The sequence below is a fragment of the Nostoc sp. FACHB-280 genome, from assembly GCF_014697615.1.
Taxonomy (GTDB): domain Bacteria; phylum Cyanobacteriota; class Cyanobacteriia; order Cyanobacteriales; family Nostocaceae; genus Nostoc_B.
Genome location: NZ_JACJSD010000003.1, coordinates 115,344 through 173,014 on the forward strand (window position 1 = coordinate 115,344; position 57,671 = coordinate 173,014).

The 57,671-nt window shown below is 41.2% G+C and carries 46 protein-coding genes, 2 tRNA genes and 1 pseudogene (2 of these 49 cut by a window edge); 30 read left to right on the forward strand and 19 right to left on the reverse strand.

Annotated features, from left to right (window positions below; genetic code table 11):
• Window positions 1–592: the 3' end of a FecR family protein gene (locus H6G75_RS03270; protein WP_242051440.1), read on the forward strand. Its footprint begins 977 nt before the window's first position; the window shows 592 of its 1,569 coding nt (coding positions 978–1,569); its start codon lies off the left edge, out of view; the stop codon is at window positions 590–592.
• Between the two features lie 124 nt (window positions 593–716).
• On the opposite strand, the gene H6G75_RS03275 is transcribed toward H6G75_RS03270, so the two are convergent.
• From H6G75_RS03275 to H6G75_RS03285, 3 genes are all read right to left on the reverse strand, one after another.
• Window positions 717–787: transfer RNA gene (locus H6G75_RS03275), tRNA-Gly, on the reverse strand.
• Between the two features lie 50 nt (window positions 788–837).
• A complete protein-coding gene (locus H6G75_RS03280) occupies window positions 838–1,959 on the reverse strand; it encodes a hypothetical protein (RefSeq protein ID WP_190978558.1) in 1,122 nt (373 codons plus the stop codon).
• A gap of 60 nt (window positions 1,960–2,019) precedes the next feature.
• On the reverse strand, window positions 2,020–5,586 hold the full coding sequence (locus H6G75_RS03285; RefSeq protein ID WP_190978559.1) for a response regulator: 3,567 nt from the start codon (window positions 5,584–5,586) through the stop codon (window positions 2,020–2,022).
• An 893-nt stretch (window positions 5,587–6,479) separates the two neighbouring features.
• Here H6G75_RS03285 and H6G75_RS03290 point away from each other — a divergent pair.
• Window positions 6,480–7,097: a GNAT family N-acetyltransferase gene (locus H6G75_RS03290; RefSeq protein WP_190978560.1), complete on the forward strand. Its 618-nt coding sequence runs from the start codon at window positions 6,480–6,482 to the stop codon at window positions 7,095–7,097.
• A gap of 847 nt (window positions 7,098–7,944) precedes the next feature.
• Window positions 7,945–8,499 carry a hypothetical protein gene (locus tag H6G75_RS03295; RefSeq protein WP_190978561.1) on the forward strand — a complete coding sequence of 185 codons (555 nt, stop codon included), beginning with the start codon at window positions 7,945–7,947 and terminating at the stop codon, window positions 8,497–8,499.
• Between the two features lie 59 nt (window positions 8,500–8,558).
• Here the strand turns inward: H6G75_RS03295 and H6G75_RS03300 are convergent, their stop codons facing one another.
• The 3 genes from H6G75_RS03300 to H6G75_RS32780 all read right to left on the reverse strand — a co-directional run bounded on the left by H6G75_RS03300 (window position 8,559) and on the right by H6G75_RS32780 (window position 10,603).
• A complete protein-coding gene (locus H6G75_RS03300; RefSeq protein WP_190978562.1) occupies window positions 8,559–9,707 on the reverse strand; it encodes a histidinol-phosphate transaminase in 1,149 nt (382 codons plus the stop codon).
• A gap of 79 nt (window positions 9,708–9,786) precedes the next feature.
• Window positions 9,787–10,437 (reverse strand): YqiA/YcfP family alpha/beta fold hydrolase, encoded by a 651-nt coding sequence (locus H6G75_RS03305; protein WP_190978563.1) that lies wholly within the window; start codon window positions 10,435–10,437, stop codon window positions 9,787–9,789.
• A 10-nt stretch (window positions 10,438–10,447) separates the two neighbouring features.
• Window positions 10,448–10,603 (reverse strand): hypothetical protein, encoded by a 156-nt coding sequence (locus H6G75_RS32780; RefSeq protein WP_206757367.1) that lies wholly within the window; start codon window positions 10,601–10,603, stop codon window positions 10,448–10,450.
• Window positions 10,604–11,087: 484 nt separating this feature from the next.
• Between H6G75_RS32780 and H6G75_RS03310 the strand changes: the two genes are divergently transcribed.
• The 4 genes from H6G75_RS03310 (at window position 11,088) to H6G75_RS03325 (ending at window position 15,501) form a co-directional block, all read left to right on the forward strand.
• Complete coding sequence (locus tag H6G75_RS03310) at window positions 11,088–13,382, forward strand: FAD/NAD(P)-binding protein (RefSeq protein WP_190978564.1); 2,295 nt, start codon at window positions 11,088–11,090, stop codon at window positions 13,380–13,382.
• Window positions 13,383–13,536: 154 nt separating this feature from the next.
• Window positions 13,537–14,073 (forward strand): CAP domain-containing protein, encoded by a 537-nt coding sequence (locus H6G75_RS03315; RefSeq protein ID WP_190978565.1) that lies wholly within the window; start codon window positions 13,537–13,539, stop codon window positions 14,071–14,073.
• A 169-nt stretch (window positions 14,074–14,242) separates the two neighbouring features.
• A complete protein-coding gene (locus H6G75_RS03320) occupies window positions 14,243–15,085 on the forward strand; it encodes an FAD-binding domain-containing protein (RefSeq protein ID WP_190978566.1) in 843 nt (280 codons plus the stop codon).
• The gene (locus tag H6G75_RS03325) at window positions 15,082–15,501 is read left to right on the forward strand and encodes a hypothetical protein (RefSeq protein ID WP_190978567.1); all 420 of its coding nucleotides are present in this window, start codon (window positions 15,082–15,084) and stop codon (window positions 15,499–15,501) included. Before H6G75_RS03320 ends, H6G75_RS03325 begins: the two co-directional genes overlap by 4 nt.
• A gap of 98 nt (window positions 15,502–15,599) precedes the next feature.
• On the opposite strand, the gene pdxH is transcribed toward H6G75_RS03325, so the two are convergent.
• Complete coding sequence (gene pdxH, locus H6G75_RS03330; protein ID WP_190978568.1) at window positions 15,600–16,244, reverse strand: pyridoxamine 5'-phosphate oxidase; 645 nt, start codon at window positions 16,242–16,244, stop codon at window positions 15,600–15,602.
• A 127-nt stretch (window positions 16,245–16,371) separates the two neighbouring features.
• Here pdxH and H6G75_RS03335 point away from each other — a divergent pair, with 127 nt between their 5' ends.
• The 3 genes from H6G75_RS03335 to H6G75_RS03345 all read left to right on the forward strand — a co-directional run bounded on the left by H6G75_RS03335 (window position 16,372) and on the right by H6G75_RS03345 (window position 19,956).
• Window positions 16,372–17,466 carry an AI-2E family transporter gene (locus H6G75_RS03335; protein WP_190978656.1) on the forward strand — a complete coding sequence of 365 codons (1,095 nt, stop codon included), beginning with the start codon at window positions 16,372–16,374 and terminating at the stop codon, window positions 17,464–17,466.
• Window positions 17,467–17,705: 239 nt separating this feature from the next.
• Complete coding sequence (locus tag H6G75_RS03340) at window positions 17,706–18,533, forward strand: segregation/condensation protein A (protein WP_190978569.1); 828 nt, start codon at window positions 17,706–17,708, stop codon at window positions 18,531–18,533.
• Window positions 18,534–18,789: 256 nt separating this feature from the next.
• Window positions 18,790–19,956 carry a sugar phosphate nucleotidyltransferase gene (locus tag H6G75_RS03345; RefSeq protein ID WP_190978570.1) on the forward strand — a complete coding sequence of 389 codons (1,167 nt, stop codon included), beginning with the start codon at window positions 18,790–18,792 and terminating at the stop codon, window positions 19,954–19,956.
• A gap of 71 nt (window positions 19,957–20,027) precedes the next feature.
• On the opposite strand, the gene speA is transcribed toward H6G75_RS03345, so the two are convergent.
• Window positions 20,028–22,046: a biosynthetic arginine decarboxylase gene (gene speA, locus H6G75_RS03350; RefSeq protein WP_190978571.1), complete on the reverse strand. Its 2,019-nt coding sequence runs from the start codon at window positions 22,044–22,046 to the stop codon at window positions 20,028–20,030.
• A 228-nt stretch (window positions 22,047–22,274) separates the two neighbouring features.
• Here speA and ndk point away from each other — a divergent pair, with 228 nt between their 5' ends.
• Window positions 22,275–22,724 carry a nucleoside-diphosphate kinase gene (gene ndk, locus H6G75_RS03355; RefSeq protein WP_190590567.1) on the forward strand — a complete coding sequence of 150 codons (450 nt, stop codon included), beginning with the start codon at window positions 22,275–22,277 and terminating at the stop codon, window positions 22,722–22,724.
• Between the two features lie 62 nt (window positions 22,725–22,786).
• Here ndk and H6G75_RS03360 read toward each other — a convergent pair whose 3' ends face one another.
• The 5 genes from H6G75_RS03360 to H6G75_RS03380 form a co-directional block, all read right to left on the reverse strand.
• Complete coding sequence (locus H6G75_RS03360) at window positions 22,787–23,506, reverse strand: TerC family protein (RefSeq protein WP_190978572.1); 720 nt, start codon at window positions 23,504–23,506, stop codon at window positions 22,787–22,789.
• Between the two features lie 311 nt (window positions 23,507–23,817).
• Window positions 23,818–24,240 (reverse strand): hypothetical protein, encoded by a 423-nt coding sequence (locus H6G75_RS03365; RefSeq protein WP_190978573.1) that lies wholly within the window; start codon window positions 24,238–24,240, stop codon window positions 23,818–23,820.
• 43 nt (window positions 24,241–24,283) lie between these two features.
• Entirely contained in the window at window positions 24,284–24,976 is a 693-nt protein-coding gene (locus H6G75_RS03370) for a hypothetical protein (RefSeq protein WP_190978574.1), read from the reverse strand.
• Between the two features lie 69 nt (window positions 24,977–25,045).
• Window positions 25,046–25,210: a hypothetical protein gene (locus tag H6G75_RS03375; RefSeq protein WP_190978575.1), complete on the reverse strand. Its 165-nt coding sequence runs from the start codon at window positions 25,208–25,210 to the stop codon at window positions 25,046–25,048.
• Between the two features lie 172 nt (window positions 25,211–25,382).
• Window positions 25,383–25,646 carry a hypothetical protein gene (locus H6G75_RS03380; protein WP_242051441.1) on the reverse strand — a complete coding sequence of 88 codons (264 nt, stop codon included), beginning with the start codon at window positions 25,644–25,646 and terminating at the stop codon, window positions 25,383–25,385.
• A 140-nt stretch (window positions 25,647–25,786) separates the two neighbouring features.
• Between H6G75_RS03380 and H6G75_RS03385 the strand changes: the two genes are divergently transcribed.
• Both H6G75_RS03385 and acs read left to right on the forward strand, forming a co-directional pair.
• On the forward strand, window positions 25,787–26,581 hold the full coding sequence (locus H6G75_RS03385; RefSeq protein ID WP_190978576.1) for a class I SAM-dependent methyltransferase: 795 nt from the start codon (window positions 25,787–25,789) through the stop codon (window positions 26,579–26,581).
• Between the two features lie 219 nt (window positions 26,582–26,800).
• On the forward strand, window positions 26,801–28,774 hold the full coding sequence (gene acs / locus H6G75_RS03390; protein WP_190978577.1) for an acetate--CoA ligase: 1,974 nt from the start codon (window positions 26,801–26,803) through the stop codon (window positions 28,772–28,774).
• Window positions 28,775–29,277: 503 nt separating this feature from the next.
• On the opposite strand, the gene H6G75_RS03395 is transcribed toward acs, so the two are convergent.
• On the reverse strand, window positions 29,278–29,664 hold the full coding sequence (locus H6G75_RS03395; protein WP_190978578.1) for a Fur family transcriptional regulator: 387 nt from the start codon (window positions 29,662–29,664) through the stop codon (window positions 29,278–29,280).
• 145 nt (window positions 29,665–29,809) lie between these two features.
• Here H6G75_RS03395 and purS point away from each other — a divergent pair, with 145 nt between their 5' ends.
• The 3 genes from purS (at window position 29,810) to H6G75_RS03410 (ending at window position 33,191) form a co-directional block, all read left to right on the forward strand.
• The gene (purS, locus tag H6G75_RS03400; protein ID WP_062297125.1) at window positions 29,810–30,088 is read left to right on the forward strand and encodes a phosphoribosylformylglycinamidine synthase subunit PurS; all 279 of its coding nucleotides are present in this window, start codon (window positions 29,810–29,812) and stop codon (window positions 30,086–30,088) included.
• Window positions 30,089–30,197: 109 nt separating this feature from the next.
• Window positions 30,198–30,875, forward strand: a complete 678-nt coding sequence (purQ, locus tag H6G75_RS03405) for a phosphoribosylformylglycinamidine synthase subunit PurQ (protein WP_190978579.1) — start codon at window positions 30,198–30,200, stop codon at window positions 30,873–30,875.
• Window positions 30,876–31,241: 366 nt separating this feature from the next.
• The gene (locus H6G75_RS03410) at window positions 31,242–33,191 is read left to right on the forward strand and encodes a type I restriction enzyme HsdR N-terminal domain-containing protein (protein ID WP_190978580.1); all 1,950 of its coding nucleotides are present in this window, start codon (window positions 31,242–31,244) and stop codon (window positions 33,189–33,191) included.
• A gap of 110 nt (window positions 33,192–33,301) precedes the next feature.
• Here the strand turns inward: H6G75_RS03410 and H6G75_RS03415 are convergent, their stop codons facing one another.
• Complete coding sequence (locus tag H6G75_RS03415; RefSeq protein ID WP_190978581.1) at window positions 33,302–34,378, reverse strand: glycosyl transferase; 1,077 nt, start codon at window positions 34,376–34,378, stop codon at window positions 33,302–33,304.
• A 61-nt stretch (window positions 34,379–34,439) separates the two neighbouring features.
• Window positions 34,440–35,627, reverse strand: a complete 1,188-nt coding sequence (locus H6G75_RS03420; protein ID WP_190978582.1) for an aminotransferase class V-fold PLP-dependent enzyme — start codon at window positions 35,625–35,627, stop codon at window positions 34,440–34,442.
• Between the two features lie 130 nt (window positions 35,628–35,757).
• Here H6G75_RS03420 and H6G75_RS03425 point away from each other — a divergent pair, with 130 nt between their 5' ends.
• Window positions 35,758–37,245 carry a TM0106 family RecB-like putative nuclease gene (locus H6G75_RS03425; RefSeq protein ID WP_190978583.1) on the forward strand — a complete coding sequence of 496 codons (1,488 nt, stop codon included), beginning with the start codon at window positions 35,758–35,760 and terminating at the stop codon, window positions 37,243–37,245.
• Between the two features lie 38 nt (window positions 37,246–37,283).
• On the opposite strand, the gene H6G75_RS03430 is transcribed toward H6G75_RS03425, so the two are convergent.
• Complete coding sequence (locus H6G75_RS03430) at window positions 37,284–37,940, reverse strand: response regulator transcription factor (RefSeq protein WP_190978584.1); 657 nt, start codon at window positions 37,938–37,940, stop codon at window positions 37,284–37,286.
• Window positions 37,941–38,209: 269 nt separating this feature from the next.
• On the opposite strand from H6G75_RS03430, the gene H6G75_RS03435 reads away from it, so the two are divergent.
• From H6G75_RS03435 to H6G75_RS03480, 10 genes are all read left to right on the forward strand, one after another.
• Window positions 38,210–38,578, forward strand: coding sequence for a PleD family two-component system response regulator (locus tag H6G75_RS03435; protein WP_190978585.1), 369 nt, complete (start codon window positions 38,210–38,212; stop codon window positions 38,576–38,578).
• 115 nt (window positions 38,579–38,693) lie between these two features.
• Window positions 38,694–39,875, forward strand: coding sequence for an esterase-like activity of phytase family protein (locus H6G75_RS03440; RefSeq protein WP_190978586.1), 1,182 nt, complete (start codon window positions 38,694–38,696; stop codon window positions 39,873–39,875).
• A 331-nt stretch (window positions 39,876–40,206) separates the two neighbouring features.
• On the forward strand, window positions 40,207–41,802 hold the full coding sequence (locus tag H6G75_RS03445) for a serine/threonine-protein kinase (RefSeq protein ID WP_190978587.1): 1,596 nt from the start codon (window positions 40,207–40,209) through the stop codon (window positions 41,800–41,802).
• 57 nt (window positions 41,803–41,859) lie between these two features.
• The gene (locus tag H6G75_RS03450; protein WP_190978588.1) at window positions 41,860–43,386 is read left to right on the forward strand and encodes a protein kinase domain-containing protein; all 1,527 of its coding nucleotides are present in this window, start codon (window positions 41,860–41,862) and stop codon (window positions 43,384–43,386) included.
• Window positions 43,387–43,535: 149 nt separating this feature from the next.
• Window positions 43,536–43,609 (forward strand) — tRNA-Asp (locus H6G75_RS03455).
• Between the two features lie 268 nt (window positions 43,610–43,877).
• On the forward strand, window positions 43,878–45,314 hold the full coding sequence (gene gltX, locus H6G75_RS03460; protein WP_190978589.1) for a glutamate--tRNA ligase: 1,437 nt from the start codon (window positions 43,878–43,880) through the stop codon (window positions 45,312–45,314).
• A 315-nt stretch (window positions 45,315–45,629) separates the two neighbouring features.
• Complete coding sequence (locus H6G75_RS03465) at window positions 45,630–46,124, forward strand: hypothetical protein (protein ID WP_190978590.1); 495 nt, start codon at window positions 45,630–45,632, stop codon at window positions 46,122–46,124.
• Between the two features lie 447 nt (window positions 46,125–46,571).
• A complete protein-coding gene (gene ftsH2 / locus H6G75_RS03470) occupies window positions 46,572–48,458 on the forward strand; it encodes an ATP-dependent zinc metalloprotease FtsH2 (RefSeq protein ID WP_190978591.1) in 1,887 nt (628 codons plus the stop codon).
• Window positions 48,459–48,821: 363 nt separating this feature from the next.
• Window positions 48,822–49,679, forward strand: coding sequence for a DUF4351 domain-containing protein (locus H6G75_RS03475; RefSeq protein ID WP_190978592.1), 858 nt, complete (start codon window positions 48,822–48,824; stop codon window positions 49,677–49,679).
• Window positions 49,680–49,895: 216 nt separating this feature from the next.
• On the forward strand, window positions 49,896–50,159 hold the full coding sequence (locus tag H6G75_RS03480; RefSeq protein ID WP_190978663.1) for a hypothetical protein: 264 nt from the start codon (window positions 49,896–49,898) through the stop codon (window positions 50,157–50,159).
• A 39-nt stretch (window positions 50,160–50,198) separates the two neighbouring features.
• On the opposite strand, the gene H6G75_RS03485 is transcribed toward H6G75_RS03480, so the two are convergent.
• Window positions 50,199–50,864, reverse strand: coding sequence for a Crp/Fnr family transcriptional regulator (locus H6G75_RS03485; protein ID WP_190978593.1), 666 nt, complete (start codon window positions 50,862–50,864; stop codon window positions 50,199–50,201).
• A gap of 154 nt (window positions 50,865–51,018) precedes the next feature.
• Between H6G75_RS03485 and hcp the strand changes: the two genes are divergently transcribed.
• On the forward strand, window positions 51,019–52,656 hold the full coding sequence (gene hcp / locus H6G75_RS03490; protein WP_190978594.1) for a hydroxylamine reductase: 1,638 nt from the start codon (window positions 51,019–51,021) through the stop codon (window positions 52,654–52,656).
• A 490-nt stretch (window positions 52,657–53,146) separates the two neighbouring features.
• On the opposite strand, the pseudogene H6G75_RS03495 reads toward hcp, so the two are convergent.
• Window positions 53,147–55,549: pseudogene (locus tag H6G75_RS03495) on the reverse strand (PBS lyase); the annotation flags it as partial.
• Between the two features lie 492 nt (window positions 55,550–56,041).
• On the opposite strand from H6G75_RS03495, the gene H6G75_RS03500 reads away from it, so the two are divergent.
• Both H6G75_RS03500 and H6G75_RS03505 read left to right on the forward strand, forming a co-directional pair.
• Window positions 56,042–57,193: a histidine decarboxylase gene (locus tag H6G75_RS03500; RefSeq protein WP_190978595.1), complete on the forward strand. Its 1,152-nt coding sequence runs from the start codon at window positions 56,042–56,044 to the stop codon at window positions 57,191–57,193.
• A 255-nt stretch (window positions 57,194–57,448) separates the two neighbouring features.
• On the forward strand, window positions 57,449–57,671 hold the 5' end (the start) of the coding sequence (locus H6G75_RS03505; RefSeq protein ID WP_190978596.1) for an SDR family NAD(P)-dependent oxidoreductase. 542 nt of this gene lie beyond the right edge of the window; only the first 223 of its 765 coding nucleotides appear in the window; its start codon is at window positions 57,449–57,451; its stop codon lies beyond the right edge, outside the window.

Below are 57,671 nucleotides of genomic sequence, written 5' to 3' on the forward strand. Positions count from 1 at the left end.
CAGTAACACTGGCGGCAATACTGGCGGTAACACTGGTGGCAACCCAGGTGGCAATCCCGGTGGCAACCCAGGCGGTAATCCCGGTGGCAACCCAGGTGGCGACCCAAGCGGTAATCCCGGCGGCAACCCAGGCGGCAACCCAGGTGGCAACCCAGGCGGTAATCCCGGTGGCAACCCAGGCGGTAATCCCGGTGGCAACCCAGGCGGCAACCCAGGCGGTAATCCCGGTGGCAACCCAGGTGGCAATCCAGGCGGTAATCCTGGTGGCAATCCCGGTGGCAACCCAGGTGGCAATCCAGGCGGTAATCCCGGTGGCAACCCAGGCGGCAACCCAGGCGGTAATCCCGGTGGCAACCCAGGCGGTAATCCCGGTGGAAACCCAGGCGGTAATCCCGGTGGAAACCCAGGCGGTAATCCCGGTGGCAACCCAGGTGGAAACCCAGGCGGTAATCCAGGCGGCAACCCAGGCGGTAATCCTGGTGGCAATCCAGGCGGCAACCCAGGTGGCAATCCCAGCGGTGATCATGGTGACAACCCAGGCGGTGATCATACTGATGGTAGACCGCTAGAAGGAGAATTCCCACCACCTTAAACCGTTGAATAGGTATAAATATTACAAGTACACAATTACAGCAGATTTCTAGTGAAGTACAAAATTTAGTTTTCAAAGCTAAAGAGAAACCCTTGCATATGACTCACAAGGGTTTCAGTTTATAAGCGGGCGGCGGGAATCGAACCCGCATTAATAGCTTGGAAGGCTATAGTTTTACCACTAAACTACGCCCGCGAAATTCTAACTTACTAATGATAACACTATTTTATAAAAAATTCAAATATTTAATTAGAATTAACCGATTGAATTTTAATTCTGACAAACAAATTACTCAAGTCCGGTTTACTGCCATCTTGATTGTAGGCGGGGGTAAACTTCTCGTTGCTGAAAAGTTCATTGATTGCTTGTTGGTAGAGATTTTTTTCGCCTTCGAGGGTGGATGGTTGTATTTCTAGGACTCTTGCTTCTTGAAAGTTACCATTTTGATCAATTACCAAACTGGCTAAAAGTTGTGCTGGTGCAATTCCTAGTTCGCCATTGAGAGAATTTACAGCTAATGTTTTGATACGGCTTCCCTGGTATTGGGCCAGAACATCAGGTAAATCTTTGCTGAGTTGGCGCATTTCCTGATCAGCTAAAGGTACTATAGCGGCTGTTAAGCCAGTTTGTGGAGAAGTCTGAGAATTTGTGCTTGCAGGAGAAGGAGAAGTCTGGGGATTGTTTTGAGTCGGGGTGTCAGAAGTTGTACCTGTAGAATTTGGAGAGGGATTTCCAATTGGTGTAGAAGGATTTTTCCTTGTTCCTGTAGTGGAATTGGTTGGTTGATCAGTAGGAAGACTGCTGGGTAACGGTTTTCCTTTACCAAGAACGATTTGTTGGCGACGATTCCAAGGAAGATTCCCAACAGGAACTGTCGCTGTACTTCTGGGTTGAGGCTTAGATTTAGTTAAGTCAGGTGTAAAACTGGGTTGCGGTGTTGTTTTCGGTGTGGGTTTTGGCTGCGAAACTGATTTTTTGACTGAAGGTTTAGTGTTTTTTGGCGAAACCACAGCTTCCCTTTGCTTCAAAATACTGGTATTGGCATCTTGATTTTTGGGTGTAGTTTTTGCTGTTTCAGTTCTGGCCACAGATTTTGGCGATGAGTTGTTTGGTTTGGGTGAGACTGTCGTCTTAGGTAATGTTGATTTGGCTGTGGGAGAAATTTCCACAACCTCAATAGGAACAATAGCTTGGCTTTGCGGTGGAAACCACATTCCCAACGCATTAGACGATCGCATCAGCCAGAAAACCAACAAATGTAGGGAAACTGAACTCAGCGCGACAAATATCCATAAACTGGGAGGATCGCTATGTCGTCGCCAAATTTTGGGCGGAACCGGAGTTTTGTCTGCAACAGGCGTTTTCATATCACCAAAGCCAAATATAATCCAAAGTCTTTAGCAAAGCTTAAGGACTCCGTTTGGATCTTAGCGATTAACTACTAAATCTGGCGAAACTGCAAAAGTCAGGACAGTTTCATCAACTCCTTTGAGTTTTAATGGGCTACCTTTGGTAATTTCTTCATCCTGTAAGTAATCTGCCACAGCTGCCGAAACCAAAATCGTACCGGGAACAGCGGCAGCTTGCAACCGGGCGGCAATATTTACACTTGGCCCAATGGCAGTATAATCAGCGCGTTCGGCGCTACCAAACATACCGACAACGGCTGTACCTTGGTGAATTCCACAGCGAAACTGTACGCCAGAACGTCCATCGCTTTCAAATACACCTTGGTCTCGCCAACGCTGGTTTAATTGTCCTAGTGAACGGTGCATTCCTCTGGCAGTGTTGACAGCGCGACGTACTTGTTCATTCGGGGTGAGTTCTTCTGGCGCTCCATATAAAGCTAAAATTGCATCTCCCATGAATTTATCTACAGTGCCGCCATTGTCAAACACGACTTTGGTCATACATTCTAAATATTCATTCAGTAATTCTGCCACCCGTCGAGACCTGAGAGTATTGGCTAACTGAGTAAACCCAACAATGTCACTAAACAAAACTGTAATTAACCGTGGTTCAGGACGTAAATCTAAAGTTAAATCCCCAGCTGCGGCTTTCTGCACCAATACACTGGGTAGAAATCGCTTGAGAACTGATTCTGTCAGATAAGTATTGAGTTCCAAAACCCGTCGTTCATTTTCCTTTAAGGCTAAGAGATTCCTGACTTCTGCCAGCAGTTCTCGATCGTTAAATGGTTTGGCTAAATAAGCATCTGCACCATGTTCTGTGCTTTCAATGCGAGTTTCTTCGTCTACTTTGGCGGTGAGCAAAATGATGGGAATTCCTTTTAATTTCTCATCAGAGCGAATCATCCGAATCATTTCTAGCCCTGTTACCAAAGGCATCATCAAGTCTGTGACAATTAAGCTGGGGACAATTTCTTGGACTACACCAAATCCTTCATAACCATTACGCGCTGTGTGGACTTGATAGCCGTTGCGGCGAATAATATCAGATACGTAGGTTCGTAAATCTGGGTTATCGTCAACAACTAAAATTGAGTGACGGCTATTTTGCTGTGTGCTGGAATCTGCCACAGATGGAACCCCCGCCGGATAGTTATTGACAGATGAATTCTGATTCAGCAGCACAGATGATACATCTTTTGTGATGTGTTGCAACTTTTCAGTGGTTGGTTCTATCAGTTCCAAATCAGCTAATTCCACAGTGGCACGGCTGGTGTTTAATTCAGCTGGTGTTTCCAATACTTGATTGATGGGTAGGTGTTCATGCCCAGTCAGCAACCACAATGTAAAAGTAGTTCCTTCACCGTACACTGAATCTACAGTGATTTTACCGCCGTGCAGTTCTACCAATTCTTTGACTAAGGCCAAACCCAGTCCACTACCTTCATAGGAACGGTTTTCTGAGCCTTCAGCTTGGCGGAATCGCTCAAATAACATCGGAATCTGCTCTTGAATAATGCCAATTCCTGTGTCTTTGACTTGCAGAATGCAGTATTCGTTGTGATGTTGCAGTGTAACGCTGATTGTGCCATCTTCTGGTGTAAATTTCATGGCATTTGACAGCAGGTTGTAAACCACTTTGTCAAATTTTTCCATATCTAGGTAAACCTTGGGACAGGCATCAAAATCAGTAGCGAGATGCAGTTGTTTTTTCTCGCAGTAGGGACGAAATGACTCGACAATTTGGCTAACAAATTCGACTAAATCACAAGGACGAAAACTCGGTTGCATTCGGCCTGCGTCTAAGCGTTGTAAGTCGAGTAATTGGTTGACTAGCCGCAGCAGACGGCGAGAGTTGCGTAGAGCGATCGCACTTTGGGCATGAGATAATCCTTCACCAGATGCCACTGCCGATTCTAACGGCCCTTGAATTAAGGTAATTGGGGTGCGGAATTCGTGGGAGATGTTTTGGAAAAACTCGGTTTTTTGTTTATCTAATTCCAATAAACGCTCGGCTTGTTCACGAGTTTTTTGATAAAGGCGTGACTGCTGTACGGCGATCGCGGCTTGCGCGGCTACTGCTTTAGCTAGTTCAATATCAGATGATACCCATGTCCGGACTTTTCGCCCTTCCCGTAAAGTAATACTACCAATACATTTGCCATCAGCTAACAAAGGCACAACCATCAGCGATCTGGCTGGCTTTTTCACCGGCAAATCCAAACCCTTCAATTCCAAGGGACAGACACTCATATCAGAAATGACTATTGGCTCCTGTGTCCGCAAAATTTCTTGCAACAAAGGATTATCTTTAATAGGAGATTTCGTTGAGTAAGGGAAATTTTGAGATATTAAGTCAAGATTAATATTTAAATTAGAATTCTGCCCTGGTCTGAGTGTATGGTCAGAATGTTGAAAAACATCATATAAACCCACGCACTGAACAGCTTCATCTTCCTCTGTCCATAAAGACAGCGCACAGCCATCAACTTGTAAGGCTTGCCCTAATTGATGGGTAATTGCAGCAAAAATATCTTGTGGGTCTAAGCTAGAGCGAATTGCGGTTGTCACTGTATTAATCAGTGCTTCTCTTTTCGCTAAAGCACGTACTTGTTCATAAGCATACGCTTGAGATAAAGCCAGAGCCGCCTGATCTGCCACCATTGTTACTAGCTGAATTTCTTCACTTCCCCAGAGACGGCACTCGTGACACTGGTGCAGTGCTAGTACTGCTAACAATTCTTGTTGACAAATCAATGGTACAACTAAGCTAGAGCAAATATTTGCAGTCGCAAAAGCTTGTCCTCTTTGTTGTAGTTCGGGAACGTCTCCTTGAATGCGCTCATCTGTAGCTACATCGTGAATTACCTGAACTTCACGGGTTTCCCAGACTGTTTGCGCTAATAAAGCAGCTGAAGCCGAGAAGGATGTGGCTGCGGTATCTCCAGAAATTTCTGAGATTGTTTCTGTTTGCGTCTGGGGCAGTTTTTGGTAGATAAATCCTTCGTCTGCTAACTGTTCATCTTGAAAAGGACGTAATAGGCAAACATCCACCTCTAACATGTGACCGACAGTATCGACAATTGCTTGCAAAATTTGCCGATAGTCTAAAGCACTGCGAATTGTATTTGTAACTGTATTCAGCAGCGATTCTTGACGCAGGGTACGGGTAAGTTCGCGGGTGCGAGCTTTTAAAACATTGTGGGTATCCAAAGCTTGGCGTACCACTGCTTTGAGTTCTTCAGCTTCCCAGGGTTTGGTGACATATTTGAATACCTTACCCGCGTTGATGGCTTCTACTAAGTCTTCCACATCAGTGTAGCCAGTCAAAATAATCCGAATAATATCTGGATATTGAGTTGCTGTCAGGCTCAAAAATTCCGTACCACTCATAATCGGCATCCGCTGATCGGAGATAATCACTGCGACTTCTCCTTCTTCTGCCAGCAGGTCTAGTGCCGCCGGGCCAGAGGTTGCCCGCAACACCTTATAATCACGATAGAAAGTACGGTAAAGCAAATCTAGGTTGTCTGGTTCGTCATCAACAACCAAAATTTTCGGCTTACTGTTTACTTGAGATTTCATGCACCGCTTTCCTGCTGCAACAGCAGTTGAATAAAGAATAATCTGCTCAAGAGGTAATTTTTCTGAATCAGGTAAGAGCAGAGCATTTTGCCCAATCGGGTTTTCTGGCTACACAAATGCTGGGTGTAAGAGTATCTACTCACAGTAATTAGCCTCAATATGTGGTAATGTTTGCCACTCGCTCTGATACAGCACAGTTGTTGGGGTGGTTAGTTTTTGTACTACAGAGTAGATGCTTGCTTTTCAAGTCTTGTTTCACCTCCTGTGAAAACTTTTGCTGATGAGATACAACGTTCAGGTCTGGTGGAAAAGCTAACTGAAGCTGCATATTAAGTTTGCCCTTTGTCGCTGCTGTAATAACATTTGCAGGTAAATTTTATTTATGTTGGTCATAGGAGAGTGAGCTAGGTCACAACGATGAGTGTTGAAGGCAAAGTATACTATTAGACTAATTATTTGTTCTAATTTAGCAATCATAACCACCAGTTAGAAAAGTGACATGGGGCTGTCACAGATTAATGCTGCTTTAACTATTACAGCATGTACTTAGTTTATCTAGGCGATCGCCAAAAAAATAACTGCATTATTATTCCAAATGTTTTTGGGCAATTTTTTCAGTATAAATACGGTAAAAATATAAGTCTAAACTTTTATATCGCTAATAAGTTATATAGTAACTAAGCACTCATTTCTCCTAAAAATGTAGTTCAAAACTTGACGTTATTGGTTGCCCAAAATGATGCTAAGTGTGTTATTAACTTACAGAAGAACCTCAGCTACCGAAATAATTTTCGGATATGCCAGTAAATAAAACAATTGTATTGAAGGTAGCAAACGGTGTTTTAGAATATTTGAGAAAATTTTTGTAAAATACAATTAATAATAAACTAGCCTTGACATCCTGGTTTTTTGACCCATCTCACGAACAACCACTAACATCAGCCGCAGAGCAAGCTGCTCAACAATTCCAAATTCGTGCAGCTACAACTAGTGATTTAACAGCTATTTCCCAGATTATTGCAGAAAGTTTTCACTCCCAAACCGGTTTCTGGGGATGGGCGTTTCCCTTGTTACGTTTGGGTATTTACGAAGACTTCAGAAATCGTTTATCTTCACCTGCGCCCCATCATATTTGTTTAGTTGCTGTTCACACTACTGTGACTGGTGCTAATAATTTAGTGGGAACTGTAGAATTGGGACTGCGTTTCCCTGATTCATGGAGAAAAAATGGCAGAAGTTTTATTTATCTGTCTAATCTAGCTGTTGACCAAAAATATCGGCGGCATGGTGTAGCTTCAAAGTTACTGCTGAGTTGCGAAAAACTTTGTCAGGAATGGGGTTTTCAAGATTTATATCTCCATGTTTTAGAAGATAACCATCAGGCAAGACAGTTGTATTGCAAATTAGGTTACAAGATGTGTCAGGTAGAATCCAATTGGACTTTTTTCTTCCTCCAGCAATCTCGTCAAATCTTATTGCATAAATGCTTACCGCCAAATTCAGCCTGTTGACTGTTGAATTCTGAACCAGAAATTGCCATGAATATATTTTAAGCTATGGCAGAAAGATGGAGCGATCGCAGTTTGAAGCGTAATTTTCTTATACATATTCTTCTCTAGCTAGGATCAAACACCCAAGAGTTTTAACCTACGCTTTAATTCTAAGTTGGTTTTTAATCGTCAAAACTGTATCATCGCCAAATTCAATTACACTGAATTTTGGATTAAGGATAAAGTTATTTTTATATAAATTTCACTAAAATATATTTAGTTATATATTCAAATTTATATTTGATTTCTGAAAAAAGTATTACTTAACAAAATACTCTTGACTACTCCCAACTCCCAATCTGCATAGATAATTTCAAAAATCAAACCGGATTACTATAGTAATAATCATATTTTATCTAAATCACTTGGAAAAACAGAAAATAGAAAATATAGCCTAGGTTTACTTGCTACTGTGAGACAAAATGCTTTATATTTTTAAATGATTTAAAATCACAACTTATCCTTATTTAATCAACGCAGAATCTCAAATCTTCAATATACAATATTGACTATGTTGAAGCCATCGGTAAAATTACGCTAAATAAATTATTCCTCATAATAACTTTGTATTCATTTTCTTCATCTTTATAAAAACTTTAATTTTTTGATAGTTTAGTTGGAAGACAAATTCAGCCATATCTCATAAAATATGGTTACATAACTACTGAGTAGGATCTAATTCATCTCTGTTATTAAATTGAAAAAAAGTTCTTGATAGTAAGATAACCAAAAAAACTAATTTGATTTAACACCAAGTTACTGCTTGACGTGCATCAAACTACCAAATTATTCAAAAGTTATAGAAAACATGGATAGCGAACAGCCAACGCGCTATCAAACTGCTATGGTATCAACTTATTACCCTGAAACCAGTTTTCTGAACCATCTTGTTATGCCAGATGGAACTGAGCAATCCTGCGGCTCGGATACTTTAAACCTTCTGCATAGCGGAAAAGTTTTTATTGTTAATAGTCGAAAGCGAAATGGGTTAATACTTTTTAAACAATACCACGCCGAATTTGCTGGCCCGGGGGCAGCTGTTGGTGGAGAATATGACAGTGATTGCCAAATGGTTCTGCCCATCGGCAATTTATCATTATTAGATCCCGAATCGTATGAAGAACGTCAGAAAGCCTATTTAATTCGGCGACAATGGATTCGTTTAATTAAGCAAATTACCGAAAATCCTGTGCCGCAACAGCGAGTCCAAAAGATTTTAGATCAGTTTGACCAATATTTTCCACCAGAAATAGTGGCTGATTTACCGGATGCAGCCTTTGCGCTTTTAGTGGGTGTCTTTCCTCAAACTGTAGGGATAGTACGTCGTTTTGGTAGTGAAGTTGATGGCAGATTTAATTACTAGCCATAACATAATATTGAGTCTGGATGACTTACGAGGCAGTATTTTTTACTTGAGCATAGTTAAGATTCAAAATTTGCCATAGCAGCTTGTAGTCTTTCCCAGGTACGGGAATTTTCTGCGGGAGTCCCAATTGTGATTCGTAATGCCTCACTCAGTAGCCGAACAAGAGTTCCAGAGTTGCTGAGTTGTTGATGTAAACTTTGTAAGGTAAGATTTTTGGCAACAGAACTATTGGGGTTGAGACGCACATAAAGAAAGTTAGCTGCGCTGTCTGCTACTTGTAAGGCGGGATGTTGTGCCAAAATTGCAATCAGCCTGTCACGCTCATTGAGAGTTTGCGTAACTGAACTCAGTAAAAGTTGGCGATTTTGTAAAGCTACTAACGCAGCGGCTAGTGAAAAGCTAGGAAGATTATAAGGCAAGCGGACTTTCTCTAAAATAGCGATCGCTTCTGGATGAGCAACACAATAACCCACACGCAATGCAGCTAAACGGAAAGCTTTAGAAAAAGTTCGTAGTATTATCCAATTGGGACGCTGTGCCAATTCCCCGACTAAAGTATTTTGGCTAAACTCAAAGTAAGCTTCATCAATTACTACTAAAATTTCCTCTGGTAAACTTCTCAGCCATACTAATTCTGCCGCAGTGAGTGGATTAGCCGTGGGAGAATTGGGATGTACAACAAAAACTACTCGAATTGGTGGATTTTGCGTTTGGGTAATGGCTGTTTGTGCTGCTTTTAGGTCAATCTCAAAGTTTGTTTCATCTCTGCCTACTGTCACCACTTTTATACCCAAGGTTTGAGCTAAAATCCCATACATAGAAAAAGTGGGATTGGCAACTAAAATTGAACCTTCACCTCTAAGACAGGTGGCAATTAATAAAGAACGAATTAGTTCATCAGAACCATTACCCACAGAAATATTAGCCGCAGTCAACGCTGATGAAGCAAGATTAGCTGATTCATTGACATATTCTGCGATCGCATCTTTGAGTGACTCATGACCACCATCAGGATAGCGATTGGTTTCTATAACTTGCTGATATGTCCAGGCTAATTTCTCTTTGAGTTCAGCGGGCAAATCATAAGGGCTTTCATTGGTATCCAGTCGATCAAACTGTGTGGCGACTGGTTCTGCTGTATTACTGCTAGGGTGAGGTTTATAAGCCGTAAATTGGGCTAAATCTGACCGGATAAAAGGAAGCATAATTTTTAGTTGATAGTCATTAGTGATTTGTTCTTCTGACTAAGAAAGTGCTTGACGGTAGGTTTCATATTTTACCGCTTTACGGTAACTGACAGAAGAGGCGAATTGCTTGCCAAATTTCTTCTGTGACATTGCCTAAAGCATGATCACTCTCCAGTTCTATTAACTTTACCCAAGGACGAGAGTTTGCAAATTTACGACTAGCTGTAATTGGAATCACCTCATCTTGTTTACCGTGCAGAATCAGTGTTGGTAATGGACGCTGCAACATATCCTCTTGATATTGCTGGGCATCTGTTACGAAATCATAACTTAGAGGCTGCGATCGCTCTTCCCCATAGTGGTAAACCATGAGATAGTTTTCTTGTTGCCAACGCTTCATCGCTTCATCTCCTAGCTTCGGCAACCAATGAGATAAAAAGCCAAAAGCGGGTGCTAACAAAATTAAGCGTTGCACTTGCTGGTATTGTTCTGCCAAATAAGCAGAGACCAAACCACCTAAACTAGAACCGATTAATGTAACTGGTTTTGAATTATCAAGGAGTGCTGCTACTTGATTGATTTGGCGGGTAATGGTCAACTGGGAAAAATCACCAGCATTGAGATCAGGGATATTTGGCTGTATGGAAATTTGATGAAAGCGATCGCCCATCGCCTGGGCTTTGGCAGATTTTGGGCTAGAAGCAAACCCATGAAGATAGATGTATTGCCAGTCCGGGAAGAAGTTCATAAGTTAATTGTCATTTAAATTGCACTATTGTTAATGGTAAATAAAGCTCTAAACCTTCTCCCTTACACCCGTCACGCCAGTCGCTACTCTGCGAGAAGCCACGCAGAGCGCGTCTACAAGTCGGGAAACCCAACAACAGTTGCGACAACGGAGGTAACTTTTGCAACGCGCTGGCTCCCCTGCGGACTCAATATGCTTTCTTAAATGTTTAACAGCTTAGTAACTTGTCTGCAATATTGTGATGTCAATAGGCTAATGTTTCAACAGTAATCGCAAGTTCATCCAAACTTACACTTGCAAACTCCGATATTCCGATATACAATAAGTGGTATTAAAACTGTTATAAATCCAAAATTTAGATTTGATCGTCAGCGTTCTTCTTTCCTAAATGCGTAACCTGTTGCCCTTGAGTAAGGGCATTTTTATTATTAGCAGCAGTTATTGTGACTCATTTGTGATGTATTGATATTAGCTGCATCATTTGACAAATACGGTTTTTCTACCGATAAAATGTATTTTTGGACTGAATTCAGCGTATTATGAGAATTTATATGAGATCAAGTCTGAATTTTGTTGGCTGGGTTGGAAATAGATTTATCCCTAGTGAACAGACTTGACCAACTCTCTGTAACTATTGATACGAGACTACTATGCAGCCTAATTCTTTAACTACCCACACTCCAACCACGATAGTTATTGTTGGCGGAGGCTTTAGTGGTTCTCTAGTAGCTACGCACCTGATGAAAACTGCCAGCCAGCCCCTAATTATCAAGCTGATTGAGCGTAGCCATCAAATTGGTAAAGGCATTGCCTACAGCACAGATACTAACTGTCATTTACTGAATGTGTCCGCAGGGAATATGAGTGCATTTCCTCATGACCCTGGACATCTACTGCGGTGGTTGTACTACAACCAAAACGAGTTAGAACCATTTTTTACCGAAGAAGTTAATCCTAGTAGCTTTATCCCACGTAAGGTTTATGGTTTATATATTCAATCAATTTTGGCAGAAGCCGAAGCAACTGCACCTAATGACGTACACCTCGAACGTTTAACAGATGAAGTTGTCGGAATCGAACCAGAAGACAAAGCTGCAATTATCTCTTTGCGTAGCGGCCGCTGTTTTCATGCAGATAAAGTCGTTTTGGCTTTAGGAAACTCACCTTTCACACCTCCAGCCAGTAATCATTCCAATACTAACAACGAAAGTCATCGGCGAAATGCTTGGTCAGCCGATGCCCTAGCAGGACTTGATCCTGATGCTTCTGTGTTGCTAGTTGGTACCGGATTGACAATGGTGGATATGGTGTTATCTCTGCACGATCGCCAGCATCAAGGCAAAATTTATGCTGTGTCACGTCGGGGATTATTCCCGCAACAACATCAAGCCTCTCAACCTTATCCAGCTTGGTTAACTCTCGAAACTGCACCCAATACTGCACGAAGTTGGGTAAGACGACTACGACAAGAAGTCAAATATGCTATAGCCCAAGGTTACGACTGGCGGGCTGTGATTGATTCTCTACGCCCTCTGACGCAACAAATCTGGCAAAAACTACCAACTTTAGAAAAGCAGCGTTTTTTGAGTCATATCACACCTTATTGGGATGTCCATCGTCACCGCATTGCCCAAAAAGTCGCAGATGTCATCAAAGAAATGGTGGATTCTGGTCAATTAATCATTTCCGCCGGAAGAATTCAAGAATATCAACCATTACCCAAAGGTGTAGCAGTTACCATATCTGAGCGCAAAACCCAGAAGAATATTGTTTTACAGGTGAATCGAGTTGTGAACTGCACAGGGGTAGCCGCAGATTATCGCCACTCGCCTCATCCGCTAATTGATAATTTGCGATCGCAAAAATTAGTCCGTCCCAATAGCATCGGTTTAGGGCTAGATACAAATATAGATGGTGCTTTATACACCGCCGATAATACTGTTTCCAACTTACTTTATACCTTGGGAACTCCCCGCAAAGGCGACTTGTGGGAAACAATCGCGGTTCCAGAATTACGGGTACAGGCACAGAAATTAGCACAAACATTGTTGGATTCATTACCAGTGCGGGTGCGTTCAATTCCGACAATGCCGTTATCCAATAGCCAAGGCAGCTATCCTAATTCATCCCCATCAAACTTCTTATTTCGGCAATTTTTTGACCCAGAAAGCAGCACCTATACTTATTTAATTGCTGATCAACAAACAGGAGATGCAGTATTAGTTGATCCTGTATTAGAACAAGTTGACCGCGATTTGCAATCCCTAGAAGAATTGGGATTAAAACTACGTTATTGCCTAGAAACTCACCTTCATGCTGACCATATTACCGGGGCAGGTCAACTCCGGCGCAAAACAGCTTGTCAGATAATTGTGCCGCAAAATCCGGCGGTGACAAAAGCCGATCGCTCCCTTGTGGGTGGTGAAATTCTCGAAATTGGCTCAATAATCATTGAAGCAATTTTTACACCAGGTCACACTGCCAGCCACATCGCATATTTAGTCAACAAAACTCACCTGTTAACTGGTGATGCCTTATTGATTCGGGGTTGTGGACGCACAGATTTTCAAGAAGGTGATCCAGGAACTTTGTATGATGCGGTAACACAACGCTTGTTCACCTTGCCCGATGATACCTTGGTATATCCAGCCCACGACTACAAAGGACGCACAGTTTCGACAATTGGTGAAGAAAAACGCCTCAACTCCAGATTTAGCGTTCGCAACCGCAGCCAATTCATCACCATCATGAATAATCTCAAATTGAGTTATCCCCAAAAAATGAATGCAGCCCTACCTGCAAATCAATACTGTGGTGATTTTATTCCTCAAGAAAGCGTGGATACAGTTGCAACACCTGTTACAGATGCAGAACAGAAACAAATAGAACTAACTGTCATGACGAATACAGAAATCTACAACGATTACTTTGCTATGTATATCTAAAACAGAGTGAAATTTTGAACCTTCTGGACAATCCAGCGCCTAATCCCTAACCCTTCTTTCCCAGATTGAGCAATTTTTAATAATATCCTGTTACAGATTCTAGGAAGTCGAAGGTAGAGTATAGGTCTTAATCATCTATACTTTGTAATTCTCCATGTTACGACAACCTGCTTTTGGCATCGCTTTAAGTACGCTTGTCCTTGCTAGTGGATTTATCACTACTCCGATACCAAGCCACTCATCTACCAACAGCACAAATCACTCAATAGCGTCTAGTCAACTAGCCTCATCAACTACTACTTTTAACACCACTGCCTTAGAAAAATCCGTTTTTGAACAAATCAACCGCTATCGAGCTTCTAAAAAACTACCAAAGTTAACTTTGAATGCGAATATCTCCCGACAAGCTAGGATTCACAGTCAAAATATGGCTAAGGGGAAAGTTCCCTTTAGCCATAACGGATTTGAAAAGCGTGTTATGGCTACTTCAATTCGCTTTAATAGTGCAGGCGAAAATGTGGCAGTCAACCAAGGATACAGCAATCCTGCTAGTCAAGCTGTAATTGGTTGGTTAGAAAGTCCTGGACATTTGAAGAATATCAAAGGCAATTACAACTTAACTGGAGTTGGTGTAGCTACTAATCAGCAAGGTGAAGTCTACTTAACACAAATTTTCTTGCTGACTAGATAAAATGATTTGCTGAGATTATGTAGTATCTAACAATACCATTGCCGCAACAATCTGTCGAAGTGCGGGTTTTGTTTGGTGCAAGATGAACCGCAACTTCAGACGCTTGGTGCAAGAACTTAACTAAGGTATTGTGCTAAATTCAGCAAATCAACTGTCAGACTCTTTATTCATGCTACGTAAATTTACTAGCCGCGATGAATTAATAGCTTATCTGCGTGAACAGTTTCCTCAAGCCGCAGAACGTGACGACCATATTAGTAATACTCTTGGCGGACGCAAAGCAGCTCAAAAAGCATTACAAAAAGTAGACCCAGCCACCTACAGCAAAACCCGTAACTTTTTTACAGGTGCAGTCACAAAACTTTCGCCATATATTCGCTATGGGGTTTTAAGTCTAGCCGAAATCCGAGAGTATGTATTAGATCATGTCCAACAGCCAGAGGATGCCACTAAACTAATTAACGAATTAGGCTGGCGTGATTATTGGCAGAGATTGTATGTCAAGCTAGGCAATGGCATCTGGCAAGACCAAGAAGAATATAAAACAGGTTACACAGCCTCAGAATATGCCCCAGAACTACCCCAAGACATTCAAGCAGGTAGCACAGAGCGAGTTTGTATTGACAGTTTCAGCCAAGAATTGCGAGAAACTGGCTACTTGCACAACCACGGGCGGATGTGGTTAGCTGCTTACATTGTTCATTGGCGGCGTATCCGTTGGCAAGCTGGGGCTAAGTGGTTTTTGCAACATCTGTTAGATGGCGATCCTGCCAGTAATAATATGTCTTGGCAATGGGTAGCCAGCACATTTAGCCATAAACCATATTTTTTCAACCGCGAGAATTTAGAACGCTATACCAAAGGTGCCTATTGTCAAAAATGCCCGCTATACGGACATTGTGATTTTGAAGGTAGCTACGAAGAATTAGAACAGAAGTTGTTTCCTAAAGGGGAATTTACGAAAAAGCCAAATAGTCAAAGTTGGCAGCGTGGCACGAGAGGGAAAAAATGAATAAACAAATTATCTGGATACACGGCGACTGTCTCAGTCCATCCAACCCCGCATTTCAAGAATACCCCGATGCCCCGGCAATTTGGGTATGGGATGATGCTTTAATTGAAGAATGGCAATTAAGCCTGAAACGCATTGCTTTTATTTATGAATGCTTGCTAGAGTTGCCCGTAGAAATTCGCCGCGGCAATGTTGCCCAAGAAATTTTGGCCTTTGCCAAAGAACACAATGCTAATTTGGTGGTGACAGCCGAAAGTCCCAGTCCCAGATTTGATGATATCTGCGATGAAATAGAGAGTTCTTTAAAGTTAGAAGTATTAGCAGTAGAACCATTTTTTGAATATGACGGCTACATTGATTTAAAACGCTTCTCCCGCTATTGGAAAGTAGCAGAGAAGTACGTTTTTGAGTACTGAGTGCTGTACACTGAGCGAACTTGTACTGAGCGCAGCCGAAGTAGTCGAAGTGTGAGTGCTGAGTAAAACATTCTTCCCCTGCCTTTTGCCTCCTGCCTCTAAGGAGATAACCGCTCAATCTTCCAACTGCCATCATCTAAAAGAGTATAAAGCAAGCGATCGTGTAGTCGGCTAGGACGACCTTGCCAAAACTCAATTTCAGAAGGAATCACTCTTAACCCTCCCCAATGAGGGGGACGGGGAACTTCTTGATTTTCATATTTACTCTGAAACAGTTCCATTCGCTTTTCTAGGAGTTCTCGGCTTTCGATAACTTCGCTTTGATGAGAAACCCAAGCACCTAAGCGGCTATTAGGCGGACGACTTTCAAAATACTTGTCTGACTCTGCTTCGGAAACCTTTTCTACATGTCCACAAATTCGTACTTGTCGTTCTAATTCTGCCCACCAAAAAACCAAAGCTGCTTGAGGATTTTCTGCGAGTTCTTGTCCTTTGTGACTGTCGTAATTAGTAAAAAAAACAAAACCTCGTTCATCAAAATCTTTGAGTAACACCATTCTTGCCGCAGGTTTAGCATCAGGTGTAGCAGTAGCTAAAGTCATGGCATTGGGTTCTGGCAATTGCGCTGCTAATGCCTGCTCAAACCATTTTTTAAATTGTATAAATGGGTTAGGGTCAACTTCAGTTTCAGTTAAGTCTTGTAATGTGTAGTCTTTGCGGAGGTCAGCTATGGTGGTATTCATCGTTATGTATTTCCTCTATAACAGATACACTTATACAGGGCTTAGTTAAAAATATCTATAAATGATGGCTGGTATCAATGCCAGTTACCCAAATTTATTCCATAACCGTCTCAAGCAATTAAATCCAATGCGCCGTTCAGCCTCTCTGCAAACTTTGTTATTCTACGGTTTGAGCGGCCCGATTATCGCTCTCAATGTTGGGCTGCTATCAATACTCTTCAACTATTTTAAGCATCCCATCACGATTGTGAGTGTTGCGGCGATTTTAGCTTTTTTACTGAATTACCCAGTGAAGTTTTTTGAACGCGCCCGCATCACTCGAACACAGGCAGTCATCATAGTTTTGTTGGTGACATTAACATTGTTTGTCATTTTGGGTGTGACTTTAGTCCCAATCGTGATTGACCAAACAATTCAACTGTTAAATAAAATTCCTGATTGGTTAACTGCAAGTCAAACCAACTTAGAACAACTAGAAGCATTTGCCCAAAAGCGCCGTTTACCTTTAGATTTACGAGTACTGAGTAATCAAATTAATGCCAGTATACAAAACATAGTCCAGCAGTTAGCATCTGGGGCGGTGGGTGTAGCGGGGACTTTACTATCGGGCTTATTAAATATTGTACTGGTGGTTGTACTGGCATTTTATATGCTTTTGTATGGCGATCGCGTCTGGCTCGGTTTAATCAATCTTTTGCCTTCTCACATTGGTGTACCTTTGACGGTATCTCTACAGCTAAATTTTCAAAGATTTTTCTTGAGTCAATTGTTACTCGGCTTATTCATGGTGGTGACTCTCACCCCAATTTTTATTGTGATGAAAGCGCCTTTTGCCTTACTATTTGCCATAGTTATCGGCATATCAGAATTGATTCCCTTTATTGGCGCAACTTTGGGCATTGGGTTGGTGACAATTTTAGTGATGTTGCAAAATGGCTGGTTAGGAGTGCAAGTTGCGATCGCTGCAATGATTATGCAACAAATTAAAGATAATCTCTTAGCACCCAAATTACTCGGTGACTTTATCGGTCTCAACCCCATTTGGATTTTTATTTCTATTTTGATTGGATTTGAAATTGCGGGATTGTTAGGTACACTTGTGGCTGTTCCCATCGCTGGCACCATTAAAGGCACATTTGATGCCATCAAAACCAACAAAGGAGGTAATTTCGTCTCACCTTTCACCATTTCCCACGACTCACCAGAAGACCGGATAAATTAGAAATTAGGGAGTGGGGGCAGGGAGCAGGGGGACAAAGGAGACAAAGGAGACAAGGGGCAGGGGAAGAATGTTTTACTCAGCACTAATGACAAATGACTATTAAGTTATCTTGCTGAAATACCAGTATAAAAGCCTGATGATATATTAGTTTGTCCATAAATAATTAAATTAACTAGACTATTTTGCTGGGATTTGTTTCATCGACCTCAAATCACACCTTCCATAATTCGGAAATCAGAATGGATGCTTCCGAGCTATTAGAGACAATAACACTCCTCATTGACCAAGCTGAACGGGGGGAAATAGACCCTTGGGATGTCAAGGTGATAGAGGTAATTGACCGTTATTTAGAATTTATGGCACCGGAGGCGACAACAAAAGGCTACGAAGCTGATTTATCTCAATCTGGTCAAGCCTTTTTGTCGGCATCAATGCTGGTGTTATTCAAAGCAAATACCTTAATGCAATGGTCAACATCTGGAGATGTCGCAGAAATTTTAGAAGATGACGGCATAACTGATTTAGAAAACGGCTTCTCACATCAGCGTCGTTTGCCATTAGAGTTACAGCTACGCCGCCGCCCTTCGGCAATGCCACCGCCTAAGCGACGAGTCACCCTGCAAGAATTAATTGAACAATTGCAGCTGATGGCAAATCAGCTAAAACTCGTCCAAAAAGTTGATAAGCCGGCGCGGGTGAAGCGCCAGCCTAGTGTCCGTACGATGCGGCAGGCGCTAGAATTAGCTCACCAAGAAAATCTCACAGAAGTTGCTCAAGAACTGGAGGAATTACTGCGTAGTGCCGCTCACGAATTATTTCAAGAACAAAGTTATGTCACCCTCGAACAACTTGTACAATTATGGTCTCAAAGCCAGCAACCACATCAAAATAATTCTCACCATGAGTCAGAACACAGCCACTTAGTTGGCGTGTTTTGGGCTTTACTGTTGTTATCTGCTCAATCTAAAGTTGAACTATTTCAAGCGGAATTTTACCAAGAAATTCAAATTCGACTGATTACAGATGCTGTTAACATTCCAAAATCCGTAGAACAACCAATAAACTAAATTACTAGTTCAGACTAAAAATAATTATGTAAGTTACACAGAGATACCAAAGCTATTTTTTTAAGTTTTAGCAAATTTAGAATATTAGCGATCGCTTGCGGCGGGTTAAGCCTATAGTCTATCTCTCGCTATGGTTGCAATAACCAGTAAATTACTGTTATCCCTGTTTCTAGGAGTTACTTAGAACAGAGCTAAAACTGATGATTAAGTATCACTCGTTGAAAGTAAACTGGCTTGTGGTTGAGGAACAAATTTTATGAAAGCGATGATTCTCGCGGCTGGTAAGGGTACTCGCGTTCGTCCCATTACCTACACGACTCCCAAACCAATGATTCCTATCTTGCAAAAGCCAGTAATGGAATTTTTACTGGAACTTTTGCGTCAACATGGTTTTGACCAAATTATGGTCAATGTGAGCCATTTAGCTGAAGAAATTGAAAACTATTTCCGCGATGGTCAACGGTTTGGCGTACAAATTGCCTATTCTTTTGAAGGCAAAATTGATGACGGTAAACTGGTGGGGGAAGCCATTGGTTCTGCGGGAGGAATGAGGCGGATTCAAGATTTCTCGCCGTTTTTTGACGATACTTTTGTAGTATTATGCGGTGATGCTTTAATAGACTTGGATTTAACAGCAGCTGTTAAGTGGCATAAATCTAAAGGGTCTATTGCTACAATCATTTCTAAATCTGTACCTCTAGAAGAAGTTTCTAGTTATGGTGTGGTCGTCACTGATGAAGATGGACGTGTCAAAGCTTTCCAAGAAAAACCTTCAGTAGAAGAAGCCCTCAGCACCAATATCAACACAGGGATTTACATTTTTGAACCAGAAGTATTTAAATACATTCCCTCTGGCGTTGAATATGACATCGGTAGCCAGTTATTCCCCAAATTAGTCGAAATTGGTGCGCCTTTCTACGCAATTCCGATGGATTTTGAATGGGTAGATATTGGTAAAGTACCAGACTACTGGCGAGCAATTCGCGGGGTATTACTAGGTGAAATTAAAAACGTCCAAATTCCTGGTCATGAGGTCGCCCCTGGCATCTACACTGGCTTAAATGTGGCGATCAATTGGGACAAGGTAGATATCACTGGCCCAGTTTACATCGGTGGAATGACCAGAATTGAAGATGGGGCGAAAATCGTTGGCCCAGCGATGATCGGCCCGAATTGTTGGATATGCAGTGGCGCAACTGTAGATAATAGCGTCATCTTTGAATGGTCACGTTTGGGGCCGGGTGTTCGTCTCGTTGATAAGCTGGTGTTTGGTCGTTATTGCGTGGATAAAACAGGCGCATCTATTGATGTGCAAGCTGCTGCTTTAGACTGGTTGATTACTGACGCTCGTCAAGCACCACCAGTCCACACTCCTCTAGAACGACAAGCGATTGAAGAATTGCTGGGGACAAGCACGAGTTAATGAAAGTAAAAAGGTAAAAGGCAAAAGGAAAAATGTAATCTTTTGCCTTTTGCCTTTTTACTTTTTACTTCCTAGCTGTTCAGATAGGTGTATCTTCTGAGACTTTGCTCGTAGGTTTGCAATAACCTTTGAGATTCTGCCAAGGTAATGCGTTTTTCTTCTAGTGCTTTCTCGCAGCGTTGGCGGATATTTTCCACCATATCTTCCGAGTCATACTGCACGTAACTGACTACCTCGCTCATGGTATCGCCTTTGACGACGTGTTGAATTTGGTAGCCTTTGGGTGTGAGTTGAATGTGAACGGCGTTGGTATCACCAAACAAGTTGTGTAGGTTGCCCATAATTTCTTGATACGCACCATTGAGGAACATTCCCAAGTAATAGGGTTCGCCTGGTTGGAAGGTGTGCAGTTCTAAAACAGATTTGACATCACGCAGGTCAATAAAGCGGTCTATTTTACCGTCACTGTCGCAGGTGAGGTCTGCCAAAATTCCCCGTCTTGTTGGTTCTTCATCAAGGCGGTGGATAGGCATAATGGGAAATAATTGGTCGATCGCCCAACAATCTGGTGCTGATTGAAACACCGATAAGTTGGAGTAGTAGATGGAAGCCATGATTTTTTCTAGGTCTTCCAGTTCGTCGGGTACGTAATCTTGCTGTCTAGTAATGTCTAAAATTTTTTGACAACAAGCCCAGTAGAGTCGCTCGGCTTTGGCTCTTTCCCGGAGACGCAAAATTCCTAAGTTAAAGCGGCTGATGGCTTCTTCTTTAAATTGGGTTGCGTCGTGGAAAAACTCTTGGTAATTTTCTTTGTTAATTGATTGGTAGGTTTCCCACAAGTAATTGATAATTGGTGATTCGCCCTCTTGTGGGGGTTCGGGGGGATGGAGGGGGACATCGCTGGTACTAAGAATGTCAAAAATCAGCACCGATTGGTGAGATGCGATCGCCCGTCCACTTTCACTAATCAGTGTTGGTACGGGGATTTGTCTTTCCGCACAGGTATCTTTTAACTCTGCAACAATATCGTTGGCATAGTTCTGCATGTTGTAATTTTTCGAGGCGTAGAAGTTGGTTTGAGAACCGTCATAATCTACACCCAAGCCACCACCAACATCGAGATATTTCATGTCTGCTCCCAACATTGCCAACTCTACGTAAATGCGGCTGGCTTCTTGGATGGCATCTTTAATTACATTGATGGCAGAAATTTGTGAACCGATGTGGAAATGTAACAACTGCAAAGACTCGATTAACTCGGCTTCGCGTAATTTATCCACAGCTTCGATAATTTCGGGCATTGTCAAGCCAAATTTGGCGCGATCGCCACTGGAGGTTCCCCAGCGTCCCATTCCTTGGGTGCTGAGTTTGGCACGCACGCCCAAAATCGGTTTAATCCCTAACTGGCGATTAGCCGCAATTACCAAATCAACTTCTTCAATCTGCTCTAAAACGATAATTGGGGTTTGCCCTAGTCTTTGGGCTAACATCGCCGTTTCGATGTATTCCCGGTCTTTGTAGCCGTTGCAAACGAGCATTGCGCCTGGGGTATCCAATAAAGCCAGGGCAATCATTAATTCTGGCTTGGAACCGGCTTCTAATCCAAATTGATGGGGTTTACCAAATTTGACTAAATCTTCAATCAAATGCCGTTGTTGGTTGCATTTGACAGGAAACACCCCACGATAAACACCAGGGTAGTTATAACGAGCGATCGCTTTGGCAAAACAAGCGTTTAACCGCTCAATGCGGTCTTCTAAAATGTCAGAAAAGCGAATCAGCAAAGGTAGCCCCAAATTCCTTTGCTTTAAGGCGTTGACCAATTCAAACAAGTCAAGAGAACCCCCGCGATCGCCTTTGGGGGAAACAGTCACATTACCAGCAGCATTAATTGAAAAATAAGGTTGTCCCCATCCTTCAATGCGGTATAGTGCTTCGCTATCCTCGATTTTCCAGGCACGAGGTAAATCGCCTGCGGTAGTGCTTGGTGGTAATAGCTTTTTTTGTTTGTGATTTTTCACTTCAGATTTATGACCATTCGACGGTAGTTGTACCACCTCATCAGATGTAGCAGTTGACTCAACACCCATTTCTGACCTCTGTGTTTCACCCACGAATAAACAATTTAACGCATTCATCTGGTAATGGATATGCACCCAGCGATGATTTCTGAGATAAACTCTGATTGGTCAATTGTCATTCGTCAATTTGTCATTTGTCATTGGTCATTTGTTTTTAGACTATTGACAAAGAACAAAGGACAAGGGACAAAAGACAATTGACAAGATAAAAACTTTATTAAGTTTTGGGAGACAGCTTTGGAACGCACATTTTTAGCAATTAAGCCTGATGGCGTACAACGTAAACTAGTTGGCGAAATTATCCGTCGGTTTGAAACTAAGGGTTTTACCCTGGTGGGGTTGAAGTTTCTCCAAGTAAGTAAAGAATTGGCGGAACAACATTATGGTGTTCACCGGGAACGCCCCTTTTTCGGTAGCTTAGTCGAATTTATCACTTCTGGCCCAGTTGTAGCGATGGTCTGGGAAGGTGATGGTGTGATTGCGGCGGCGAGAAAAATTATCGGTGCAACCAATCCCTTAACCGCAGAACCAGGTACAATTCGCGGCGACTTTGGGATCAATATTGGACGCAACTTAATTCACGGTTCCGATGCTCCTGAAACTGCACAGCAGGAAGTTGCTTTGTGGTTTAAAGATGAAGAGTTAGTTAATTGGCAACCACATATTTTCCCTTGGTTGCACGAATAGAATAAGTTAAAAGGCAAAAGTAAAAAATTTCTTTTTACTTTTGCCTTTTAATTTTTTACTTTTTACTTTACTTCGGTTTTCTCCGGTTCGGCTTGGGGTAATGGGGCGGGATTCCGTTTAGAAAAGCCCCAAGCTAAAATCAGAGCGATCGCAGTGATCATTAACCATTCTGGTGGCACTAAATCATCGTTGATCACTTTTAAGAGCAAACGCAAACCCACGAACGCCACAGTTACATAACCTGCATCTTCGAGGTTGGCATATTCATCTAACCAACGAATAAACAAGCCAGCCATAAATCGCAGTGTAATAATCCCTATAGTGGCACCAGTTAAGACTAACCATCTTTCTTGGGAAACTGCGATCGCGGTGGTGACGCTATCTAAAGAAAATGCCAAGTCTGTAAATGCAATCACCGGGATGGCTTGTAAAACAGTTTTAAACCTCGGCCCATGATGGTGAGAGTCTTCTGTTTCTTCTGAGGTAAAGTGTTGGAATACCAGCCACAGCAAGTAAGCCGCACCTAACAGTTCAAATTGCCAGAAATTTTGTACCCAAGTAGCGGTCAAAATCAGGGAAATCCGCAATACATAGGCAATTACTAAACCAAAGTTCAGCGCCTTACCTTCTAGTTCCTTGTCTTCTAGTCCTTGGGCGATCGCAGCAAGGGCGATCGCATTGTCAGCCGATAGCACCGCCTCTAAAAACACCAGAATTAGCAGGACTATAGGGGCTTCGACGCTGAAATGAAAGTGGAGATAATCAAATATGCTGTCTAGCATTCCGGGGTTCTCAAGCAAAAAATAAAAACTAACAGAATGTTTTTTCTATAAAAAGCGCAATCAATCGCTACTTTTATCCAGCTTAACTTGTAAAAGCTGCATAATTGCTGCGATCGCATCTAAAAGTATTTTACATTGCTGTTTAAATGTTGTTCATTATACACAACTTTCAGAGAATGTTTGAAAGTTCTTTATGTTAGCAACCAACTATTGGCAATCTCCCGAAATCCGCCTCTACAAGTGGGAATTTTCGTTATTGTCTGAGGTTGGGTATAATACCACTGAGCTTCTGATGCCAGACAAGGTAATTTTCAGCTAAAAAATTTTTCTACAAGATTCGCTGCTAAACTCTCAACATTTATATTATCCACATCATCAGCTAATAAATTAATCACCGCAGATAACCGCTCACTTTCTTCAGCAATTCGCTCACAAGCTGCTAAGTTAACTGCAAAATCAAACAGCGATTTTTCACCTAATTGCTGTCTCACCTGGAGAGCTAAAATATCATCACTCACCAAAAATTCTTTAATTGCATCTAATAACTGATTACCTAAAATTTCGTCATGTTCCCAGGTTTCTAGCCAATCTCCATTAACATCTTCAACGTAGATATGCACAAAGTCTAAACCATAAGTTAGCCAATCTTGCTGCATTTTGCGGGCTTTTGCTAAAGCTTGAGCAAATTTATCTAATTGTCCTTCGTAGCTTGCAGTTTCACTTTGGTTAGGCATAAAAGCTGTGATAAGCAGTTAACTGTATGAAATACATCAAAAATCAGGCAAATTTCAGATATTTGCCTTCCGCAAGATAATCACTGTTATACAAAGCAACGTTGACTAACTGATTAATGAAATTCGCATCTTTTGGATTATAACTAACAAACAAGCCTCTTTCTATCTCCCATGAGTTAAGTGTACTTTTCCAATCATGATATTTTTGATTGCTCAATTCTTGCGATACACTGGTAACTTGAATACATAAAGGTTGATTGTTGCGACTGCTGACAATTAAATCTGTTGCCATCGATAGGTCGGCAATATACCGCTGCCAAAAACTACCTTCACGACTCACAATATCTTGCGCTATAGATTTAATAATATCATCATCAACTTGATTAAATTCACCCGACATTAATTTTTGTTTCCAAATATAAAATTTAGCGTCAGTTGCATTAATCCATTTAGGAAAAAGATAACTATACCAATATCGTTCATTTGCTGTCATTTGGGCAAACTTTGCTTGTTGTTCTGCTTGGGAAGGTAATGATTTAATCATTAACCAAATAGTAGAATCCGTAATTACTTCCAACAGGAATGCCAGAACCAAAGGTTTTGCCGTCAGGGAACCTAACTTAATATCTTTAACCCAACGATTAATTTCATGCAATTTTCTCGCTAGATTCTGATCTACCGAGGATGCTTCCTCGATAAGTAATTTTAACTGCTCCTTAATCTCTTTCGCTTGCAAATGATGTCCTGCTTTTGGTCAATAATACTTATTCTATTTAAAAAACTTCGTATTACCTTCATGATGCTATTAAATATTGTCGGGGTCAAGACCTTGCGCTAGTAAAATCTCCCTGAACCGAGTAACTTCAGCTTGTGCTTGCTGGGCGAGGGTTTCGGCTTGTTGAACTTTTTCTTCTGGTGTGGGGGCTAACTGATTGTCAGTAGTAAAGTATCTTAATTTGCTCTCATACACGCCGAGATACAGTTCTAACTGCTAACTCCAGAGTTTGCCTTCTGGGGTGGGTGTAATTGGCTGATATTTACCTTGGTATGAGTTTGAGAGTTATTGACGGCTAAAATATCCATCCGTCCGGTAATTCTTCTGTTTTCATCTTAGACTGCGATCGCCACACTATCTTCCATTGTTAACCGAATCGGCACATCATAAATCCAGCCAGCCGCATTAATGGCGCTAGTGTTAAAAATTTAACTAATCCTTCAGAAATTTTACCCTCACTAGAGTAACGCTCAAAGTCATTTCTGATTCGCAATAAATCCTGCTGTTCAAGCTCAGAGACTGGTTCTAAACTTAAAAAGTCTGTAAATGAACCATTTGCCAGCTTTTCGAGTTTCAGCAAGCGATGAACATCGTTGAGTGATAAGTTACTAGCTTCGAGAATTAGCGGCATAGTTTTACAATGCTAAATAGGGTTGTAAGAAATGATTGGGTAATTTAATTCTGAATAAGTAAAATAGTCTATCCTTAAATGTTAAAGCCTTAATTTCAGACTATTTGATTTGCCTTTGTTATTTTAAACTGTTGTTATTTATGACATATAAACAGGAAATCATCGATCATTACAATGGAAGGAAAAATTATGATAACGATTTCACTCTCAATCGGGCAATTGCACTTTTAGACTACGCAACTCCATATCCTGGGCAATGTGTTTTGGATGTGGCAACAGGAACGGGAAATATTGCGATCGCATCTGCTCATAAAGTTGGTACAAGTGGTTCTGTAATTGGAATTGACATCGCAACAGAGCTACTCAAAATTGCTCAACAGAAAATTCAAGCTAAAAACTTATCCAATATTGAGCTAATTGAAGTCGATGCACAAGTATATCAGGCTGAACCAGATAAATTTGACGCAATCTATTGTTCTTATGCGATCGTACTTTTCCCTAACATTCCTAAGATTTTTGAAAATTGGTATCGTTTTCTCAAGTTCGGTGGATTCATTGCATTTACCTGTTCCTCTGAAGATTCATATTTAGCATTGTCGATTGTAGAAGCCTGTGCAGAACATGGAATCAAACTTCCAAATTTACACGAACCATTGGGAACACCACAGCGAATTCAAAACTTATTAACTCAAGCCAAATTTACCCAAATTGAAATTCATCCTCGACAGATGGGGACTTATCTCAGTTTAGAAAAAGCCCAAAGTAAATGGAATGGGCAATTCTGGACACATATTGATAATCCGTTACGACAATTAGAACCCCAAAAAATTCGTCAGATTAAAGCGAGTTATGATGATGAGATTGCTGCACTAGAAACTGAGCAGGGTGTATGGCATGAGGAGTTAATTTACTACGTTGTTGCTCGTAAAGCATAAGCATCTAAACAAGTAATAAAATATCTCATCGTTAGGGAAAACAGGAGAAGCAGGGGAGGAAAAATTCTATGTGTTAGGGGAATGAGGAAGACACACAGACGCAGAAAATGACTAATAACTCAGCATTTTCCACCCAGCTTAATGAAAATCTAAACTTTGGAGAGCCTAACTAGGTTAAGAATGGTTTTTACTAACATATAGTGATTGTGCTGATCAACTATGTCTCAACCAACTATAGAATCAATCCTACAAGAGAAGCGTTTATTCCATCCGGCTGCGGGATTCTCGCAAAACGCCCATATTAAAAGCTTAGAAGATTATCAACAACTCTACGATAAAGCCAAGGCTGACCCGGAAAAATTTTGGGCAGATTTAGCCGAATCAGAATTGCATTGGTTTGAAAAATGGCACACCGTTTTAGATTGGCAACCACCGTTTGCTAAGTGGTTTGTCGGCGGTAAGACGAATATTTCTTACAACTGTTTAGATAGACATCTTACCACCTGGCGCAAGAATAAAGCGGCGTTAATTTGGGAAGGTGAACCAGGGGATTCCCGGACTTTAACTTACGCCCAACTACATCGAGAAGTGTGCCAATTTGCCAATGTGTTGAAGCAGTTGGGAGTCCAAAAAGGCGATCGCGTCGGTATTTATATGCCGATGATACCAGAAGCGGCGATCGCTATGTTAGCTTGTGCGAGAATTGGCGCACCCCATAGTGTGGTATTTGGTGGTTTTAGTGCCGAAGCTTTACGCGATCGCTTGATTGATGCCCAAGCTAAATTAGTGATTACAGCTGATGGTGGTTGGCGTAAAGATGCGATCGTTCCCCTGAAAGAACAAGTCGATAAAGCTTTGGCAGATGGCGCTGTTCCTTCTGTAGAAAATGTCTTGGTAGTCAAACGCACCGGACAAGATATTTATATGCAGTTGGGCGGACGTGACCATTGGTGGCACGATTTACAAAAAGGTGTCTCGGCTGATTGTCCGGCGGAACCAATGGACAGCGAAGATATGCTGTTTATTCTCTACACTTCTGGCAGTACAGGCAAACCCAAAGGCGTTGTGCATACGACTGCTGGGTATAACTTGTACACCCACATGACCACCAAGTGGATATTCGACCTGCAAGACACTGATGTTTATTGGTGTACTGCCGATGTGGGTTGGATTACCGGACATAGTTACATTGTTTATGGGCCTTTATCTAACGGTGCAACCACGCTGATGTATGAAGGTGCGCCCCGTGCTTCCAACCCTGGCTGCTTCTGGGATGTGATTGAAAAATACGGCGTGAATATTTTCTACACTGCACCAACGGCAATTCGGGCATTTATTAAAATGGGTGAACACCATCCCAAAACCCGTAACTTGTCTTCGCTGCGGTTGTTGGGAACCGTTGGCGAACCAATTAACCCCGAAGCTTGGATGTGGTATCACCGGGTAATTGGTGGCGATCGCTGCCCAATTGTCGATACTTGGTGGCAAACTGAAACAGGTGGAATTATGATTACACCCCTACCAGGGGCAATTCCCACCAAACCCGGTTCCGCGACGCGTCCCTTCCCTGGAATTTTGGCAGACATAGTAGATTTGGAAGGTAATTCTTTAGGTGATAACGAAGGCGGCTATTTGGCAGTGCGCCATCCTTGGCCGGGAATGATGCGGACTGTTTACGGCGATCCTGAACGCTTCCGCCGCACCTATTGGGAACATATTCCGCCGCAAGATGGCAAGTATACTTACTTTGCTGGCGATGGTGCGAGACGGGATGAAGATGGTTATTTCTGGGTGATGGGGCGAGTTGACGATGTGTTGAATGTCTCAGGACATCGCCTCGGCACTATGGAAATTGAATCAGCCTTAGTTTCTCACCCAGCCGTTGCTGAGGCGGCGGTTGTGGGTAAGCCTGATGAACTCAAAGGTGAGGATGTTGTGGCGTTCGTCACCTTAGAAGGTACGCATCAAGCCAGCGAGGAATTAAGTAAAGAACTGAAAAAACACGTTGTGCAGGAAATTGGCGCGATCGCCCGTCCCGGAGAAATCCGCTTTACCGATGCTTTACCTAAAACGCGATCGGGCAAGATTATGCGGCGATTGTTGCGTAACCTCGCCGCCGGACAAGAAGTTTCTGGTGATACATCAACTCTAGAAGACCGTGGCGTATTAGATAAATTGCGTGAAGGTGCGTAAATCAGGAGGGGAGCCAGTGCTTTGCGGTGAGCAGTCCGTTGGGCTGCTTTGCCGACTTGAAGGAACTGCGAACCCGGAGGGAGGTTCCCTCCGTTATAACAACTGGCGTTGTGTTGTCGCGTAGCGAACGCACCACCTGAAATTGCGGTGCGTTATGAACGTTAGTTCTAACGCACCCTTGTATCTTGAGAGAAGATGTTCAAGCCAGCATATCGATAAATTGTATCGTGCTGAGTATGACACTTAATAGGTAGTATCAGAATAGAAAAGCTGGATAAATTTCAACTGTTCAAATTTATTGATGAACTGCAAGCACGGATGGAAGAATCACATCAGAAGAAGTTATCGAACTTGAATAAATTGGAGAACTAGATAGGATTTTTACCCATATAAATGCGATGCTGTTAACTCAACCCTCCCATGAAGATCCAAATGATTGTGTCCACCTAAATTAGTATGCTCACTGAGAACAGTGTCAGAGATTAGTAACAAAGGACAAATGACTATTGACTAACCTGACACTGATCACACAAACCGAAAAATTCTAAAGTGTGGTAGAAAATTTTAAATTTGTGGCTTACTTGTAGTTGGTCTTCCAGGTCGTGGACTGGACATTGGTTAATGGGAATTGACGTACCACATTGCAGACAGGTGAGATGGTGTTTGTCTTGCTGCACTAGGCTATAGAGGGCTTCACCGTTAGCTAAAGTCCGCACTTGCACCAAACCTTCAAGTTTTAACGCTTCCAAGGAACGGTAAACTGTGGCTAAACCCATATTTTGATTGCGATTACGCAATTCAATATAAATATCTTGGGCAGAAATGCCTTGTTTGACGCTTTTAAGTAGGTTTAAAATCCGCTCTTGACTGCGGGTGTGTATGGCTCTCATAAGTAGTTTTGGATATTCGCCACTGTAGTGGAAGCTGTTATACTGGCTATCTGATAAATTAACTTTAACTGTTTCACAATCTTATTTTCACTCAGTTGGAACAGAAAGTTATAGTATAGCGATCGCAGCATTCAGCAAAAAAACTGTGCAACGGAAGTATTTAGCCAAAATTCATGTAACGCTTCGTCCTTCAGTCCTAGACCCTGCTGGTGTGGCTGTACAATCTGGTCTCAAGCAGATGGGATACGAAACAGTGGAAAACGTGCGGATTGGTAAGTACATAGAACTTACCATCATCTCTCAGGATGAGACTAAAGCACGGAGAGACTTAGATAACATTTGTGACCAAATGTTAGCCAATCCTGTAATTGAGAACTATCGATTTGACTTGATTGAGGTCGAAACGCAGACGGGAGTGTTTTAGAAGTCAAAAGGTAAAAGGTAAAAGTAAAAAGGACTAAATTTTCTGCCTTTTTACTTTTGACTTTTTACTTGCAGATGACAAATGATCAATGACCAATGACACATAACAAATGACAAAATTCGGCGTTATTGTTTTTCCAGGGTCTAATTGCGATCGCGATGTTGCTTATGTCACCAGGGACTTGTTAGGTCAACCAACGCGCATGGTTTGGCATCAAGACACCGACATAGCTGATTTGGATGTAATTATCATCCCAGGCGGCTTTAGTTATGGTGATTACCTACGTTGTGGTGCGATCGCTCGATTTTCGCCTGTGATGCAGCAGGTGATTGAACACGCGCAAAAGGGTAAGTTTGTTCTCGGTATTTGTAACGGGTTTCAGGTATTAACTGAAGCCAAGCTGTTACCTGGGGCATTAACGAGAAATCGAGATTTGCATTTTATTTGCGATCGCGTCCCGTTAAAAGTCGAAAATACAAATATTCCTTGGACACAAGCTTACACCAGTAAACAAACCATCACTCTACCCATTGCCCACGGAGAAGGGCGCTTTTATGCTGATAGAGCCACTTTATCGGCAATAGAAGACAATGGTCAGGTAGTGTTCCGCTATGCTGGAGGCAACCCCAATGGTTCACTGAACAGTATTGCAGGAATTTGTAATCGCCAAGGCAATGTCTTGGGGATGATGCCACACCCAGAAAGGGCATCGGATAAGATGTTAGGTGATAGTGATGGGTTAAGTTTATTTCAAGGATTGTTGGAAAAAGTCGCTGCTGTAGTGTAGGGTTGACTTTTTTGGGAATTGTAGCAAGTTGTTGTGGAGACGTTGTATACAAAGTCTCTCTTCTCATTCATAGAATTGGTATCAGCAAATAGCCCTCAGACTAAAGTCTGGGGCTATACAAACGAAACCCGCCTGCGCGGGTTTAAAATCCTCGATTTTACGTTCGTCCGCGTAGGTGTTCACTCTCGCTTGTCGAAGTGCGGACTTTGTTTTTATAGCCACAAATTCTATTCGTCGGGGCTAGGTGCTTTCCTATTCCCTATTCCTTACTCCCTTTTTGTATCAACGCACATAGAATTTATCTAATATTTTTGGCAAAATCTAAAATCTCTGTGGCAACTGACAGAGTATTCGCAGGATTCTCTAATGTATATTCCTGACTCGCTGCAATTATTTATTAGGTGGATACAAGCATTTGATATTCGTGTTTTACAAACTGAAGAAGATGTCGAAAAAAAGTTTATTTTGCCAATGTTTCAATATTTGGGTTATCCAGATTCATATCGGCAGAGTAAGTATAGTTTAACCAATAAAAATTCAGAGAACCCAGCCAAAAAACTCAAAAATTCTCAAATTTATTTTGCTACTGATGATGTAATTCGGCAAAATTCCGACACATCATTAATAATTATTATCTATTTAGCACCAAATACACAATATTTTTCTGAAGCTATTACCCAAGCTAAATTTTATAGCACTTATCTCAAACCTATATTTTTCATCATTACTAATGGATATATTCTCAAAGTATTCAAATATTTTCCTTATCATCGAGAAGAGTTGATATTTGATGGGATAATTGATACATTGAGAAATAGTCAAGTTGCTGAAAATCTTTATTATCAGCTTAATTTCGATTTAGTTAGAAAAATTCCTAAAACTACAGTCAATAATTTTAAATCTCCTGAATTTAGCAACATAGAAAAATATTTAAGACGACATCAAGAATTTAGTCATATTTTAGAAAAGGCTGAGTTTGAACCTGGTTTATTAAAAAAAGGTAGTCACTTAACTGTTGTTAAGCCAAAAGTGCTGATAGAGTGCAATTTACCACAAGCTTTTGGCAAGGGTGATTGTGTAATTCAATTTAGTAGCGTAATGCTGAGAGGTTTAAAAATTTCCCTCAACCATCAGCAAATTTTAGGTCAATTAATGACAGGACTCTGCACTAAGCCTGAATGGGGTTGTCGTCATTTTTTAAAACAAATAGATGCAGATACGTTTGAGGCTTATTTAGGACAAACAACAGTCATTGTATCTGAATTAGAAGCGGCAGATTTATGTTTATGTGTGGATGTTGTTTGTCAGACATATCAAAATAAAATTATTGAATTTGAAAATTATTTAGAAACCTGGGATTTTAAATTTGTCGAATTTCCCGATGTTAGAGGCTTTCATCTATTTTCTGTGGATGTAAAACTCTGGAAAATTATGCACAATTTTATTAAAAAATTTAATTACGCTCAAGGTAAGTCAGAATGGCATGTATTTGACCAAGATCATACCTCTATTCGCATCAGTCGGGGAATTAGGGATCATGCTTTTATTGTGCCACGTTTCAGTAATGCTTACTCGGCGTTATCTAATAATCAAGTTGATATATTGTACGAAATAAACGATAGTCACATCGCCACATTAGAAAGCAGTAACCTTAATTCTTGGCAAGAAGATATCGGGATAAGAGGTACATGGACAGCTAAGTATACAAAAACTTGGTTAATCGAAAAATATATTCCGCAAGTGGTGAGTTATCACTCGCAAAAGTTTCAAGTTTTAGAATTTGACTTAGAGAAAAATATCTTAAATTACCCCAGTCAACATACAGCATTTAAAGAAATAAATGATGTTAAAGATTTTCTGCCTTATCTGCGAGATATCCAAGTATGGTTAAAGGCATATATTGTAAATATTGCCACTGGTTGTTTACAGCAATATTATCAAGTATTCACCGATTTAGTGAGGAATACCGATGCTGCGATCGCAGGTTTGGATTATATCACAATGAACTTACAAAAAATCATCTGGAAACATCCCTCAGCCGAGATATCCAGACAAGAAATTTGGAATTTTAAAGATGTTATTTATTGTTTAGATAACCAAGTTGCCAAGATAAATAATTGCAAATATATCCCTAGTTGTGAAGCAGATTTAATTACCAGAGTGTTGATTTGGATTATCGAAAATGGCAAAATTAATCATTCGCAAGGGCAATTAAATGTAGCCAAACAAGCATTATTACCACTATGGGAACAATGTCGCTTTGAAATGCGCCATATCTATCCTTATCGCACACGCATCAACTCCGGTGGTAAATAAGTTGTAGAGATTTAGGGGTGTCAGGGTTTTGAAATAAAATTCCCTTTCCCTTGTCTACCTTGTCTACCTTGTCCCCCTTGTCTCCCTCGTCCCCTCATCTCATCAAAAGCCTACCTTATTTGCTCGATAATAGCCTGAGCGATCGCCTCATTTCCATCCTTGGCAATTTTTTGGCTTTGTTGTGGTGGTTGGGGTAATTCATGGAGGAAATTCCAATCACCTGTAAAAAATTCTGCGGGGGTGACAATTTGATGATGGTTGTAATTAGTAATTCCCTTTAAAAGATAACTGGCTTCGGCAAAATCATCACGGGGAATCGTCACCAAAGGAACTTCTAAGCGTGTCGCCTCGGAAAAAGTACCATAACCCGGTTTAGAAACTACCCGTCCACAAATTGGCATAAAATCTACAGGGCGATATTTATTATCATGAATTTTGACTAAATTTGGTAAATCCGGTGCAGATTTGTCAAAGGTGATAAATTGCCAATCTGGGAAATTTTGCAAATTTTCGTAAGGTATTTGTTGTAAACCTAAGCCGCCAAAGGTGAGTAAAATAGTTTTATCTTGTGGTGCAGTTATGTCCCAGTTAGCGCGTAATTCATCAGCAGAATAGCGGGGTGAACCACCTGTTAAACCCACATTGGTGATATTTTCAAAAGCCGACATTGATTCATGAAATGGTAAACGAAATAAGCGATCGCACTTAGAATAACACTCACTAATCCAATCTGCGATCGCGACAAATTCACCACCCCAATCTCTGTAGATCAAATCCCAACCGAAGTTACTCATCATCCAACAAGGAATATTTGCGGCTTTGGCAAATAAAGGCGCAAGAAAAGGAATATCAGCCAAAATTAAATCAACCCGATTCTGTCTAATAAAATTAACTTCCGATGCAATTAAAGAATTTTGCTGCTTTTTAATTTCTAATAATTTTGCTAAAGTTGCGTCTTTATCCATTGTCAAACTATCAGCTTGTATAACACCCAAATCAAAAGCGCGGGGACGATGGATAAAATCACCTTCTATATATGACTCCAGCAGCCAACGCGGTGCAGTCGTCACCATAATTAAAAGTACATCAGGACACAACTTTTGAATAGTTGCCGCTACCGATGCCGTGCGAGTAGCATGACCAAAACCATGATTAGTGATAGCTACGTATAAGATAGGACGTTTCATAGAAAAGTATGAAGTGTGAAGTATGAAGTATGAGATATTAATTATTTAGTCGTTTGTTTGACTATTGACTAAACTTATCTATTTGTTCGACTAACTCATCCATTTCTGACTCTAAAGTAAAGTAGTGAACGGTGGCGCGAACACAATCAGGTTTAGCAATTGTGCGGGTGAATATCTTGTTATTTTCCAAAAACTGCACTAATTTGAAACTAGTTTGAGAATCATGCTGCACAAATTGAAAGGAAACTAAACCGCTTTCCGGCGCGGAAGTTCGCAGACATTTAATTTGCGGTAAGGCGGATAATTTACGCCAGAGATATTCACTGTTGCGGCAAATTTGTTGATAACGTTCCTCGGCTGTACCCCATTGTTGATGCAGGGCGATCGCCTCTACCAATCCCGCATAAAATGAATAAGCCGATGTCCCGACTTCATATCTCCGGCCATCACGAAACAAATCTATCGGCTGTCCTTGACTATCTTTAATCACACCACGCCAACCAATAAATGTCGGCGCAAGTTTTTCTAAGGCTTCTGGTTTGACATATAACCCACCCACCCCAGCAGGGCCACACCACCATTTATGCCCAGTAAACGCATAAAAATCTGCCCCCAACTGAGTTAAATTTAACGGTAATAAACCCACAGATTGGGCAGCATCTACTAATATTAAAGAATGGTTATCTCTGCATACTTCTATAATTCTGTCAAGGGGTAAAACTTGACCAGTATTCCAAAGGACGTGGCTGAGAATTACTAAGCGGGTATTGGGGCGTAAATTTTGGGCAATAACCGCCACAGGATCACCATCATTTAAAGTTGCCATTAACGGACAGGTGGTAACTTCTACATGAAACCGTCGCCCAATTTCTTTAGCTGCGGCAATTACCCCTTGATGTTCACAGTCCGACAATAATAGATGGTCGCCTGGATGCCAATCAATACCCCACAAAGGAATATTACAGCCCACAGTCACATTTTCTGTCAGGGTGATAGTTTCTGGGGGGGCGTTGAGTTCCGTGGCGATCGCTTGTTTGATAGTTTGGATATAAGAACCTATCCAGCGTCCAACTTCATTACCAAAAGGGCCTAGCTGCTGAATATGAGTTTCAGTTTGAATTATGGCTTCAATTGCCTGTTTGGGTAACGGCCCTTGTCCACCGTAGTTAAAATAAAGCTTATTAGCTAAAGCAGGAAATTGCTCTCGATGGTGATGCAAGTCGGTTTGGATAGCAGAAACACTAGTCATGTGTCGAATCTCAATATTTTTACTCTCAACCCTGGGTTTAGGGAACAGTGACAAGTAAACAGAATAATTTCTGTAACCTGTAACCTTGATCTCAACCCCAAAAAGCCACAATTATTGTTAGCTTAAATGAATGTTGATTAATGCTGAACATTTACTACAATACCAACGCTGTAAACGCCGACCAATTTTAGATATTAATGCTGACAAAAGCCTGAGAGATGCACCGAATGACTTGTTGTCTAAATTGCAACAAGACAAAGTTATCTATCATCAAGGGATTTTGGCAGGGTTTGACTATGAAAAACCGCAATATCCCCAAGGAAATCGGGAAGCAGCCCAAGCCGCCACATTAGAATTAATGCAGCGTGGTGTTGAGTATATTTACCAGGGAGTACTGTTAAGCAATTATCAAGACTGGGTAGAAACCGCCAGCGAAAACTATACACTCCTCAGCCGTCCAGATTTACTGGTAAAACAGTCAGGAGAGTCTTGCTTTGGTGATTGGATGTATGTTCCTGCGAATATGGAACTCGGTAAACGTCCCAAACAAGAATATCAAGTTGTGTCAGCATTTCACGCCCAAGCCTTAGCCACAATTCAGGGAGTCACCCCTGATAAAGCTTGGTTAATCTTACGTACCAAAGACATTAGCTATCCCGTAGATTTGGCGAAATGGACACCCCAGATGTTGCAAATTCTAGAGGAGTTCATTGCAGCAATCAAATCACCAGAACCTCCAGAGATGTTTATTTCACGGCAAAAGTGTAATCTTTGCCACTGGCATAGTCAATGTTATGCGATCGCCCAAGCACAAAAACATCTTTCTCTATTACCAGGAGTCACACCCGTCCGCTACGCCCAACTCCAAACCCTTTCCCTCACCACCCTAGAATCTTTAGCGAATACAAATCCCACTATCTTAGAAGACTTACCAGGGTTTGATAGTGTAGTAGCAACCAAGTTAACTATTCAAGCCCAAGCTGTTATTGAGCAACGTCCGTTAATTTTACCAACTTCCTTACCGCCAGCAGAACTGACCTTTACTGCTCCTGTAGAACTGTATTTTGATATTGAAGCCCAGCCAGATTTAGATTTAGATTATCTTTTAGGTGTTTTAGTTGTTGATAGACAAAATAATACACAACAATTTCATTCTTTTTTAGCGGAAAATCCAGAAGATGAAGAATTAGTTTGGCGACAATTTATTAACTTAGTTTGGCAATATCCCGACGCACCAATTTATCATTTTTGTGTTTACGAATTTGACACAGTGAAAAGATTAGCCAAGCTATACCACACACCAAAATCTTTAGTTAATCCTGTTTTAAATAGATTTGTAGATGTCTACGAACAATTAATTCAAAGTGTGGCCTTACCTGTAGAAAGTTATGCCCTAAAAGTAATTGCGCGATGGTTAGGCTTTGAGTGGCGCGATAAAGAAGCCAGTGGCGCTAAATGTATCTACTGGTATGATCAATGGTTAGCAACAGGCGATCGCTCTTTCTTGGAAATCATCCAACGCTACAACGAAGACGACTGTCACGCAACTCGCAGTGTCAAAGATTGGCTAGTAAATTTTTTTCAAGATGAAATAGTTGTGAACCCACTCATCCTTTAATGGTTGTGGTTTTGTCTGCTTTTGGTCGAATGTTAATATCAAGCTTTGCTGGTCATATAAATGGGGTTTGATGTGGCAAATAAAGCAATCTGGAGGCGATCGCGCAAATTCAAACGACTCAAGATATTGGTAATATGGTTTTTGACCGTTTTTTCAGAAATAAACAGCACCTCTGCAATTTCACGATTATTCGCTCCTTTGCCAATCAAGCGCACAATTTCCTGTTCGCGGCGAGTGAGTTTTTTCCACTCGACATCTGGATTAATCCCAGGATCGGGTATACGCTGAATTAACTTTCGTCCTACGCCCGGCCCTAATTGGGTATAGCCTTTGTGAACTGCCTGGATTGCCAGAGACAATTCTTCTACAGGGGTATTTTTTAACAGATAACCTGCTGCTCCATACCGCATTGCCTGAGCAATATTCTCATCATCATCATCAATGCTAAGTACTAAAATTTTTATCTCTGGAAATTGTTGGTAAATCACTCTGGTAGCTTCAACGCCTCCCATTCCTGGCATGACAATATCCATGAGAATCACGTCTGGTTTCAGAATTTCCATCTGAGCGATCGCCACTTCTGCGCTTTCCGCTTCCCCCACTAATTCCAGTTGGGGATCTTCGACCAGCAATAAGGACAACGCCCGACGGATTAGGGTTTGGTCATCAACAATCAGCACACGAATGGGCGGCATGGGTTAAGAAGAATGACTGAAAAAATAAACCGGACAATATACCTGGATTTGAAAGCTATAAGCTAATCGTCATTTAAACTGCACGCTTAATAGCTTACTAATTTCAATTCGGATGATTCCCTTAACCCTAACCTTTTCTTCCTCCAGTCGCAAGATTCTGCTGTCCTATTTGTTACTAGGACTTTAGACCTAGTTGAAATGGGGACGGATGTCTCATGTTTTCTGTATCTAGTTTCTTTAGGATGAACTCATTGAATGGAGTAAATCAAATGAGTACTGTCCTGGTTGTCGAAGATAGCTACACTCAACGTCATCTCTTAGAAGAATTACTGAAAGCAAATGCCTTTGATGTTAAGACTGCCTGTGATGGCATAGAAGCTCTGGAGCAAATTCAATGTGATCGCCCAGATATTATCATTCTTGATATAGTTATGCCTCGGTTAAATGGTTATGAAGTCTGCCGCAAAATCAAACGTAATCCTGAAACTCAGGCAGTGCCTGTCATCTTCTGTTCCTCCAATGCCGGTATGTCTGATCACTACTGGGGGCTAAAGATGGGTGCGATCGCCTACATCAGCAAACCGTTTCAACCCCAGGAACTGATCCAAACCATCAACCAAGTACTCAATCCTAATTAGTCTCACCAAAGTTTTTACTCAGTCCCACTTGTTATGTTAATAAAATCACCTGCTCGTTTACTATGGGTGAATTAAATGGCTATCTGCGATCGCCTACTCTTGTAAGGTCATCAACATGAAAATAGTTAAAAAAGTTTGGCAATTACCCAAAATTATTTATTTAGGAATTGGGATTTTAGTTGTCACAATTTTAATGATTTATTCTTCCTCAAATACTGTTGAAATCAGCAGTATAGACTTCATCGGAGAGGCAATATTACCCAAAGGATTATCTTTTCAAAAAACTGAAGTCGGTGGTTTATCAGGCATTACCTACGATGCCAAAAATGACCTTTATTATGCTATTTCCGACGATAGAGGGCAAAAAGCCCCCGCACGTTTCTATACTTTTAAAATCGATTTGAGCAAAGGTTTGCTAGAAAATAGTGATGTTGTGCCTGTGGGCGTAACAATGCTCTTAAATGAAGATGGAAAAAACTTTCTCCCTGGAACCACCGACACAGAAGGAATTGCTTTAACTAATCAAGATACTGTTTTTATCTCCTCTGAAGGAGATAGAGAAAAATTAATTAATCCTTTTATCAAAGAGTTTTCCTTAGCTTCTGGGAAAAGTATGACCACACTCAAGATACCGAGAAAATTCTTACCAGATAAACAAGCTAAAATGGGCATTCGCAATAATTTAGCTTTTGAAAGTCTGACTATTACCCCCAATCATCAGCATTTATTCACCGCAACTGAAAATGCCTTAATTCAAGATGGTTCAGTGGCAAAGCCAAATGTTGGTACACCTTGCCGGATTTTACAATATAATCTCTTCACCCAGCAGCCAGAAAGTGAATTTTTGTACCAAACTGAACCAGTCGCACCATTACTAGATATAACTGGTAAGTTTGCCAGCGGTTTACCAGATTTACTCGCCTTAGATAATCAAGGACACTTTTTAAGTTTAGAAAGGTCGTTTACGGGGTTAGGATTTGCGATTTTTTTATTTCAAGTTTCCTCAGCAGATGCTGATGATATTCGCAATATTGACAGCCTTTTCCGCACCTCCAGAAATATTCATCCAGTAAAGAAAAAACTTTTGTTCGATTTGCGAACCCTAGACGTAGCCCTAGATAATCTGGAAGGGTTAACACTCGGCCCTTGGCTACCTAATGGACAGCGTTCATTAATTCTAGTCAGCGATAATAATTTTAATTCTCTACAGCGTACTCAGTTTTTAGCTTTTCAACTTAAAATCGAACCACCTATTATTAGATGGTTCCGGAGGATGCTAGGTTTTTTCAGTTGGTAGATTATCTGGAAATGTGCTTTCAGCCTCTCTAAGAACTACTTTGAGTGAGCATAAATTTTAACCGTGGATTTACTGTTATCCGAGGCTTGATATCTTCCGGCTATTCTTGGTTTCAGTGGATTTTCTCATTTATTTTCTTAATGAATATGTTACATAATGTTTAAGCAATTTTGCAGAACAATCAATTAGTGTTTTATTAAACCTTTATTCCCTCTTAAAGTGAGTTTTATAACTTATAATTGATTCTCTAAATTAAGTAAACTTATTAATGGTTACAATAAAAGCTTGAGCAATATTGATTTTCAAATTTTATAGCGTGACATTTCCAAATATGGTAGTGCCTAAAACCGACATAGATATTTATATTGGAAAGTTTTTAAATAATCGCTATTTAATAAAAGATTTGATTGGCAAAGGCGGGATGGGAAGGGTTTATTTAGCAGAAGATGCAGCGAAAGGAGGCATTTTAGTAGCTGTCAAAATTTTAATGCTAAGTTTGGGAAACCAGCAAATATCGCAACGCTTTGCTAGAGAGATTTTTATTGGCGCTCAGTTAGGTCGTAAAAGCAAAAATATTGTTCAGGTATTAAGCTATGGCATGACAGATGATAAAACGCCATTTTATGTCATGGAATATCTTCAAGGTAAAAATCTCAAGCAGATTTTGAAGGTACAACCATTAAACCTGGTAAAATTTATCGATATTTGTCAGCAAATTTGCTTAGGCTTACAGTGCGCCCATCAAGGTATTAGTTTAAAAGGGGAAATTTATCCGATTGTGCATCGAGATATTAAGCCAGAAAATATCTTTATTATTGATGATGCACAACAAGGTGAAGTTGTAAAAATCCTTGATTTTGGCATTGCTAAATTTTTAACAGAACGCAGCGGTATGACGCTGACTGATTCTTTTATTGGGAGTTTACCTTATTGTTCTCCAGAACACATGGAAGGACGAAAACTCTTAGATGTACGCTCTGATATTTACAGTTTGGGTGTATTAATGTTTGAAATGTTGACAGGAAAACACCCATTTAAAACAGACAGTAACACTTTTGGGAGTTGGTATCAGGCTCATCGTTTCCAAACTCCACCAACACCAGAAGAAATTAACCCTGATGTCAAAATACCCCAAGCATTAAAAAAATTATTATTAACTTGTCTTGCCAAAGAAGTTACTGAACGTCCACAAACTATTAGTCAAATTTTAGTTGTTCTAGAGAAAATTAAGCGCCAGGTAGCAAGAGATGCAGCTCTAGAAATTGATAGTAATAACTTGGAACCTACGGCTAACTTAGTTCCTGTAACTTCAATATCAGAAAAAGAATGTTTACAAAAAATATGGCCAAAAAATAAGCCTATTGCTTCAATTGGTTTTCCTCATTTACTACATACTACCCAAGGTGTTATTCCTACTTTTTGGGCAATGTTACCCAAACAAGAAATAATTAATTTTTGTGATAAATATCACAGTACAGAATTTATCGACAAAATGAATTTATACCCAATGCTGTTATGGGTGACAGTGTTATACAATGCTCAATACTCTCTGACAAAATGGCTCTCTTATTTCTTAGATTTAAAAGATAAGAGAGGTCAAAGAATTGCTCAACTATTAGCAGATAGAGGCTACTACCACTTACTCTTTTTCGCATTGGAAGAACCAACTAAATGTGCTAATGTGATGACCCTAACTCTGACAGCCAAACAAAGACAACAACTGACAGATTGGTTAGAAATAGAGCAAAAATATAATGAAGCGATCGCATCGGAACAAGCTAAAACTATTTTAAAAGCAGAGTACCAAAAGTTAAAATCAGAAATTTTACAAAAACTAGTAGAAAGACAACAAATTGCCAAACTGGGTTTTAGAGCTTGGCTGTCTCAAATTTTTGATAAAATTCGCCAAATTTTGGCATTGCCTTAATAAAATATGAAATAAATTTTAATTATTTAATTGCGGTAATATTTAGAGGTTGTAAAAGTGAATCATAGTGCATTCATCTCTCCACGGGTTACAGGATTGCTGGCCAATCGCTATCAGCTGAAACAGTTGATTGGTAGTGGTGGTATGGGTGAAGTTTTTTTAGCCGATGATATTTTACTAGGGGGAACACCTGTTGCAGTCAAATTTTTAACTCAAAAATTTTGTAGTGAAAAAATGCACCAAGACTTTGCGCGAGAAGCAATGTTAAGTGCTGCTTTAAGTCAAAAAAGTCTTCATATTGTGCGGGCTTATGATTATGGAGTAAGTGCCGAAGGTAAGCCATTTTATGTTATGGAATATCTCAATGGTAAAAGCTTAAAAGATTTAATACCGATACCATTACCTAAGTTTTTAATTTTGATACGTCAGATTTGTTTAGGCTTACAATGCGCCCACCAAGGAATTAATATTGATGGCAAAGTTTATGCCTTAGTGCATCGAGATGTTAAACCAGCAAATATCTTGGTTTTACCAGATCCAATTTTAGGAAAATTAGTAAAAATCCTCGATTTTGGTATTGCTAAATTTATTAATTATACAAACACAGTTCATACTAACAGAGGGTTTAACGGTACTTTACCCTATTGTTCTCCTGAACAATTAGAAGGTGTAGAAATTGATGGTCGTTCCGATATTTATAGCTTGGGTGTGATGATGTATGAAATGCTGACTGGGTCTAAACCTTGGCAGCCAGAAACAGATTTATTTGGTGCTTGGTATAAAGCCCATAACTTTGAAGCACCACAAGCGATCGCCTCTGTTAGTCCCGACCTCACATTACCCCCACAACTCAACAATTTAATCATGGCTTGCTTGGAAAAAAAACCAGGCGATCGCCCGCAAAATATGGCAGAAATTTTGCAAGTCTTAGACAGTCTAGAAAAATCAAGCTGTCAGAGTTTACCCACACCTTTAACTTCCACATACAATCCTCATTTAAAGGTTGGTGTTGATTTACCTCCAACTCTGAAAACCAACTTTGCTAAACTTGTCTGGCCATCCAATAAACCCATTCAAGAAATTGTCTTTCCCCAACTTTTCCCCACACCCCAAGGGAATTTACCAGCTTTGTGGCTGATGTTACCTAGACAAGAAATCAAAAAACGGATTCTGTGTCAGCGTTATAACCATTTTGTATTTATCACAACGCCACACCCGATGCTGCTGTGGATTACGTTGCTTTACGATTCCGAACTCGGCCCGAAATGGCTACCTTGCTATTTAGATATGCAGAATTCCCAAAACCAAGAACTGGTTGCAGCTTTGATCGAACATAGGCGCTACTCCTTGATTTGCTTTACCTTAGAACTACCCCACAACTGTGTGACGGTGTTGAACACGCACATTACTAATACCCAGCGCCAAAGATTAACACAGTGGCTCGAACAAAGCAAAATCTTGCCACACTCTGATCAAGTCCAGACGAGTAAGAATCTGCTCAAGCAGCAGTACAAGCAAATCCAATCTCAGATACTAGAACACCTATCCTCTCAATTACAGGTTGCAGCTGCTTCCTCAACTTAAAAATTAAATCAGCAACCCCTTGCTAAAATTATTTTAAACGCTATAATAGTAAATTGTTAAGTGAAAACGCAGCCGCCTCAAAAGCCAACGCAAAAAAAGCACTTGACAAAGCTCAAAAAAAGAGCGATACTGATAAAGTTGCAAATTAAGGGACTGTAGTTCAATTGGTTAGAGCACCGCCCTGTCACGGCGGAAGTTGCGGGTTCGAGCCCCGTCAGTCCCGTTAAAAGCCAAACTTCTGAATGCTGATGTAAAAAATAACTTATCATCAGGAACTTGGCATAACGAAGTAATAATTCTAGAAACCTATACCCCTAGAGCGAAACTTGCTTAGTCGCCGTGTGTTATCAGTGGTGAAACACCACGCTAAATTGAAAATTTAGCAATCAATAAAGCAGTCTAAAATTAGTTGCGGGTCTTTTTCCGCCACTATATATTGATGCTGAATTTTGCTTTAAATTAATCATGCTTTGTGAAAGAGAGAATTAACTGTGACTGTTAGAGTCCGTATTGCACCAAGCCCAACTGGAAATTTACATATTGGTACAGCCAGAACTGCTGTATTTAACTGGTTATTTGCCCACCACCACGGGGGTAAGTTTATTTTACGTATTGAAGACACAGACCTAGAGCGATCGCGTCCCGAATACACCGACAATATATTAGCGGGATTACGCTGGCTGGGACTCAACTGGGACGAAGGCCCGTTTTTCCAATCCCAGCGCCTGGATTTGTACAAAACAGCAGTCAAAAAACTGTTAGATCAAGGATTAGCTTATCGCTGCTACACCACCCCAGAAGAATTAGAGGCGTTGCGTGAAGCTCAAAAAGCTAAAGGTGAAGCACCCCGCTACGATAACCGTCATCGTAACCTCACCCCAGAACAAGAAGCCGCATTCCAAGCCGAGGGACGTAGCTTTGTCATCCGGTTCAAAATCGATGATGACCGCGAAATTGTCTGGAATGACTTGGTACGTGACAAAATGGTGTGGCGCGGGAGTGACCTTGGTGGGGATATGGTCATTGCCCGTGCTTCCGCAGATGGCATTGGTCAACCACTGTACAATTTTGTGGTGGTAGTTGACGACATTGATATGCAAATTACCCATGTCATTCGCGGCGAAGACCACATAGCTAACACCGCCAAGCAAATTCTGTTATATGAAGCTTTAGGTGCAGCAGCCCCGGTATTTGCCCACTCACCCCTGATTTTGAATATGGATGGGCGCAAGTTATCCAAGCGGGATGGTGTGACTTCGATTTCCGACTTTCAGAAATTGGGTTTCACCGCCGAAGCCTTGGTCAACTACATGACTTTATTGGGTTGGTCGCCACCAGATTCTACTCAAGAAATCTTCACCCTAGAGGGTGCTGCTAAAGAATTTAGCTTTGAGCGGGTGAATAAAGCTGGTGCTAAATTTGACTGGGCAAAACTAGATTGGCTCAACAGTCAATATATCCACAATATGCCAGTGGATAAGCTGACAGATTTGCTAATACCTGTTTGGCAAGAAGCTGGATATAACTTAGAGGCGCGAGAACGTCCTTGGTTAGAACAGTTAGTTGCTTTAATCGGCCCTAGCCTGACTCGTTTGGTGGAAGCTGTAGAGATGAGCAAACTCTTTTTCAGCGATACCGTAGAATTAAGCGAAGAGGGCAGTAAACAACTGCAACAAGAAGGTGCTTCTGCTGTGTTGAGTGCCATACTTGCGGCTTTAGAAAATCAACCCGAATTTACAGAAGCCATTGCCCAAGAAATTATTAAACAGGTAGTGAAACAACAAAACGTCAAGAAAGGCTTAGTGATGCGATCGCTCCGTGTCGCTTTAACCGGCGATGTTCATGGCCCAGACCTGATCCAATCTTGGTTACTGCTGAATCACCTTGGTTTAGATAAGGCAAGGTTGAATCAAGCAATTAGTTTGTAATTCATAATTCGTAATTCGTAATTAAGTCTTTACGAATTACGAATTGATATTTTTCCTGAGATCAAAGAGCGCAAGTTACAGAGAGAGCCTCGCTTCTTGCTCATGATTGACTTTGAATGCCAAAACTAAAATATTACCAAGGTATCTGAAGTAGGAAATTTTGAGAGCGTGATGTCAAAGACAGTCATTTTTTTACCTCCTGCCTCCTGCCTCCTGCCTTCTGCCTCCAAAAAGAATAGTCAATTCCTCTCATCTTGGGAACTTAGAATGTAAAATTCATGTCTTTCTAAGCACTGAGAAACCTGTGTGATCACAATGTCGCAAACATCTTTAAATAGAGGGATACAATTATCTTTGGCAATGTTGGCATTTTGTGTCGCATCCATAACTAATACCATCACTCATGCTCAAGAAGCACCAACAATATTTGGAGATGTGACCCTTAACCATCCATTTTCCCCAGACCCTATAACTGTGCGGGGAATGAGTGGCGGGTCAATTTCGGGAAATAGAGTTGCTGGGAGAAGAGAAACAATTACTGGGCCTTGTGATGGGTTTGTTGATGCAGCACCAGACCATACTTTAGAACTCAAGACTAAATTCGATTATCTTAGACTCCAAGTGCAAAGCCCTCAAGATGTCACCCTGATTGTGAAAGGCCCCGGTGGTACATGGTGTAATGATGATTTTGAGGGTAAAAATCCTGGGATGAGTGGTGAATGGCTACCGGGAAATTATCAAGTTTGGGTCGGTTCATACAATCAAGGTCAGTATTATCCTTATACATTGACCATTACTGAAGTGAAGTAGTCACTAGAGGTTAGGGGTTAGAGGCTAGGGATTAATGTTTTTCTCAGAAATCATCCCAATTCTATGAGAACGTAAAGGCTTTGCCATAAGTCATATAGAAACTGCATTCGATAAAATTCTTGTAGAGACGTTGTATACAACGTCTCTACAACTTTTACTGCTGTGCGATCGCAGCATTAGACTCTAAATATCTACATCTTAAATTTTGCTGTCATCATCCAAGCTGTATTAAAATTAAGTTAAATTTAATTAAGAATCTTTTCAGCGGCACACATTCATGGTGACGTGTGACTAGAAATCAAATTAAACAAAATGGATTAATAAACATCCGTTGCAAAATCTAGTTACCAAGCGAGGCAATATCTTGCGGAAGATGATTCCCTAGATGAGTGCCAAGCTAGAGAGTAGCTAGAAATAATTAATTGTATTGGCAGAGGCAAAATTAAGATGAAATTCTCTTGGAGAGTCCTCGTACTCTGGACATTGCCTGCTTTGGTAATTGGCTTTTTCTTCTGGCAAGGAGCATTTGCGAATGCTCCTGCGGATATGGGTAAGAATGCTGCTAATACCCGCATGACTTACGGGCGTTTTCTAGAATACTTGGATGCCGATCGCGTCACTAGCGTAGATTTGTATGAAGGCGGTAGAACTGCAATTGTCGAAGCTATTGATCCAGATATCGAAAATCGCATTCAGCGGTGGCGGGTAGACCTGCCAATTAGCGCCCCTGAGTTAATTAGCAAGCTTAAAGAAAAACAAATTAGTTTTGATGCACACCCCATGCGTAATGATGGCGCAATTTGGGGATTATTAGGCAATCTTGTTTTCCCAATTTTATTGATCACTGGTTTGTTCTTTTTGTTCCGCCGCTCCAGCAATCTTCCTGGTGGCCCCGGACAAGCAATGAACTTTGGTAAATCGAGAGCGCGTTTTCAAATGGAAGCCAAAACTGGTGTGAAATTTGATGATGTAGCTGGTATTGAAGAAGCCAAAGAAGAATTACAAGAAGTTGTCACCTTCCTGAAACAGCCAGAAAGATTTACTGCTGTTGGCGCACGCATTCCTAAAGGTGTGTTGTTAGTCGGCCCTCCAGGTACAGGTAAAACATTACTGGCAAAAGCGATCGCTGGGGAAGCTGGTGTACCATTCTTCAGCATTTCCGGTTCAGAATTTGTGGAGATGTTCGTCGGTGTGGGTGCTTCTCGCGTCCGCGACTTGTTTAAAAAAGCCAAAGATAACGCTCCCTGTATCATCTTCATCGATGAAATTGACGCTGTAGGTAGACAACGGGGTGCAGGTATCGGTGGCGGTAACGATGAGCGGGAACAAACCCTCAACCAGTTACTGACCGAAATGGACGGTTTTGAAGGTAACACAGGGATTATTATCATCGCTGCTACCAACCGTCCCGACGTATTAGACGCAGCCTTGTTACGTCCCGGACGTTTTGACAGACAAGTAACTGTCGATGCGCCAGATGTCAAAGGACGTTTGGAAATTCTGCAAGTTCATGCACGTAACAAGAAATTAGACCCCACCGTTTCACTAGAAGCAATCTCTCGCCGGACTCCTGGCTTTACTGGTGCAGATTTAGCTAACTTACTTAACGAAGCCGCAATTCTCACCGCCAGAAGACGTAAGGAAGCCATCACCCTGCGCGAAATCGACGATGCAGTTGACCGCGTAGTTGCAGGTATGGAAGGAACTCCGTTGGTAGACAGCAAGAGCAAGCGTTTAATTGCTTACCACGAAATTGGTCACGCTTTGGTTGGTACTTTACTCAAAGACCATGACCCAGTACAAAAAGTAACTTTGATTCCACGGGGACAAGCACAGGGTTTAACTTGGTTTACTCCCAACGAAGAACAAGGTTTAATTTCTCGTTCTCAACTCAAAGCCAGAATTACTGGTGCTTTGGGTGGACGTGCAGCCGAAGAAGTCATTTTTGGTTCGGCGGAAGTGACAACTGGTGCTGGCGGTGACTTACAGCAAGTAACCGGAATGGCGCGTCAAATGGTGACTCGGTTTGGGATGTCTGACTTAGGGCCACTTTCCTTAGAAAGCCAACAAGGAGAAGTGTTCCTCGGTCGTGACTGGACAACCCGATCTGAATATTCCGAAGCGATCGCTTCTCGCATTGATGCTCAAGTACGGGTGATTGTTGAAGAATGCTATGAACACGCTAAGAAAATTATGCGTGAACATCGCACCGTGACAGACCGCATCGTTGATTTACTCGTTGAAAAAGAAACCATCGACGGCGAAGAATTCCGCCAAATCGTTGCTGAATATACTGATGTTCCTGAAAAACAACAGTATGTACCGCAACTGTAATTCCTAAACTATATTTCTAGAAATGGGTGGGGTTTAGAACCTTGCCCATTTTTATTTTAAGTAGGTATTTTCTCCAGAAGGGGGGACAACTGTTTAGCTGGATGTAATCTGACTTCTGCTGATGAAGAAGGTCAGTGAATTTTGATTTGGTGATTTACCTCACGCAGAGACGCGGAGGCGCGGAGGGTGAGAGTGGGTTTACAAGCGGTGGGTAATGAATTTAATTATGTAATTGCGATCGCTCCACTCTTTACGTCTTTGCGCGAGACTTAACCAAATTTACGCTTAGACATTCAAATTTGGCAGTGGTGAAGCGATCGCTATGGTAAATTGTGAGGCGATTAATAAAAGTGCAAAATACCCTTGAGTTACGATAACACCTGTAAATATCTAGCCGAAACTTATCCCGCTGAGTTTGCCAAATGGCTACTTTCATCTGACACCGTTGATAATATTCAAGTACTCAAAACCGAACTCACTCTCGAACCAATTCGCGCTGATTCAGTAACTTTCCTACAAATTGCCAACCAAATTTTACATATAGAGTTCCAAACCACATCCCAATCCACACCACCACTAGATTTTAGAATGCTGGATTATTACACCAGATTAAAACGTCAATATTTCTGGTGTGAAATTCATCAAGTGTTAATTTTCTTACAACCGACATCATCCGATATTGTGTATAAAACTCAGTACACAGACAGCAACACCATACACAAATATCGTGTAATTCGTTTATGGGAAGAAGAACCAGCCACACTATTCGCTAATCCTGCACTTTTACCCCTAGCAACATTAGCTAAAACCAACTCGCCCCAAGGATTATTAACCCAAGTCGCGGCGGCTGTGGATATGATTGAAGAAACAGATGAGCGACAAAATATTTCCGCTTGTGTTCAAATTTTAGCTGGTTTGCGGTTTGAGAAAAACTTAATTACACAACTTTTCAGTGAGGAAATTATGCAAGAATCTGTCATTTATCAAGATATTTTGCAAAAGGGATTACAACAAGGAGAAGCAAGAGGAAAGAGACAAGAGGCACTGGGATTAATCTTGCGTCAGTTAAAACGCCGATTTGGTGTAATTGAACCACAGACAGAACAGCAAATTCAAACTTTATCGATTACTCAATTGGAAGATTTAGCTGAGGCGTTGTTAGATTTTACTAGTCAAAATGATTTGGTGAATTATTTAGCTAATCTCTCTGAGTCTAGTTAAAAAAATTATGCGATCGCTCGCTACAAACACTTCACCAAAAAATTAGCTCCCCAACTTTTATAAAAAGTCGGGGAGCTTTTTGATTGCAAATATTTTTAAATCAGTGATTGACCTGTATAAAATTATACTTTAATATTAAGACATGAGAAAGGCGATCGCCCTCCGGCAAGAGTCTGCGATCGCCTTTCTTTAAACCCACAACAGGATTCAATTATCATGATTACACAAGTACAAAATTTTACTCAACAGTATTTACCCAGCGAAGGTTTTGAGATTCTCACACTTAAGCAATCTGCTGTATTTCCTACCAGAGAACCAGTTAAACATTTATTGATTGGTTCGCCTAAAGCGGTGACTAGTGTAATTTACCGTTTACAAGCAGTTGGTTATGCAAGTGTTGGCGACTGGAGTCCATTCCTACCCACAGCCAACTCTGGGGAAGTGATGAGTATATTAATTCGTCAAATTTTAATTGCATAACCTAAAATCGTAACCCCGGCTGTTGCGTCGGGGTTAAAGCTAATTTCGATGTAAATGAATTTTTGCCCCGTTCATTTCAATGATTCCTTCTTGAGAAAGCTTATAAAATGCACGGGAGAGAGTTTCGGGAATTGTACCTAAAAGTGCAGCTAGTTGGGCTTTAGGTAAATCGAGTTCAACTATATCAGCATTGCCATTGCGATCGCTCAACGTAAATAAGTAATTTTTCAAGCGTTCTGGGACTTCCTGAAACGAAAGACTATCAACTAAAAAGGTTAATCGACGCAGATGTTTGGCAAAGGTTGATAGCATAGCGATCGCGAGGGTGGGATGTTGTTGCAAAACCAGCAAAAATGCTTTCCTGGGAATAAACACCACCTCAGAATTTTCGATCGCCGCAGCTGACGCAGGAAAATTCCCACCATCAAGGGCGGGTACTTCCGCAAAGTGTTCTTCTGCGCCAAAGATATGCAAAATTTGTTCTTTACCAGCATTTGCTTGCTTAAAAACTTTAATTCTGCCAGATTTGACAATAAAAAACCCTGTACCTTCATCTCCTTCCCAAAATAAGGTTTCGCCTTTTTTATAAGTTTGGGGGATAGCAATATTGGCTAGTGCTTGCAACTGTTCATCTAAAATATTTTGAAAAATTGGTGTCTTTTGCAGAAACTTTTTGACTTCTAAGACACGTTCGGTAAAACTCATCAGCAATTTTCAATCAGCAACTCATTCAGGATAGACACCCCAGCCACGATGCAAACCATAGTTAACCAAACTTTGCAAAGACTCTTGACTTAAATCAAGGATTTACTTAAGGGTAGGCAATACGCTGGAAGCATGAAGATTGGAGTTAGAAACTATGTTCTGCAACCAGTGTGAACAAACAACCCGTGGCGATGTCTGTCATCAGTGGGGTGCGTGTGGTAAAAGTCCCGAAGTTGATGCTTTGCAAGATTTGTTAGTGCATTGTTTACGGGGATTATCTCAGGTGGCGCTACAAGCTAAGTCTCTGGGAATTAGTAGTCGTGAGACTGATGAGTTTACCTGTGAGATGCTGTTTTCTACACTGACAAACGTGAATTTTGCACCGGATGATTTTGTTGCTTTCGTGAATCGGGCGATCGCGTTACGTGAAAGTCTCAAGCTGCAAATTCAAGCCACAGGTAACGCTGTTGTGGAGTCAGCAATCGCTAATTTTCAACCTGCCAGTGAGTTAAAACAACAAGTTCAGCAAGGAAAAGACCTAGAATTTGAGTTTATCAGCCAATCAGCAAAGAATGTCGATATTTTCTCTCTGAAACTAACAGTATTGTATGGACTCAAAGGTGTAGCGGCTTATGCCTTCCATGCTTTGGAACTAAATCAGCATGATGAAGATTTATATAGATTTTTCCATGAAGTTTTGGCACATCTTGATGACCAATATAAAAGTTTATCTGAATGGCTAGATTTAGCGTTAAAAGTTGGACAGATGAACCTGAAAGCAATGGAATTACTGGATGCTGGGAATACAGAAACTTTCGGTCATCCAACGCCGACAGTGGTTCCCCTCGGACATACCGCAGGTAAAGCAATTTTAGTATCAGGACATGATTTCCTGGCGTTGAAAGCTATCCTCGAACAAACAGCCGGAACAGGTATTAAAGTTTATACTCACGGTGAACTTCTGCCTGCACATGGCTATCCCAAACTCAAACAAACTTATCCGCACCTTTACGGACATTACGGTACAGCATGGCAAAATCAAACACACGAATTTGACCATTTTCCTGGTGCGATCGCCATGACAACCAACTGCCTCATGCCTCCCCATGAATCTTACAAAGATAAAGTATTTACACTGGGGCCTGTTGGTTATCCAGGATTATTAAATATCAGTATTCGTGATGTTGCACCAATTATTCAAAAAGCCTTAGAACTACCGGGATTTGCTGATGAACAAGATAAGGGTACTGTCACCACAGGTTTTGCGCGGAATGCCGTGTTGAGTGTAGCTGATACCGTGATTGAAGGTGTAAAACAAGGTCAAATCCGGCACTTTTTCTTAGTTGGTGGTTGTGATGGTGCAAAACCGGGACGCAATTACTACAGCGAGTTAGTAGAACAAATGCCGAGTGATTGTATTGTTTTAACTTTAGGTTGTGGTAAATTCCGTTTCTTTGACAAAAACTTAGGCGAAATCGGCGGTATTCCCCGACTGTTAGATTTGGGTCAATGTAATGATGCTTACTCAGCAATTAAGATTGCCGTAGCCTTAGCCGACGCTTTTGGTGTGAGTGTGAATCAACTGCCATTATCTTTAGTATTGTCTTGGTATGAACAAAAAGCGATCGCAGTTCTCCTCACACTACTCCACCTCGGCATTCAAAATATCCGTATCGGCCCTACACTACCAGCTTTCTTCACACCCAATATTGTGAAGCTACTTTCAGCAACATACAACCTCAAACTGATTACAACTCCAGAACAAGACTTAGCAGCTTGTCTCGTCGCTTAATGCTAAATATAGTGGTTCTCGGTTGAATGTAGCACTGTTTTGACCGAATCAGTGAACAGTGAACAGTGACCAGTTACCAGTTACCAGAGAGACTTTTCACTGTTCACAAGACGGTACAAGCCCCCAAATTCATTTGTGGAAAAAAGAAAAGTTATTCCTTGCTAAAATCCCCTGAATTTATTCATAGGGATTAACTGGTCACTGGTAACTGATAACTGGTAACTGTTAACTCTCTCCTTCAAGGCTACGGTGTACACACAAATATTCGTGTAGTGCATCTGTCCCGCCTCGGAATCAATTCCGAGTCTCATAGCGCAAGTCATCTGAAGATGACTCAACTAAAAACGTATTTCAGTCCACGCTTTGTGGACTTTGGCTATGAGCCTGGAACTTTAGTTCTAGGCGGGATGCGGTTTGATACTGCCAATTGTCGACTTGTATGTTCCCCTTCCCTACAAGGGAAGGGGTTAGAGGTAAGGTCTGTATTTGTTTACCTAGTCCGTAACAACTGCACAAAAGTATTACTCACCGTATTATCCTTAGTATCCGCCGCGTATTGAATCAACTTCTCCCGCAGTTCTTTCGCTGCATCTAACGGGAGTAAGGTGGCTAACAAAAAGTACACCCCACGAAAACGGGGATCGCCCATTCTATCTACTAACAGTACTTCCGCTTCATCGCTGTTGCCGAGGAAATTCTGCACTAAGAAAAAGTCCATGATTTTATCGTGGCGGAAGTACCATTCTTGCTTGGCTTCCCCTTTTTCATCTTGCCATTGACGGCTGACGACCATTTTGTATTTCTCGTCTTCTAAAGATTTCACAACTTGGAAAAATTCATCGGCGGGTAAGGCTTGTTTATCTTGCATCCGCATTTCGTAGACGGCGGCGGCGAATTTCTTTAACGGAAATTCTTGATTCCATTCTTTGAGGTATTCTGCCGCCATCAAATTATATTGCTGTTCTTGCAGGCGGAATAAGTTGGGATGTTTGCCTTGGGATAACATCAGGGCAACTACTGTTAAATCCATTGGGTTGGAGAGAATGCGGCGGGCGGCGTTTAATTCTTCTTGGGGTTGCTGGGTGGTGAGGACTTCTTGGAGGTAATTAATGCAGGCTATTTCGTAATCTTGACCTTGGACTGTGGCATCTTTGGGCAGTCGCGGCTGACGGGAAAGGAGAAACTCTTGAATTTGGGTTTGTTCCAGGGGTTGTAAGTAATAGGTTTTGGCCGTTGAGGGTGGTGTCCACTCTAGGGGTTGGGTTGTCATAATAATGTTGCCCCGGAAATAGCTTTCGACAAACTGGCAGATTTTGGCGCGTGTTTCGGCTGTGACTTCGTTGAGTCCGTCGATGCAGATGTCAATGGCACCACTGTATATCAGGTTTTTCAGGAAGTCAGCATCTTGGGCTTGCCCGTGTAGTTTGTCTTGGATGGCTTCAATTACGCCTTTATGGCATTTTTGGGCAGGGAGGTAAACAACGATGCGTTGAGAGTTTGTCAGCAGATGGCGGAGAAACATCGACTTGCCCAAACCGGAATCACCTTGTAAGATAACTTGTCCGTTGATGCCGGGGAGGGCGGCGGTAACAGGGAGGATGTCGCCTGAAGGAACTTTGACTTGCGACTGGGGAAAGTATGATTGGTCATGAAAGTTATCTAACCCGGCATCGGCGAGGAGGGAAGGTTTGAAGGGTTCAAATAATTTGCGGCGGAAAAAGGGAACCCAGGTGAGGAGAAAGCCGACGTAGCCCACGCCGAGAATGCGGCGTACCCAAGGGTTCCAGAAGAAGATGGCTTGGACTTGGGGGAATTTAGGGTAGGCGAAGATGAGGGCAAGCCAAAAGGCGGCGTGAGAGATAATAGTAATTCTGGCGTTGAAAAACCACTGCCAACCTTTGAGGTTAACTATGACTGATTGCAGTGAGTCGGCTTCGCTGTAGTTGGCTTTTTTGAGGTTGTGGTAGTGGGTTTCTAAAATGGTAATATCTTGGGGTTGCCAAGAGACTTTTCTGGCGACTACGGCAATTTGCTTTGCTAAATCTTCCCGTAATCGTGTCAAGCCTTGGCTAGGTTCCCAAGCTTGGGCGAAGATGTGCAAAGTTTTTATACCTTCAGCGTGTATCAGTTTATCAGGAAATGCTTTCGGTCTACCCAGCCATGCAAGCAAGGTTTTGACTTCATCAGTACCGCCACCCAGGAAATATGTTAAAAATCGCCACTTTGCAAATTCTGATTGATCTGTGTAGTAGACGCTATCCAAAATTACAACAATATTATTCAGATTGAGTTTTTCTATCTTTTCTAATGCCTCTGCTGCACGGGAACGAACATTAATGTCAACGAATTCATCCTTGAACAAGTCGAGGATGTCTTGGACGTAGGGTTTGGCAGCATCGTCTAGATTTGCCAATGCCACTGCTGCACCGGAACGAAGATAACTGTCAACAGATTTATCCTTGAGGATGTCAGCGATGTCTTTGACGTAGGGTTGGGCAGCATCACCTAGATTTCCCAATGCCTCTGCTGCACCATAACGAAGATTACTGTCAATGGATTTATCCTTGAGGATATCAGCGATGTCTTGGACGTAGGGTTTGGCAGCATAGCCCAGATTTGCCAATGCCGCTGCTGCACCGTAACGAACAAAATTGTCAACGGATTTATCCTTGAGGATATCAGCGATGTCTTTAACGTAAGGTTTGACAGCATCGCCTAGATTTCCTAATGCCGCTGCTGCTCCGGAACGAACATTACTTTCAACGGATTTATCCTTGAGCAAGTTGAGGATGTCTTTGATATAGGGTTTAGCAGCATCACTCTTTGTCAATGCCACTGCTGCATCGTAACGAGCATTACTGTCAACGGATTTATCCTTGAGCAAGTCGAGGATAATTTAAAGTTCACTTCATAAATCATCTCTCAGACTCTGAGCCTTTTCCATATATTTAACTAGGTGCGATCGCTAATTACCCAGAACTGGACGAAAACCGTCCGTATTTTCTCGATATTCCGTAAATGCAGTATATTTATTAACCTCGTAATTTCCTTTAAGTATTAACTGACATTTGTCTGTAATTATGCTGAATCTTCCGCAGGCATAGTTGAATAATTCGGTGTAACTTCTTATAGAAATTCCATTAAATATTGATATTATGCCTGAGCGAAACTTCTATTTTTACTTTCAGGACGTAATGCAAATATATATGTTAAGTCAATCTTACTTAATCCAAAGATATTCACTCAGGTTTCTCCGTATGATCACTGCTTTATAGAATCTTTAATTGCAATAATATAGTTATTAAGAAAACCTAAAAATATTGAATCAACGCTTAAGATTCAGTGTAAAACTTGCGTGAACTAAAAATATAAACAATCAAGAAATATGTTAGATACCGTGAGCAAAGAGTTGACACTTTTTTGGCAACAAATAGAACAGAGAACTCAATTCCATGCAGGTTATCCATATAACTTAAGTTGTGATTTCACTTATCTAACCAAGTTCTTTAATTTTTTATTAAATAATGCTGGCGACCCTTATGTAGAACCAGATTTTGGTCTACATTCCCGCAAATTTGAACAAGAAGTTCTATCATTTTTTTCTCAACTATATAAAATTCCTGAAAATGAATCGTGGGGCTATGTAACTGCTGGTGGAACAGAAGGAAATTTATATGGAATGCTATTAGCAAGAGAAATTTATCCCGATGGCATTCTCTATTCATCTCAAGACTCTCATTACTCCATTGCTAAAGCCGCTAGACTGTTTGGGATAAAGCATCAAGTAATTAATTCCCAAACTAATGGCGAGATGAACTATCAACATTTATCCCAAGCAATTCAGCAAAATTCTCAGCGTCCAGTAATTCTTAACTTGAATATTGGCACTACTGTTAAAGGCGCAATTGATGACCTAGACAAAGTTTTAGAAATTCTCAAGCGACATCAAATCAAAGATTACTACATTCATTGTGATGCCGCACTTTCGGGGATGATTTTACCCTTTTTAGAGAATGCACCTCAAATTAACTTTCAAAGACCAATAGATAGTATCGCTATTTCTGGTAAATTCATTGGTTCACCCCTACCTTGTGGTGTAGTCTTAACCAAGAAAAAGTGGGTAGAAAAAGTAGAAACTATGATTGAATATATCGGTTCTAAAGATACCACTATTCTTGGTTCTCGTAATGGTCATACGCCTCTGATTATTTGGTATGCCCTGAAAACCAGAGGTTATGAAGGATTCGCCAAAGAAGCAAAAACATGTATTCAAAATGCCCAATATTTATTCCAGCAACTTCAATTGCGAGAATATCCCTGTATGCTGAATAAATTCTCGAATACTGTGGTGTTTCAAAAGCCAAGCCAACCATTAATCAAAAAATGGCAATTGGCAACTATGGATAATGTGGCACATCTAATAGTAATGCAAAATATAGACCGCCACAAAATTGATACTTTCGTGAACGAACTTGTCTTCCAAGAAGGATTATTACCAGAACCAGAATATTTACAACTGCAACCTATATTCTCTTAATTAACGTGAATCTCACAAACCTCTCCCTCTCACATTCTCTCTCCTAACAGACTTGATTATAAATTACCCTCCTTCATGCCTTGTACAAGTGTAGATTTTAACAATGTGATGAGTCATAACTCTAAAAATCACGAGTTCATGCGAGTTACATCACCCCTACACCCAAATCAATATTGTTGAGGGTGAGGTCAAAACTGTATTCATCGAATTCAGGTTAATTAAGAAGATGTCTATTTGTTCAAGGACTAAGAACTTATGGAATTAGCCAATAAAGTTGCATTAGTGACTGGAGGTAGTTCTGGTATTGGTCGAGCGACAGCTAAACTGTTTGCGGCTGAAGGTGCTAAAGTAGCAATCGCAGATATTGATACCACTGGTGGTTTATCTCTGCTGGAAGAAATCAAACATAGTGGTGGAGAAGCCACTTTTCACAACTGCGATGTGAGTGATGAAAATCAGGTACAGCATTGGATTGCAA

What these genes read in the sequence shown, in the direction of transcription:
- H6G75_RS03280 (WP_190978558.1), bottom strand. Translation starts at nt 1,959, where the DNA reads ATGAAAACGCCTGTTGCAGACAAAACTCCGGTTCCGCCCAAAATTTGG.
- H6G75_RS03285 (WP_190978559.1), bottom strand. Translation starts at nt 5,586, where the DNA reads ATGAAATCTCAAGTAAACAGTAAGCCGAAAATTTTGGTTGTTGATGAC.
- H6G75_RS03295 (WP_190978561.1), top strand. Translation starts at nt 7,945, where the DNA reads ATGGATAGCGAACAGCCAACGCGCTATCAAACTGCTATGGTATCAACT.
- H6G75_RS03300 (WP_190978562.1), bottom strand. Translation starts at nt 9,707, where the DNA reads ATGCTTCCTTTTATCCGGTCAGATTTAGCCCAATTTACGGCTTATAAA.
- H6G75_RS03305 (WP_190978563.1), bottom strand. Translation starts at nt 10,437, where the DNA reads ATGAACTTCTTCCCGGACTGGCAATACATCTATCTTCATGGGTTTGCT.
- H6G75_RS03310 (WP_190978564.1), top strand. Translation starts at nt 11,088, where the DNA reads ATGCAGCCTAATTCTTTAACTACCCACACTCCAACCACGATAGTTATT.
- H6G75_RS03315 (WP_190978565.1), top strand. Translation starts at nt 13,537, where the DNA reads ATGTTACGACAACCTGCTTTTGGCATCGCTTTAAGTACGCTTGTCCTT.
- H6G75_RS03320 (WP_190978566.1), top strand. Translation starts at nt 14,243, where the DNA reads ATGCTACGTAAATTTACTAGCCGCGATGAATTAATAGCTTATCTGCGT.
- H6G75_RS03325 (WP_190978567.1), top strand. Translation starts at nt 15,082, where the DNA reads ATGAATAAACAAATTATCTGGATACACGGCGACTGTCTCAGTCCATCC.
- pdxH (WP_190978568.1), bottom strand. Translation starts at nt 16,244, where the DNA reads ATGAATACCACCATAGCTGACCTCCGCAAAGACTACACATTACAAGAC.
- H6G75_RS03335 (WP_190978656.1), top strand. Translation starts at nt 16,372, where the DNA reads ATGCGCCGTTCAGCCTCTCTGCAAACTTTGTTATTCTACGGTTTGAGC.
- H6G75_RS03340 (WP_190978569.1), top strand. Translation starts at nt 17,706, where the DNA reads ATGGATGCTTCCGAGCTATTAGAGACAATAACACTCCTCATTGACCAA.
- H6G75_RS03345 (WP_190978570.1), top strand. Translation starts at nt 18,790, where the DNA reads ATGAAAGCGATGATTCTCGCGGCTGGTAAGGGTACTCGCGTTCGTCCC.
- speA (WP_190978571.1), bottom strand. Translation starts at nt 22,046, where the DNA reads ATGGGTGTTGAGTCAACTGCTACATCTGATGAGGTGGTACAACTACCG.
- H6G75_RS03360 (WP_190978572.1), bottom strand. Translation starts at nt 23,506, where the DNA reads ATGCTAGACAGCATATTTGATTATCTCCACTTTCATTTCAGCGTCGAA.
- H6G75_RS03365 (WP_190978573.1), bottom strand. Translation starts at nt 24,240, where the DNA reads ATGCCTAACCAAAGTGAAACTGCAAGCTACGAAGGACAATTAGATAAA.
- H6G75_RS03380 (WP_242051441.1), bottom strand. Translation starts at nt 25,646, where the DNA reads ATGCCGCTAATTCTCGAAGCTAGTAACTTATCACTCAACGATGTTCAT.
- H6G75_RS03385 (WP_190978576.1), top strand. Translation starts at nt 25,787, where the DNA reads ATGACATATAAACAGGAAATCATCGATCATTACAATGGAAGGAAAAAT.
- acs (WP_190978577.1), top strand. Translation starts at nt 26,801, where the DNA reads ATGTCTCAACCAACTATAGAATCAATCCTACAAGAGAAGCGTTTATTC.
- H6G75_RS03395 (WP_190978578.1), bottom strand. Translation starts at nt 29,664, where the DNA reads ATGAGAGCCATACACACCCGCAGTCAAGAGCGGATTTTAAACCTACTT.
- purQ (WP_190978579.1), top strand. Translation starts at nt 30,198, where the DNA reads ATGACAAAATTCGGCGTTATTGTTTTTCCAGGGTCTAATTGCGATCGC.
- H6G75_RS03410 (WP_190978580.1), top strand. Translation starts at nt 31,242, where the DNA reads ATGTATATTCCTGACTCGCTGCAATTATTTATTAGGTGGATACAAGCA.
- H6G75_RS03415 (WP_190978581.1), bottom strand. Translation starts at nt 34,378, where the DNA reads ATGAAACGTCCTATCTTATACGTAGCTATCACTAATCATGGTTTTGGT.
- H6G75_RS03420 (WP_190978582.1), bottom strand. Translation starts at nt 35,627, where the DNA reads ATGACTAGTGTTTCTGCTATCCAAACCGACTTGCATCACCATCGAGAG.
- H6G75_RS03425 (WP_190978583.1), top strand. Translation starts at nt 35,758, where the DNA reads ATGTTGATTAATGCTGAACATTTACTACAATACCAACGCTGTAAACGC.
- H6G75_RS03430 (WP_190978584.1), bottom strand. Translation starts at nt 37,940, where the DNA reads ATGCCGCCCATTCGTGTGCTGATTGTTGATGACCAAACCCTAATCCGT.
- H6G75_RS03435 (WP_190978585.1), top strand. Translation starts at nt 38,210, where the DNA reads ATGAGTACTGTCCTGGTTGTCGAAGATAGCTACACTCAACGTCATCTC.
- H6G75_RS03440 (WP_190978586.1), top strand. Translation starts at nt 38,694, where the DNA reads ATGAAAATAGTTAAAAAAGTTTGGCAATTACCCAAAATTATTTATTTA.
- H6G75_RS03445 (WP_190978587.1), top strand. Translation starts at nt 40,207, where the DNA reads ATGGTAGTGCCTAAAACCGACATAGATATTTATATTGGAAAGTTTTTA.
- H6G75_RS03465 (WP_190978590.1), top strand. Translation starts at nt 45,630, where the DNA reads ATGTCGCAAACATCTTTAAATAGAGGGATACAATTATCTTTGGCAATG.
- ftsH2 (WP_190978591.1), top strand. Translation starts at nt 46,572, where the DNA reads ATGAAATTCTCTTGGAGAGTCCTCGTACTCTGGACATTGCCTGCTTTG.
- H6G75_RS03480 (WP_190978663.1), top strand. Translation starts at nt 49,896, where the DNA reads ATGATTACACAAGTACAAAATTTTACTCAACAGTATTTACCCAGCGAA.
- H6G75_RS03485 (WP_190978593.1), bottom strand. Translation starts at nt 50,864, where the DNA reads ATGAGTTTTACCGAACGTGTCTTAGAAGTCAAAAAGTTTCTGCAAAAG.
- hcp (WP_190978594.1), top strand. Translation starts at nt 51,019, where the DNA reads ATGTTCTGCAACCAGTGTGAACAAACAACCCGTGGCGATGTCTGTCAT.
- H6G75_RS03500 (WP_190978595.1), top strand. Translation starts at nt 56,042, where the DNA reads ATGTTAGATACCGTGAGCAAAGAGTTGACACTTTTTTGGCAACAAATA.